Source organism: Maribrevibacterium harenarium, from assembly GCF_006385675.1.
Taxonomy (GTDB): domain Bacteria; phylum Pseudomonadota; class Gammaproteobacteria; order Pseudomonadales; family Marinomonadaceae; genus Marinomonas; species Marinomonas harenarium.
This window is the reverse complement of the sequence record NZ_VFRR01000010.1, coordinates 1-55,650: the sequence shown is the minus strand read 5'-3', so window position 1 is coordinate 55,650 and position 55,650 is coordinate 1. Positions and strand designations below refer to the sequence as shown.

Below are 55,650 nucleotides of genomic sequence, written 5' to 3'. Positions count from 1 at the left end.
AACCAGAGCTGGCAATGGCGATCGCGATCAGTACCGCAGCCATCACACTGTTGACAGCTAGTAGTTTACCGGCGTCGATTTTTTGCATCAAAATGGCACCGGCGAAACGCCCTACCATAGCACCACCCCAGTAATACGCGATGTAATGGGCGGCACTGGATTCCGGCAGACCGGCAATGTCCTCTAAACCGAAGAAATTCACTAAGAAACTGCCGATAGAGACCTCTGCCCCCACATACATAAAGATAGCTACCACCCCTAAAATCAAATGACGGTAGTCCGTAAGCGGTTTCTCTGAAGAGACTATGTGGCCATCCTGCTCCTCTTCTAATTCCGGTGTTGGCAAAGAAATACGGGTAAAAATCAGCGCCAAAACAATCAGAGTTATCGCCAAACCAAAGTAAGGCACAATGACGCTTTCCGCTTCTGCGGTCTCGGTAGCAAACTCAGTAACAGCCGAGAAGATCAACACACTACCGATAATAGGTGCTACCGTAGTTCCCAACGAATTAAAGGCCTGTGTCATAGTAAGACGGCTCGATGCGGTCTCACTTGGCCCCATTATGGTCACTAACGGGTTAGCGGCGACCTGCAAAATCGTGATGCCGGAGGCCAACACAAACAAGGCTGTGAGGAACACCCAATAAGTCTGTACTTTCGCCGCGGCGATAAACAGCAAACAACCCGCAGCAGCGATCATCAAGCCGATGCCCAAACCTTTCTGAAACCCGACTTTTTTCACCAAATTACCCGCTGGAATCGACACCAAAAAGTAAGCGCCAAAAAAGCAGAATTGGGTCAACATAGCTTGGGTGTAATTCAGAGAGAACACCGCTTTCAAGTGAGGAATCAAAATATCGTTGAGGGACGTTATAAAGCCCCACATAAAGAAAAGAGACGTCAGTGCCACGAGAGCAAAACGCTGACCAGAACCTACATTGCCCGCAACCGGAGCCGTATTTTGTACATGCATAACGCCGACCTGTTATTCATAGTGTTGGGATGAAAAAGCGGTCGGGGATGATAATGCAGAAAACAAAAAACTTAGCAAAATCAGTGACTTTTAGAGTTTAATATCCCTTAAAGCTGCATAATTTTAGCTTGAATGTAACCCTACCTTGCATAGGGTTACTTAGCCTGTTACCGATGTAATATTTGCAACAATGAAATCGGTGGACGAATTGAGCAAGAAACGTGACACTATACCTATCATCAAAGTCAGAAAAGGGCATCTTTATGCTTCGCAAATTACTTGTTTCCTCCGCTGTAGCGGCTAGCCTCGCTCTTTCTTCTACCGCTTTTGCCGAGGACGTATTTGAACCACCCATGCCATCGGAAGATTTCCAGCCAGAAAATACCTTCTTCTTTGCCAGCGCCTTCAATGAAACCTCTGACGATGTGGATCTTTGGGGCTTGGAATCAGGTCTTCGCGTTTTATTCGATGACAACTGGTCGGGCCGTGGGGCAGTAACTATGTTTCACACCGGCGGCGACTTTTTTGAGGGTTTAAACTTCGGTGCCACGGGCTCATTGTTGTATGCCATCGGTAACTTTAACCCTGATTTCTCCGCACGCCCTATGGTCGGCTTTGGTGCCTACATCGCTAGCAACGAATGTGATGATGAAGGCGAGCAAGATGCGTTCTGTAAGTCGGATATGTTCGCTGCCGTCTACCCAGAACTTGGCTTTTCCATCGAGTCTCAAGGGGTCGAGCTATACCTGTTTAGCCGTTACACCATTCACCCAAGCGTGGAAAATGGCGTGATGCTAGGCGCGTCGGTGGGTTACAAGCTTTAATCTTGGTTCCTTTAGCACTTTGCAAATTGCGTTAAATCAATAAACTCCACCTAGAAGCCACTACATCCCTAGGTTGCGTAGTAGATATGGCATACTGTTCTCTCTTTAGGATTATCGAGGACAGTATGTTCACCCGTTACCTTGCCCCACTCATTTTGCTGTTAACTGGCTGTGTCAGTACCAACACGTCACAAGAAAGCGTCGATTACTCCTTGCCCATCGCAGCCATTGGTTTTTGGTCTGGCTCGGCGACCGAGAAAGAAGTCATTAACGTAGAAATTCAAACGACGACAAAATCCTGGTCTGGCTTTGTCAGCGAATCCGGGATGGTCATTTTGACTAAAAACGATGGGGAGATAATCTACGGTGACTTGGATTGGAATGCTGACGGGGAAGCTGCTGGCACCCTTTACTATCACGCCAACGGTACGCGTCACTCCCTTGATAGCAAACTGACCATCTCCGAATCTCAATTTCGCGGCACGATTAAATCCAACCTCGATACCAGCAATATCTACGTCGATGTCAGTTTCACTATGAGTCTAGATAACACTAAAAACAGCAGTTTTAGGCAAGATGTGGATTACTACGACTTGGATGGGCGCTGGTATGAGTACGTCGGTTCGTCATCCAATGCGGTGAATTTGAGTGATGGCGACAGCACCATTCGAGCAATCGAATCGAACTGTACTATCAAATTAGAAACTCAAACGAATCTATACCGTTACGCGGAGTTCTATCTGAACGCCGACCTATCTAACTGTGTGGACAGTTCACACAACGGTAGTTACACCGGCTACATGCAACAGACTCAGGATGAGACTTACACCTACTTGGATGCCTATCTATTCAACGCTTCCGCCATTCATCATGTTCAACTCCGACAATAAGAAAAGAACATCAAGACGTGGAGATAAAAAAATGGCTCACGACATGAGCCATTTTTCTTAATAAAGATTTCACTGATTAAAAAGACACTTTTCTGGCGCTCATGCTAGAACCATCCCAAGTCCCTTTCACTTCGATATAACGTCCAACGGCTAGGTTACTGGCTGGGCCGTCGTCATACCAAGCACTGCTCACATTCACCGTGACGGTGTTTTGCGCCAACGTCATATGCTCATACTTGCGCACGGTCATCGTTAGGGTTGTGCCATTGATGGATTGAACTATACCTTCCACCTCCGCACGACTGTCGTTGTCATTGGACACGTCATTTAAGACGTATCGATCATGATCGCTTTCGGTGTCATAGTCGTCGCCGGAGCCATCGTCGTTTTCAGACTCATCATGCAATTGACTCACGCCATTTTGACCAAGACAAGCGGCTTTAATTTCTAAGCGATTAACTTGCAAACCAGTGTCCGTCGCGGCGCCTTTTGCCTCCACATAGGCCCCATCAGTTAGACAAGTTTTATCTGCATTTTCAAACCAAGCTTGAGACAAATCGAGCGACACCGTCTGCCCTATTGTGTAGGTTTGAGAATGCTCCACATCGGCGATGGTCAAGGTGGCTTGGTCTGTTCCTAGATCAGAGATCACCCCCTTTAACTCCACATAACTATCTTGATATTGGTGTTCACGGTCGGAATCGGAGGCGCCCTCGATTTCGATTAACGAGGCAGAAAAGCCGGTCGTGGTCCACATACCACGCACTTCAATCGATTGGTTTGCCGCTAACGCTGACGATGAACCCGTTTTATAGTTGGCATTCAACACATTGCTAATGGTGATGCTGTTTTGGGTCGGCAATCGGTCAGACTGTTTAAGGTCTAGTGTCAGCGTCTCGCCATCGACGGATTGGATGATCCCTTCGACTTTACCTCGTTCAGTGTCACTTGAGACTTCACCGGTTAGTACATAGCGGGTATCGGTTTCAATTTTATAGGCAAGTATCGTGTTCTGGTCGGCATTGTATTGGCCATAAAATTCGACCTGATCACCAACAACAAGCTGATCTAAGGAAGAAAGGGCATGACCGTTGTAAATACGCGTTGCCGTATCGGTATTTACCGTCAGAGGAACCGCATTATTAAATGGCGTAATCGTCAACTGAGAACCGTTCACCGCCGATAGCGTACCCGTCATATGAGCATACGGTGCACGATATTCGCTGTCCGCTAGCTGCGAAATCACCCCCGTCACCAACTTAGTGTTCGCGTCATAACTAAACTGAGCAAGATTGAAGTCCAAACTCAGTTGACTGACCGCACCACTAGCAACGGCCAGAGTCCCATTTACGGGCCATTCTACGTCGGTCTGACTATTGCTTAACTTTGCATTGGTAACAACGCCATTGCCATCCACCAACACCACATCAGTGCCTAAGGTCACGGAAAAATCCGTATAGGTTCCCACCGGCAAGGATGACTGACTTAGCACTTGGCTGACATCCGTTAGCTCACTCAGATTGACTGCTAGCCCCGTTGAATTTTTGTACAAAGTCTGTGAATCCCCCCCAGTTTTCACATCAATTTCTTTAACCGACACCCACACTTCCGCGTAATCGGTACTCAGATTATCCGTGATAGCGAGGCTAACGATGCCTTCCTTACTGTCGTCAGCATCACTGTCTTGCTCCGCTACCTCAGCGCTATCCTCTTGGTAAGCAGACGGGGATGTGGTGCTATCACTGGTGCTGTTAGGGTTACAGGCTACTAAGGTGTAGGTAAGTGGCAACAGCGCCCAATGGGCTTTCAGCCATTTTGCTCGAAGAAGATATTTTGACATGTTCAGCTCACTACTTTTGTTATTAGGTTTTATACAAAGTAGAAAAGCTCTCTTAACTGAACATTAAATGATCAGCCCTTTGCCGGACTTCCTAACCATCACTCAAAGATATCAGTCGTATCGACGCTATCACGTCTTTGAGCTGCTGTTGTATTTTAGGCAGTTTCGTCCCATCCAGTTGGTATTGATGGTGCTTCGCTGCTTCGGAATCGAGGTAAGTCGCTTGAGACAATTCTAGCTGGATAGCATGAATATGATCAGCAGGTTGGCCGAAGTGGCGGGTGATGTAGCCGCCTTTAAAGCGACCATTGGTAACTTGGCTGTAATCGGTGTCGATCACGGAGGAAACCGCTGCGCTAAGGCGTTCATCACAGGCCTTACCTTCATTGGTTCCCCAGTTAAAGTCCGGCAGGGTGCCATCAAATAGCATAGGGACTTCGGCAGCAATGGAGTGGGCATCAAACAAAATGGCGTAGCCAAATTTGGCTTTTAAGCGCGCAAGCTCATTCGCGATGGTTTGATGATAAGGACGCCAAATGTGTTCCTTGCACCATGCCCGATGTTCTGGCGAAGGTGTTTTTCCCGCAAAAAAGAGGGGCTCGTCAGCGAATAGAATGTCGGGGAACAAGCCGGTGGTTTTGGTTTGATACAAGGGCTTGTCATCATAGGGGCGGTTTAAATCGATCACATAGCGAGAGTAGTTAGCCGAAATGCGAGAGACGTTTAGCTCAGCTAAAAAGCCATATAATTCAGGTATATACCAATCAGTATCGGGTAAAGCCTGTGCCGGTTCTGTGAGTCCAGCCTTTACCTCATCGGTGAGATGAAGCCCTGAATGGGGCATACTCACCAATAACGGTGAATCGCCCTGTTCAAATTCGAATGCCGCTTCACTCATTTTCGTCATTCAGATACCTCCCCTAAATACACTCGTCTTTGTAGCAGTTGACCGCCAAGCCAGTAGCTTAGTTCGCCGGGGGCACTCACATTCCAGTGGATAAAGTTAGCCTTTTTCCCCACTTCTAGGGAGCCAACTTGATGATCTACCCCGAGTGCTTTTGCCCCGTAAAGCGTTGCCCCAGCAAGAGCTTCCTCCGGCGTCATGCCAAATAGGGTACACGCCATGTTCATCATTAAGCGTAGTGACAACACCGGCGCGGTGCCAGGGTTGGCATCGGTAGCGATGGCCATAGGCACCTTGTGTTTGCGAAAGAGTTCAATGGGAGGCTTTTGGGTTTCCCGCAACATGTAAAATGCACCGGGCAAAATCACCGCCACGGTTCCCGCCGCGGCCATGGCCTGCACATCCTCTTCGGTCACGTATTCCAAATGATCCACCGACAAGGCACGAAAGCCTGCCGCCATGGTTGAACCGCCCAGCGATGATAACTGCTCGGCATGCAGTTTCACCGGCAAATCCAATTGGGTCGCCGCGTTGAAATAGCGCTCGGTTTGAGCCACGGAAAATCCAATGCCTTCACAGAACGCATCCACCGCATCGGCTAAACCAAGCTGCGCTACTTTGGGCAAGACCTCATCGCACAGATAGTTGATGTAGTCATCGGCACGACCCGCATACTCCGGCGGTAAGGCATGAGCGGCCAAACAGGTGGTTTTCACATCGACCGGATTGGCGTCTAGCAAAGCTTTGGCAGCGCGAAGCATATCTATCTCGCTTTGCAAGTTGAGACCATAGCCGGATTTGATTTCAACCGTAGTGACGCCATCGGCCATGAGGCTTGCTAAGCGAGGCTGTGCCGTTGCAACCAGTTCAGCCACGCTGGCAGCGCGAGTGGCTTTGACCGAGGAAATAATGCCACCACCGGCATTGGCAATGTCCTGGTAACTAGCGCCATTGAGCCGCATTTCAAACTCATTGGCGCGATTACCACCAAAGATCAGGTGCGTATGACAGTCCACGAGACCGGGCGTGATCAAGCCACCTTCCAAGTGATAGGTTTGCTTGGCTTCATAGCCTTCCGGCAGGTCGCCTTGTACGCCAATCCACGCAATATGGCCATTGCGCACACCAATTGCACCCTGCTCGATCAGGTTATATTGCCCGCCTTTCATGGTGGCAATATTGGCACCCAGCCAAAGGCTATCCCACTGGAATGTTGTGTCGTGGTCTGTCATACCATGCTCCTGTTAATCGCCCGACTAGTTCAAGCTTGGCAACAAGCCAGTTGGCATCAGACCATTGTGGGCGGCACTTTTGATCAGATCCGTGGCTTTTTCGATATCCGCCGCGAAGTAGCGATCTTTATCGTAGAAGGGTACATGGGAACGCAGCTCAGCTTTGGCTTGCTCCAATACCGGCGTGGTTTTCAGTGGTGCACGGAAATCCAAACCTTGAACCGATGCCAATAGTTCCACAGCTAAAATCCCACGGGTGTTTTCCGACATATCACGCAAACGGCGCGCTGCGAAAGTTGCCATAGAGACGTGGTCTTCTTGGTTGGCCGAGGTTGGCAAGCTGTCAACAGACGCCGGGTGGGCGAAGGTTTTGTTTTCACTTGCCAACGCCGCCGCGGTTACTTGGGCAATCATAAAGCCCGAGTTGACGCCGCCATTATCCACCAAAAATGGCGGCAGTTTGCTCAAACCGCTGTCGATCAACAACGCCATACGGCGCTCGGACAAGCTGCCGATTTCGGCAATGGCGAGAGCGAGATTATCCGCCGCCATAGCGACGGGCTCCGCATGGAAATTTCCGCCGGAGATAATGTCCCCGTCTTCGGCGAATACCAACGGGTTGTCGGATACGGAGTTAGCTTCCACCACCAACGTATTGGCCGCATTGCGAATTTGCTCCAAGCACGCCCCCATAACCTGTGGCTGGCAGCGCAGCGAATAAGGGTCTTGTACCTTTTCGCAGCCTTGGTGGGAGCTGCCGATGTCACTGGTTTCGCCTAATAAATGACGATAAGCCGCCGCTACATCGATTTGCGTTTGGTGGCCACGCACTTGGTGGATGCGATCATCGAATGGGCGACGACTACCAAGTGCCGCTTCCACCGAAAAAGAACCACAGGTAATGGCCGTCGCAAACAAATCTTCCGCTTCAAATAGCCCTTCCAACGCAAAAGCGGTGGACGCTTGGGTGCCGTTTAACAATGCCAAGCCTTCTTTCGGCGCGAGGGTAATCGGCTCTAGACCGGCAACAGCAAGCGCTGCCTGTCCAGATAGAATTTCCCCTTTGTAGCGGGCTTTGCCTTCACCTAATAAAACGGCACTCATGTGTGCCAAAGGTGCCAAATCCCCAGACGCGCCAACGGAGCCTTTTTTCGGAATACACGGGTACACTTCTTTGTTGATCAAGGTAATGAGGGCTTCGATCACCGCTAAACGAATCCCCGAAAAACCACGAGCCAAGCTGTTTACTTTCAGGGTCATGACCATCTTCACGGTGGTATCGTCCATCAATTCCCCCGTACCGGCGGCATGGGAAAGCACGATACTGCGCTGCAACTCTTCTAAATCTTCCGGTGCAATACGCGTGTTCGCCAACAGCCCAAAGCCGGTGTTAATGCCATAAACAGTGCGATCTTCCCGAATCACATCGTCCACCACTTGGGTGCTGGCATGAATCGCCGGAATCGCTTCCGGCGCAAGGGATAGCTTCACATGACGGCGGCTAATTTGGCGCAAATCCGCGAGGGTCAATTGGCCTGGTTTTAAAATCAGTTCAAACATGTTCTTCTCGTCCGTCATTATTTGTTTGGAGTAGTGATCATCGGCAGGTGCAAACCCTGCTCTTTCGCGCAATCAATGGCAATATCGTAACCCGCATCCGCGTGACGCATGACGCCGGTGGCCGGGTCATTATGCAGCACGCGGGCAATACGCTCGGCTGCTGCGTCGGTGCCATCACAGACGATGACCACACCAGAATGTTGCGAGAAGCCCATTCCGACACCACCGCCGTGGTGTAACGATACCCAAGTCGCGCCGGATGCCGTATTCAACAAGGCGTTCAGCAACGGCCAGTCAGAGACCGCATCGGAACCGTCTTGCATACCTTCGGTTTCTCGGTTTGGACTCGCCACCGAGCCCGAATCGAGGTGATCTCGACCGATGACTACCGGCGCAGACAGCTCGCCGGAACGTACCATTTCATTGAACGCTAGGCCAAGTTTCGCCCGTTGACCAAGTCCCACCCAACAAATTCGCGCCGGTAAGCCTTGGAACTGAATACGTTCTCGCGCCATATCAAGCCAGTGATGCAGGTGCTCATCGTCAGGAATCAGCTCTTTGACCTTGGCATCGGTTTTGTAAATGTCTTCTGGGTCGCCGGACAACGCCGCCCAACGGAACGGGCCGATACCACGGCAAAACAGTGGGCGAATGTAGGCAGGTACAAACCCTGGGAAGTCAAAGGCGTTTTCCACGCCTTCTTCCAACGCCATTTGGCGGATGTTGTTACCGTAGTCAAACGTCGGTACGCCCATTTTTTGGAACTCAAGCATGGCTGCCACATGCACCGCCATAGTTTGCTTCGCGGCTTTCGTGGTGCCCGCAGGGTCTTTCTGTGCAGCGTCTTTGTATTCTTCCCAGCTCATACCTTGCGGTAGGTAACCATTTAGGGGGTCATGGGCAGAAGTTTGGTCTGTCACCATATCTGGGCGTACGCCACGTTTCACCAGTTCCGGCAAAATGTCAGCGGCATTGCCGCAAAGAGCGATGGAGATGGCTTTGCCTTCGGCGGTGTAACGCTTGATACGCGCCAAGGCATCGTCCAGATCCGTTGCTTGCTCATCCACATACCGGGTACGCAAACGGAAATCGATGCGGCTTTGCTGACATTCAATATTCAAAGAACAAGCACCGGCGAGGGTTGCCGCAAGCGGTTGCGCGCCGCCCATGCCGCCAAGCCCTGCGGTCAGAATCCAACGCCCCGTCAAATCACCACCATAATGCTGACGCCCGGCTTCGACGAAGGTTTCGTAGGTGCCTTGAACGATGCCTTGGCTACCGATGTAAATCCAAGAGCCTGCGGTCATCTGACCATACATAGCCAAACCCTTGGCATCCAACTCATTGAAATGTTCCCAGTTCGCCCAGTGTGGCACGAGATTGGAATTGGCGATCAAGACACGAGGCGCGTTTGAATGGGTTTTGAACACACCCACCGGCTTACCGGATTGCACCAACAAGGTTTCATCGTCTTCGAGGTTCTTCAATGTCGCCACAATCTGGTCGTAACACTCCCAGTTGCGTGCTGCACGCCCGATTCCACCGTATACCACCAGCGCTTCAGGGTTTTCCGCCACATCTGGGTCGAGGTTATTCATCAGCATGCGCAGTGGCGCTTCGGTTAACCAGCTTTTCGTATTGAGTTGAGTGCCGCGAGGGGCGCGAATTTCGCCTTGGCGATAGCGTGGGTCCGTCATATGGATACCTTCTGATGTTCTTGTTATCGGTTCAATTGCTTGTTTTTATAAACATGTATATACAAGCTGTTTTTAGAAAATAGAAGGGATCGCCTGCTGATGCAAGTATTTTTTGCTTGAGCTAGTCAAATGACGAGGAGACTTGGGTTAGCGACTAAAGTGTCCGAACAGCTGGAAACGGCTACCAGGGTGCAGTAAACGGGCTGCCGTTACTATTTGATCCCCAGACCAAGTGCGGCGTTTGATTTGCAAACAAGGCTCAGATTCACTGATTTGAAGAAGATCGCATTCACGTTCATTGGGCAGGACGGCTTCCACCAAATGCTCTCCTTCGGTCATGGGGGCAGCCTGCATCAAGTAGACATAAGGCGTCTGACGGGTGAAGTCTTGAGCGCCATAGTCAGGAGCTAACACGGCGTTCACGGTACGTTCTTCTAGCTGGATCGGTAGGTCATTTTCGAAGTGCAAAATGACCGAGCGGAAAATTTCCTGATTGGTACGTATACCAAGGTTTACCGCCTCTTCCACCGTCGCTTTACCTCGTAGAAGTTGCAGTTGCTCTGCACGATAAACACCGCCGCGGGACGCCACTTCTTCGGCAATATTGTGCACTTCAAACAAAGCCGAATGGGCCTTCTTCTGTGCAACAAAGGTCCCCAAACCTTGCTGTCTGGTCAGCACACCTTCTGCGGTCAATTCACGCAAGGCGCGATTAACGGTCATGCGGCTGACATTCAGTGCCTTCACCCATTCCGCTTCCGAAGGCACCCGTTGGTTTGGTTGCCATTGTCCAGATGCCACTTTGTGAGCGATCGCTTGCTTTAAGCGCGCATAGATGGGAGCAGGGGTATCCGGCAAATCGGAAAAGAAGTTATCCAGCAAAGAGGGTGTCGAATCAGCCACGGTGGTTCCCAGTTGAGCTTAAAGCAGAAAGTAAAAGTATACCCTTGTTGCTTGTATTTAAAAACATTAGCTTGTATATACATTTATAAAGTTTGAACCAAGGTAATTACACTATGACTCGCTACTTTGCTCCATTGGCTTACCTCGAACAGGGCTGGGCCCATAATGTTATGCTGACTGTCGATCAAGGTACTTTCATCGAAATCACACCTAACGCCGATGTGACAACAGCAGATACCGTCCTTGATGGCCCCGTGTTGCCTACGGTTGCGAATCTACACTCCCACGCATTTCAACGCCTGATGGCAGGCATGGCGGAAATCGCCACCAACCCGGAGGACAGTTTTTGGAGTTGGCGGGATGTAATGTATCAAACCGCGACAGAGCTCTCGCCAGACGAGTTAGAAATCATCGCCAGCAAGCTCTACATCGAGCTACTAAAGGGCGGGTTCAGCCATGTGGCGGAGTTCCATTACCTTCATAATCAACCGGATGGCACCCCCTACACAAATGTCACAGAGCTTGGTGAAGCCATTTTCCGCGCCGGGCAAAAAATCGGTATGGGGGTGACATTATTGCCCGCTTTATACCAGTATTCGGGGTTCGGACAGCAAACACCTAACTCCGGGCAAGGGCGTTTTATTCAGTCCACCCAAAACTACATTGAGCAATTTCGTGCTTATGAGCGAAAGGTTCAAGGCTACCCGCTACATCAAATGGGGCTGTGCTTTCATTCCTTACGCGCCACCGATTTCGATGCTATTCATACTGTGATTGGCGAACTACACCAAAATCAACCTATTCACATCCATATCGCCGAGCAAACCAAAGAAGTGGATGACTGCCTCACTTTTAGCCAAAAACGCCCGGTGCAATGGCTACTGGATGAATGCAAGATAAACAAACACTGGGCACTGATCCACGCTACCCACCTTTCCCCAGAGGAAGTGCAAGGGATAGCAAACGCAGGCGCTACGGTGGGGATTTGCACCACCACTGAGGCCAATCTCGGGGATGGACTGTTCCCTGCGGTTGCATTTGAACAGGCTGGTGGCATCTGGGGCGTTGGCAGCGACAGTCATGTGAGCACCTCGCTGCAAGAGGAACTGCGCTGGTTTGAATACGGCCAACGACTCAAAGAACGTAAGCGTAATTGCCTCTATAACCATGATCCCAACAGCCCCAGCCAACAACGCATCGGCGACCACCTGTTTAACCAAGCTCTAAAAGGCGGCAGCCAAGCCTGTGGTGTAAAACTGGGGCTCGCTGTCGGTTGTCGCGCCGACTTTATGGTATGGGATGAAGCAGAACCCTTTATCCATGGGAGTAAACCGCAAGATTTACTTAACCGTTGGCTGTTTGGACTAAACAACAACCCGATAAAAGACGTCTTCGTAGCTGGAGAATGCGTTATCAACACTGGTGCTCACACCAACGAGCACGAAGTGGATCTGGCCTTTGCCGAGGTGGTGAAGAAGTACTTCAACCCATAGATCGTATTAGCAACACCTGATCTTATTCTGACCAGTTGATAAAAGTTGCAATCGCTTGGCGCTTGTAAGACCCTTGACGAATACTTGACGTTAGTTACAAAAGATTACCATTAGACCAAGCAACGTCGAGTTATTAGCACAGGGGCTATCCATGTATCGAGCGGTTGCTATTGGCGTTGCCATTTTGTTTGCGTTGTTTACTCTGCTTATCTACAGCGCTGTTGCCTTGCCTAAGCTGGACGGACAAGTAACACTCATTGATGGACAACTTCATCTCCAACATGGCAGTGACAACTCTTCCTACCCAATTCGCTATTTCCTAGCGGGAGATCTGCAAGTTCCCGCGACGGGCAGTCTCGTCATGGAAGAGCCTGACGTGTTACCCAGTTATAGGGCAATGGATGAGCTGTTCGACCAACATCGCCAGCTATATCAAGCAGGAATCAGTGATCAACTGGAAGCTGTCGATTTCTCAGAGAACACGATAGCCATCCAATTTAAGCAACGTCACTTGGCTGACCTGCCGTGGCTATTTTGGCTGCAATCCCTATGTGCGTTGAGCGCTGCCATTATATGTTTATTAGTATGGCTGCCGAGTCACAAAACACTTGCGATCATTACCTTTTGTGGCACAGGTGTGGGATACGCCCTATCCGCTGCCAGTGCCGCCATTTATAGCACGCGAGATACCTTTATCGACGGCAGTTGGTTCGCTTGGCTATCGAGAATCAATGGTTTGGGAACGGTATTGTTTGTGACGTCGTTAGCCCTATTTTTGTGGCACTTCCCCAATCAAAAACCACGGAAATGGGCGATTGTCACCATTGCCGTGCTTTATCTGGCACATCTCATTACTCACCTTGGCAAATTTGCCCCGTCACCGGCAGAGGGTATGTACGCTTGGGTGATGGTGCTATTTGTGTTTGGGCTAGTAGGCTCCGCTTTTCAGTGGTATGGAACCCGCGCCCAGCCCGGCGAGCGAGTTGTGCTCACCTGGGTGTTACTGTCTATTTTATCGGGGACAATATTTTTTACCGCAGGGATGATTATCCCGGTGTTGTTGGGTACTGCCGAAGCGTCAGATCAGGCACTACTCCTAGCGACTTTTTTGTTTATGTATGTGGGCATCATGTTTGCCGTGATCCGGTTTCGCCTATTCGACATCCAACGCTGGTCGATGGCGATCTGGTCCTGGTTACTCGGCGGTGTCGCTGTTCTGGCCTGTGATTTTCTGCTTATTTCTATGTTATCCATCAACGCAGCCAACAGTTTAGCAATTTCCTTAGCGATGGTAGGTTGGTTCTATTTCCCAATGCGGCAATGGCTGTGGAATCGACTGTTTAGCCGCCCACAGCAAGGGCTAGATCATTGGCTCAGAGAAACCCTGCCACAGCTCTTAAAACGGGATGAGAAAATCAGTAATAAACAGCTCATTGATGCCATGGTGGCGGTGTTTAAACCACTTAACCAGCGTCTTGAACACTCAATTTCGGACACACGACTATCGTCAAATGGTGAAGCTCTCTGGGTTGCGCTTCCAGAAGGACAAACTTTGCAGTTACAACATCCAGATCAAGGTAGACGCATTTTTAATCGACAAGATATCGAGACAGTGAACCTCGTCCTAGCTCTGCATTCTTTGATCGCAGATATTGAAACAGCGAAGCAAGAGGGGGTCATGGCGGAGCGTCATCGTATTCGACGGGACTTACATGATGACTTAGGCGCCAAATTATTACGCCTGCTCCACCAAAGCTCAGGGGAATCTCGCACGCTGGTACGGGAGGCCATTCAAGACTTGCGCAATCTTCTCAATGGCAGGCACTTACTGACGGTCAATATCATGACTGCCGTGGCAGATTGGCAGCAAAAGGCACAAAGCCGCTGCAATGAATGTGGCATCACACTTCATTGGCACCATGATGTCAGCCCTGCGTATCTTGGCAGCCTACAGCATGAACATCTGGAGCAAATCCTACAGGAGAGTCTTAGTAACGCATTGCGCCACCCGGCAACACAATGGATTAACGTGACGATCAACAGCCAATCCAATGCGTTTAGTCTAGTGATCGAAAATAACTGTGCGAGTGAGCATACAACTGACGTTGCGACAGGACTTGGGATCAAACATATTCGCGAACGTACCGCCATTCTACAAGGACACGTTCAGATATCGAATTGCAATCACGTTTGGTGTGTTCAGGTCGACATCCCGTTAGCACCTTCCCCCTAAGTTGGGGGGCAAACAATCAATATATTTCGCTATGATTATGAACGATAAAAGCGAGGAAAAAGATGTGATAGCGATTTCACACGTATTGATTGTTGAAGACATTCCGGAGATTCGTGATTGGCTTTACGGGCGCATCATGGACGCCTTTACTACCCCCACTATTATGTCAGTCGCTTCGTTAGCTGCCGCCAAGGAAGCCATAAAACAACGCACTTGGGACCTCGTCCTACTCGATTTAGGCCTACCAGATGGCAATGGCACTGAATTAATTCGCCCTCTCAAGACCTATTCTCCCAACTGTCATTGCATCATTACGACAATCTTTGATGACAGTGAGCATATTTTTCCAGCACTTTCAGCGGGAGCCGATGGCTACTTGCTCAAGGACGAAGAAGAAGGGGAGTTTTGCAACAACCTACGGGGTATACTCGCTGGTCGCCCGCCCCTATCTAGCTCCATTGCTCAGCAAGTACTCATGTCACTACGTCGTCCGACACCGCCGCCAGCATCTTCCTTGACCCCCAGAGAAGAGGAAATTTTGGTATTGATCGCTAGGGGGTATCGCTGCAAAGATGCGGCGAATGCTTTAGGCGTGTCATACAACACGGCGTGTGGCTATCTCAAAAGCGTCTATCAGAAATTACAAATCAATAGTCGTGCCGAGGCCACCCTCAAAGCCATCGAACTAGGCATTATTTCCACAACCGATACCCCCTGAATGGGGGTGCGATAATCTTCGTGCTTCTCCTATTGTTTAAAATAACTTTAGCAAGGAGAGACACATGAAATCTAAACTCATTATCGCCGCCAGCATCGCTACCTTACTTACTGGTTGTGCTTCTACTGGAACAGGTGGCGGAAGTAGCGACCAGCTTAATAGCAAAAACGCAGCCACACTCGAAACCCAAAAAGATGTTTACATCGCCCAATTCGCAGTCACCTTCGTGACCAAAGATTCCGCGTCGTCCAAATCGACTAGCCCGATGATCCGCAATCGCAGTGCATCGGAATACGCGAAAAGCATCCTTAGCGCTCGCTTAACAGGGGTTCCTGAAAGCACCTTCCAGAAAATTGCCGATGAAGCCTATAAAGACTTCGTCGCAGACCTAACGGCAAAAGGGTTCAACGTTAAGCCCGTTAGCGACCTGCAAAAGCTAAAACCTTGGCAAGATTTAGAGGCATTACCGCTACCTTATACACCGTCTGGATTGTCCGGATTCCTAAGCAAACCATCACTTGAAGAAATCACTTACTCAGCGAAACCGTTAAGCGTATTTATGGTGCCAGACCAAGTAAACCAGGTAAAACCCATGCCGTATGCCTTTGCTGAATTAGCGGAAGCGGCTGGCGCACCCGTCTTTGCCGTTAACTACAACGTGCATTTTGCTTACTTCGATACCGACACTGACTACGAAGTGAACTATTTCAAAGATGTTCCCGCCAGCGGCGGTCCTAGTACGACACTTAGCGCATCCGTCACCCTCGGCCAAGGAATCCAGGTAACGCCGGGCTCTGCGGCACAGTTCTTAGTTGACCTAGGTGGCACCTTCTCTGATAACGGCTTTGTCAGCCTGAAAGAACCTATCGTGGTCGGCGGCGCTTACGGACGCAACGAAGATACCACTTCCGATGGTCAAAAAGCGGCCAATGCCCTGAGCTCTGCAGTCGGCTTCTTCACCGGAGGCTCTACCAAAACGACGGAAATATCCGTGGTCGCCACACCTGAATACTATGAATACGGCGCTCTCAAAGCTATTGATGCAGCCAATAACCGCATTGTAGACGGCTTATCCACAAACTAGTCGCACCTTACTTCGCCCTCTTGTCTTGCTCTCCCCACAAGACAAGAGGGCGTATTTCTAAACCTAAAATAGGACAGTGGAAACAGCGGGTATCTAGACCTGCTGTATCCACGAAGCTAATTAGCTACGATCATGGTCAACTAAGAAGTCTTTAAACTGATCAACTGAACCGGTGAAGATGTGGAAAAACTCTGTCACTTTCGCCTCGGTTAGCCCGCCATTGGATAGCAAATCTGCTTCCAGTGTCGGATCGCGGTCATCATCAAGATAAGCCCGAGATAGACGACGGGTTTTATTCCATTCATTGATATCAGCGTAGGAAATACCCACACCGCTCACTACGTAGTAGGCTTGCAGGTCCCCATCCTCTAAGTTCAAAAGGTACATGGTATCCCCATCTACTCGGACACGGATATAACCATCATCAGCCATAGACACACTGGTGTAGCCGTCTTCCTCTAATAATTGGACCAATTGATGATCAGCAAAACGATCTCTAACTTGCTCGTCCGCTGATGCCATGGTCGAAACGAGACTAACAAAGCCAGCGACTAGGATAAAAAGTAAGCGCATAGGGGTACCTTCTAGTAAATGAGTGCAGATTGACTCAGTTTGGACGATTTTATATAAGATTGGACTGATATATATCATTTAGTGTCGGATAAATACACCAATGGGTCGAAGGAAGATTGCTTCATGCAACAATAAAAATTATTTGCTAAGTTATGCGGTCTGAATCTAAATGAAGCGAACACCTTGCAACTACCACTGGTATTCCACTCCCACTATAGTATCCCGTTCCCAGAGCGCCATCGCTTTCCCATGGCAAAATTTCGGCTATTGGCGGAGCATTTGCGAACGACTGGGATTTTGACCGACGAGAATGTCTATGAACCGGGGCCACTGTCTTTAAGCGTTTTAATGAATGCCCATGATCCGGCCTATGTGCAGCGTTTTATTCGCGGGCAACTCACCCAGCAAGAAGAGAAAGACATTGGTCTGCCCTGGAGCGAGTGGCTAGTGGAGCGTACCTTGCGAGCGGTATCGGGGACGCTGTTGACCGCCCAATTAGCATTGGAGCATGGTTTGGCATGCCATTTGGCTGGCGGCACTCATCATGCTTTCCCTGATCGTGGCGCAGGCTTCTGCATCTTTAACGATCTCGCTGTAACGGCGGTGGAATTGGTTCGTTCCGACAAGGCTAGCAAGGTCATGATTGTGGACTGCGATGTACACCAAGGGGATGGTACGGTGGCCTTTTTCGAGCATAACCCTGCAATCATTCCCGTCTCTTTCCATTGCGAAGACAATTATCCAATGGAGAAACAGTCAGGTGGTATCAATATCCCTATTCCCAAAGGCTGTGACGACGACGCTTATCTAGAGATCGTTAAGCAAAATCTACCTACCTTACTCGAAACCCACCGACCAGACTTCGTGTTATACGATGCCGGAGCCGATGTACATCAAGATGACCGCTTAGGACATGTGATGTTAACCGATGCCGGTATTCTCGCCCGCGATCACTACATACTGACGAGCTTGATGCAAGCCAACATCTCTACCGCCTGTGTGATTGGTGGCGGTTACGATCATGATCACGCTAAGGTCGCAAGGCGTCATGGATTGTTGCACCAAGCGGCAAACCAAGTATGGCAACAGTTTAAGCATGATAATAAAAAAACGCCTGAGAAGGTGTTAACCCACTCAGGCGAACCAAAGGGACTGTAACAGTCCTTCTTCCTATTTAAGCTCCAGCTAATTAGGATCGAATAAAGTCGTTACTCCGGTTGCACCAAGATGCCATCAAAGAAAGCAGCGAGTTCGTCCGTAGCCTTCAGTGGCAGTACCTGTGCGATATACTGATCTGGGCGAACCACGATCATACAGCCCTGTTCACGGTTAATACCGCGCATGGTGAAGATATCCCCCAGCCCCTTGTGATCCACACAGAAGACTTTTTCATGGTCTTGTAGACCCAGTTTGCCTTTTGTTGGGCGCAACAAAGATGGCATCTTGTCGTATTCCAATTCATCAAAAGTTTGTTGGAAGACCCCTCGGAAATCGATCACGGAATCAATGTCATCCCCTTCACGGGTGTATTTCACCACAGGCGAGTTGGCGTCTTGCTCTAGCCAATCCGCTAATCGATGAATGGCGGAATCGGTGCTGCCATCGTTTTCACCGGCAAAGGCATAGATGCGCCAACGACCATCCGCTTCGGCCACGTGACCGAGTTGCAGTTGCTTTGCATCCGACAGACGCACGACAGGGGCCGAGTGGAAGCGACGGCCAACTTCTTCCCCAGTCGCCAAGGCTTGATATTGGTTTGAGCCAGTTAAGCGGGACTGGTCGTACTTCACCGCCAAGCCACCGGTAAACTCTAGGTTCAATTTGAACTGACGCACAAAGCGCGGCTCGTCACCGCCATCTAACTCAGACTCCCCTGGAGGTGCCGACATAATCCGAGCCCACTCGTGGTCTGTTTCCACGAGTCGCTTGGCTTCCAACCAACGCTCTTGGGAGTAGGTATGCAGTAGCGATGCGTCCGCTTGACCACGTAATACATGTGCCAACTTCCAACCTAAGTTAAACGTATCCTGCATGGACACGTTCATACCTTGGCCTGCTTTCGGACTGTGGGTATGACAGGCGTCGCCAGCAGTGAATACGCGAGGGTTACGATTTGCTCGCTCACTGTCTGGTACATCGTCAAAGCGATCAGTCATACGATGACCAATTTCATAGACTGACCACCACACCACTTCTTTTACGTCGATAGAATAGGGCGCCATAATTCGGTTCGCCGCAGCGATGGTGTCTTGAGCCGTGAAATTACGATTTGCCACCCGCTCATCGTCTTTTAGCTTGTCCAGTTCCACATACATGCGGAATAAGTAACCACCTTCACGGGGAATAATCAGCACGTTCCCTTCTGTTGCCGACGTAATCAGACATTTTTGGCGAATATCAGGAAAATCTGTATTCGCGAGGATATCCATTACTCCCCAGGCTTGGTGAGCGGCATCCCCATGTAGTTCACCACCGATAGCCTTGCGCACATTGGAGCGGGCACCATCACAACCGACCACATAGTTGGCGCGTACGGTTTTGGTTTGGCCGGCATTCACACCGGTATTGACTAGAACCACCGTCACGGGATGATCTTCGGTGCTGTTATCAACCGTTAGGCTTTGTACTGACCAGTTGTAATCTGGCTGCATACGGGTTGGAGCGTTGCGCATGACTTCAAGGAAAAATTCGTGGATGCGCGCTTGGTTAATAATGGCGTGGGGCATTTCAGAAGAATCGTCAGCCACGTCTTGCACACGGCCAAGGCGTTTAATACGCGTACGATCTTGTGGGTCTGGCATCCAGAAATTCGTTTGGTTCACCCAGTAGCCTTCCCGCTTTACCTTGTCGGCAAAGCCAAAGGCTTCGAACATTTCCATGGTGCGGGTGTTGATGCCGTCAGCTTTGCCACGCTCAATATTCTCTGGGCTGGCTTCCACAATCATGGTGCTAATTTCCGGGAATTTCGCCAATTGCGCAGCTAAACATAGACCCGCTGGACCGGTGCCAGCGATTAGCACATCAACTTTTTCAGGTAATGGGGCGTTGGTGGAGTATTCACGACGATTGGTTGGCGCAGCGTTTTTGATATCAGGGTTACCACCACGGAAACCATCAACATAGAATTGCATAGGTCATGCTCCTTCGATCTTCTGATCAGTCAGTTATTCTTATTAATAGTATGTATGCTTACTATATTTCAAATCTTAGACCATGAATTGAGCCTTTGTCAAACTAGTAAGCACACAAACTATAAATTCTTGCTGTATAATCCCGTTTATCCGGCAACTCACTAATGGACTTCACATGACACTCTTTGCCATGCCAGGGCACTTGATTCGACGCTTGCAGCAGCGCTCTAACCAAGTGTTTCAGGAAAAAATGAAACAGCTAGAACTCGATATCACTTCGGTACAGTTTGCGGCGATGCACGCCCTGTATGATGAAAAGCAGATGGAACAAGCCCAAATCGCTGCTCACATTGCCTACGACAAGGCCACGATTGGGGGGGTTATCGACCGGTTAGAAAAGAAAGGTTGGATCTCCCGCACACCTAGCCTCAAAGACAAACGGGCCAAGATCGTCACTCTGACAAAAAGTGGAGAAGCGATTTTTTTGCAATTGCTACCTGAAGTACAAAATTTACAAAGCGATATTCTCAACGGTTTAGATCAGCAACAGACAACGCTATTTATCGAGCTTGCCAGCATTGCTGTTTCTCAGAAAAAGTAAAATTTTAGTCCCTTCCACCTAAAAGATAGCTTTACTGTTATAATGATTTTTCCTCGTTTCGTCATTTATCCTCGATAGCTGGCCTAGCGCCATGTAGTTATCGAGAGTTTTTATGCCACCTTTGCGCCTTAGCTACCAAACCGTTGAGTTTGGTACAATCGACATTCATCTTTGCACATTACGTAATATTCAAGAATTTCATGATCCAGATGGGATTGCCGAGAAATTGGGAATATCATCAGAGACATGGCCAATCTTCGGTGTACTTTGGCCATCGAGCTTAGTGCTGGCGCATCATATCTGCGACTACGAAGTAGAAGGAAAACGAATTCTAGAAATTGGTTGCGGCATGGCGTTAAGCAGCTTACTACTCAACAAAAAGTGCGCCAACATCACCGCAACAGATTACCACCCAGAAACACAACTCTTCCTAAATCGAAATTCACAGTTAAATGGAGATCGAGTCATTCCTTATGAGCGTACCGATTGGGCGAGCCATGACGATTCTTTAGGAAAATTCGATATAATTATCGGTAGTGATCTTCTATACGAAGACGTCCATATTGCTCTACTAGCCGACTTTATTGAGTCCCACTCCCAACCAGACTGTAAAGTAATTATCGTTGACCCTGGTAGGGGGCGTAAAAATAAGCTGACTAAACGTATGTTGGAATTTGGATTTTCCTCACAACATTACAAGCCAGAACACACCAACTATCTAGAATATCCTTTTAAAGGCCATATACTCGAATATAGCCGAACTGCTGCGCAACCCCCCTCTGTAGACGACTAGATGAACTCCCGAAGCTGGATGGGATTATTCTCAGGGTCGAGGATATTTGCCACTTTAAAGATAGGGTTTGACCATTCTCCTTCGAGGGCAGTACCACCAAGCTGTTCAGCTCGACTCTTGGAATCACGAATACTGGCAACTGTGATAAACGCTTTTACTGGGCCGGGTGACGTAAACTCAATCCCCTGTGGCGGTGAGTGCAAAACAATATTGAGACCTTCTTTACCAAGACTCACCAACTCTGGCGTACTTTTCAGCTCCACCATGTCGAACAACTCTAGGTAGAAATGGGCTAAACCCGCCGGGTTTGCAGTGTAAACAATCACACCAAATTGAGCCGGACCGGACATAGAGGTTCCTATGTTGATTTAGTCTAGTATGGTTGCTATTCGCCGCTTACTTAATGGCAATATAAACGTGTACTTTGCCATAAGTTTCATACCACTCGTAGTCGGTAGTGTAAGCTCGTTCTTCAGCGCCTTCGCTGGCAAAGTACTGCCAAACTTGCCCCCACAAATCGATCACTACCTGCGGCATCTCCCCTTCCCCAGAGAAAACCTTGTATTTTCCCTCTGCCAGCTTCACCGTTTCCAAACCATCTTCGTTGGAAAGCTTGTCGGCTGCGGCGTAGACATCAAACTCACCGTTCACATCGGATTCGTAGTGGGTGTAAACACCGTAAACGTTCGCGCCTTCTTGCAATCGGGGTTGCACAACTTCGCCAAACTGAGCCCATAAACCACCGATTTTTCCGGTTTCTGGTGACATTTCTAGGCTATTCGCTGTTCTCACTTTGATACCAGACACAAGCATGGCGGGAAGATTGGTTTTAATCATTTTATCGTCCTTTTCTCAGATTTGGGTGGGGCAACAAAAACACTTTGTAACATGGATGGATGACGGATACATTATCGGTTATTCATATCTCCCCAAGTTTAAGGACATACCATGAGCGAGAACCGCATCAATATTAACGTGAATATTCAGGGAAAGAGCCTGATCATCGCTTATTTACTGTGGTGGTTCTTGGGGTTTCTAGGCATTCACCGCTTTTACTTGGGCAAGACTGGCACAGGTATGGCAATGTTGCTGCTGTTTGTAATTGGCTCAGTGACGGCGTTTATTGGCGTTGGATTTATTCTGCTCTATGCTCTAGGGATTTGGTGGCTAGTGGACGCCATTCTTACCTATATCAATACCGATGCCGCAAATCAGGCCAGCGCAACTTATAGCACAATCAATATTGAACGTAGCGTGACCGACAAGCTGGACGAACTAGACAAGCTGCACGCCTTGTATGAAAAAGGCGCGCTAACTAAAGAAGAGTATGAGCGAAAGAAAGCTCAGTTGATGGGGTAAATTAGTTCAGCGCCTGAACACTTAAATTCGCCTGGGACCAAAACTTCCACTCACCTTTGTGCTGGCGAAATACCTGCAAGGCCTCTAGATCGTTGTCCATAAACTCGGGGCCATTTACTTTTTCGGTGCGCTGCTTAACTCGGGCATAAGCATAGCCTCCTTCTTCTCCGACGAAATGGTACTCCAACAAGGTGTACTGCAAATCATATAGGGGAAAGAGCTGGTTGAGTGCCTGGCGTGTCGGTAAATAAGCAATAGAGTCGGGATGCATGGTCGCCATCACTGCCGAGACATACTCATCTTCGGTATGTTGTAAATTCTGTTCTACTAGTTCCCGCAGATCGGTCGCGGTATCGGCGAATGCAGTAGAAGAAATGAACATAAGGGGGAGGAGAATTTTGCGCATAAGTAGTTCCTATTTTGTTTAGAGCAAACGAATTGCTGCTCATTCCTTGTGATGTTACCTATCCTAAAACAGTCGCCACTAAAATCCCATAAAGTACCGTTATGATTTTCGACAAAAGCGCAATTTTGTCCAATACTCACTCCTCTGCTCAAGCTAAGATGCCATGAGATGAATCGGTAAGTTAAGGGGAATTTATGCCAGACAGCCATCAATTTCAGTACGTGCGCAGCCATGAAGATATGAGCTTAGTACTGCTGAACGCTTCGATGACATCCTTTTCCTATGGCACTCACTCCCATGAAGAGTACTCGCTTGGGGTTACTCTCTGTGGTCAGCAGAACTTCTATGCCCAAGGCCAGTTTCAAAAAAGTCATCCAGGTAACGTCATGATGTTTTCCCCTGATGATGCCCATGACGGATCACCTGGGGATCAGCAAACCTTGACCTACAAAATGCTCTATGTGCACCCAAATGATCTAGCACCTGCATTTGCCGCTCTGGGAATTCAGAATATAGATAGTTTACGGTCTAAAACAAATGTGTTTGACCAACCGAGACTACGTCAGCAAATTTTACGACTAGCGACCTTAATTGAAGATGGCTCTACCCGCAGTGATGAGTATACCAGTGGCTTATTTAATCTCGCCGAGGAATTGGTCGTCAGCTTTGGCGAACAGAATACGGCAAACATACTGCAATCCCACACAGGATTGGAGCGGGCGAAATCCTATCTTCAAGATCACTATGCTGACGAAGTGAATTTAGATACGTTGGCTTCTATCGCCTGCTTATCCAAATTCCATTTTCTACGACAATTTAAACAGTACACAGGGATGACACCCCATCAGTACTGGCTTAATGGTCGGATTGCTCGAGCTCGACAGGCACTAGCACGGGGAATTCGAGCCACCGATGTAGCGCACCAGCTTGGGTTTAATGACATCAGCCATTTCAATCGACGCTTTAAACCCATTTTTGGCATAACGCCGCACCAGTACCAACGGCTCATACAGCCACAATAACTTGCTTACCTTTCCATTTTTTAATCGAATTAACCGTTTCGAGGACTTTGCTCGTGCTGGATATCTTTCTGTTTGCGTTCATTATGATGTATACCCCCGGTCCAGTGACCACACTCGCGCTACTGGCAGGCATTAACAATCAAGGCTGGCGGCTTATCCCATTTTGTTTAGGCGTCGGTGTCGCTATGGTGATTATGTTTACCGGACTTGGCTTCTTAGGCGCTACATTGCTCCCTCCAATCGCCCAGATAGTTATCGGCTTACTAGGTGGCGGTTATATTGGTTACCTTGGGTTAAAAGTACTCAAAGCCAGCCTCAACGCAAAATTGAAGAATACACCGCCGCCTCCGCTATCGTTTCGACATGGGCTACTAATGCAACTTAGCAACCCTAAAGCACCGGTGACTATTCTGCCTATCGTGAGCGTACAGTTCCCGGCAGTAGGAGTTGCTGGACTAGATATCGCTTGGATGTCATTGGTGTTGGGAGCTCTAGCTGCCGGCTCACCTGCATCCTATCTTGTGCTTGGCTCATTACTCAAACAGATCGCCCTCAAGCCAACAGTAAATATGTGGCTGAATTGGGTGATGGGATCACTGCTATTGTATATCAGTGGTCAGTATCTCTGGGCTAGTATGCTGCAACTGACCACCTAGTTTAGAAACCTGCTACCAAGTTCCTCGGGGCCCCTTCAGCAAAGGCGATCACGTTGTCAAACGCCGCGTTGAAATAAAGTTCGTAGCTGTTTTGCTCCACGTAACCAATATGGGGAGTGGCTACCACATTAGCTAGCGTCAGTAACGGGGTGTTATCTTGGGTGGCAGGTTCTTGTTCGAATACGTCGATAGCGGCACGTTTCGTGGGGTGCCGTGTTAGGGTTTGATAGAGTGCATCGGGCTCGATTAATTCGGCGCGGCTGGTATTTACCAAGAGTGAATCAGGCTTCATAAGTTCTAGGTCTGTTAGGGTCACGCAGGCTCGGGTGACTTCATTTAAACGTAGGTGCAGGGAGACAATATCGGCCATCTGGAAGAAGTCCGTTTTGCTAGTGGCAGCCTGAAAGCCATGGCTCTGAGCCAAGGTGCGCGATGACTCACTACCCCACACCAGCACCTTCATACCGAAGACATCAGCGTATTTCGCCATGCGCTGGCCAATCTTGCCATATCCCCAAATCCCAAAGGTGCGACCATGCAAGCTACGACCTAAACCCATACCGGACTGCTGCCATTGACCTTGCTGAAAATGGTTCACATAAGCGGGGATATGGCGCATCGCCGCCATCATTAGTGCCCAAGTGAGTTCCGCAGGCGCCACCGGTGAACCCACGCCCTCGGCGACTTGTACACCGTATCGTTGGCACAGTGCCACATCTAAATGATTGCTGATTTTTCCAGTTTGACTAATCAGTTTAAGGTCAGGTAGTTGTTGCAGTAGGGATTCGCTGATGACCGTGCGTTCGCGGATGAGCACCAATGCCTCTACGCCAACAAGCCGAGAGGCTAATTCGGCGGCATCACTGTAGGTGTGATGCAAAATGGTAACATCGTGGCCAGCGAGTTTGCTAAAGCAGTCGAGATAACGGACGACGTCTTGGTAATCATCAAGGATGGCGATCTTCATAAGGGGCTCCACTACAACCAAAAGTTCGACTACTGATAGTAGCCGAACTTTTGGTTTGCGCCCATGCCATTGGGAGGCTAAACCGCCTCTACAAATGGCTCGCTTGGCTGGCGCTCAGTCCAATGGATGTAAACCGCAAGTAATGTCAGGATAACGCTGGCAAAACCAATCAAACCGTAGAGATCACCAAGGCTACCAGTCGCTTCTTGGATGGCGCCAGCAATCATGTTGCCTAACGCACCGCCCAAGCCAAAGGTCACCATACCGATACCATTGATTTGCATAGTGGCTTTCGAGCCGTAATGCTTGCTCACCCAGCCAGCCAGAATCCCCCAGATCGGGAAATACATAAGACCGTAGCCAAAACCGGCAACCAGTACAAACTTCGCTGGGTCGTAGATGAAAGCCACAATACCTAAAGCAAAGCCACCAAAGATAAACAACAAAGCGATGCTAGAACCTTTGCGATCCGCCAACTTACCAGCAAGAAAACCCGCCGCCATACCCGATAAACCAATGATCGACCAAGTGTAACCACCTAATGCTGCGGGCAGATTCAGTTCCGCTAGGTAGGTGTTTAACCAAGTAGAAAATGGCATGGTTGCAAAACCAACGAGGAATAGGATCAAGCTCGACAAAAAGGCAGTACGCTCTTTGAAAATCGTACGCAGCAGCTGTTTGGCTCCCATCGCTGGTACGATCTCTTGAGCAGCCTGGGCCTGCGGCTTACGTAGGCGTTTGAGTATCAGCACTGTGGCGACCACAGTTAAGGCCCCCATTACCGCCGCCGCAATCCACCCACCACGCCAGCCCATCATGGGCACCACTAATAAAATGATCAACCCGTTAAGACCATAACCCCAAGCCGTACCACTAGCAGCGGTGGAGAGGCTGGTAGCACGTTGACTTGGGTGGCCATAACGGGTGATCAATTCGACGATGCCGCCCCAGCAGATCGCAGCACTGGCTGCCATCAAGACCAGTACGACCAAAATCGCGAGGGGTGATTGCAAAAACGCCATGGATAGTAAGAGCACACTGGTAATGGTGCCACTTAGCAGCAACAAACGCGCCGAATCCAAACGATGTCCAAGTAGACCAAGTACCATGGCACCGGCCAAATAAGCCAACTGCGTCGCCGCACCGATGGTCGCCAAATACCAATGGCTGATATCAATATCCGCCTGCATTAACGGCACTAACGCCGCAAACAAAAACAAGCCAAAACCGTGGCTGATAATCTGATTGAATCCAAAGGTAATCGCCATGCCCATCGCCTGACTCCCACTTGTACTGAGTTATTTTTGAAACAGGATTGCTGAATGACTCGGCAATGGGTGAAATGTAATCCCTTGCATTTGTTCGGTAAATCGATAAATATTCAATTCTACGTTCGTATTTATTGAAATCTGAAGGCGAGACTGGCTATGCGAGATTTACCGATCAACTTACTTCGCACTTTTTTGGTGGTGGCAGATACCCTCAACCTCACCGAGGCCGCCCGCCTACTGCATAAAGCACCATCCACCGTGAGTATGCAGCTCAACCGTTTGGAGGAATTGGTTTCCAACCCACTGATGGAGCGGGGGCAACATGGTGTGCGTCTGACTCCGGCGGGCATCCAACTCACCACCCATGCGCGACAACTCTTGAATCTCCATGACCAAATCGTCGGCTCCTTTCAGAATATGGATATCGATGGCACGGTACGTCTAGGTAGCCATGACCAATACGCCAGCCGCACCCTATCACCACTGCTACAGGAATTTATCCTCAGCTACCCTGAGGCTCAGCTGGAGGTATTTTGTGACCACAGCCCAGATACCCTGCTGAACCGCTTGGAAAAAGGTCAATTAGATATCGCGTTGGTGGAAATGATGGCTGGCACCGAGGGAGGTATTCGTCTGCGTCGGGACGCCCTAGTTTGGGTGGGCTCTAGGGATCATCACTTACAAAGTTTGCCGGTGCTGCCACTCGCGGTATTCGACGAAGGCTGCTATCACCGACGTCATGCCATGCGCTTACTTGAAGAGGCCGATATTCCCTACCGTATTGCCTTTACTAGCCAAAGCCGTGCCGGCGTGCTGGCCGCAGTGCGAGCGGGTATCGGCATTGGCATCATCCCCCTACACACATTAGAAGATGATTTGGTGGTATTGAACGAGGAACTACCCACCCTACCGGAAACGGAAGTGGCGTTGTTCATGGGCAAAAAAGTCAACGAAGCCACCAAACGCCTAGAGCAAATCGTCCACGATAGCCCCCTATTTAACCCCTTGGGCGTGGCTGCCGCTTAAAGCAAAACACCCCACCTACCGGAGAGTAGGTGGGGTGTTGTTATGGTCTTAGACTATCTTATTTTGACGGCATTTTGGTGGTGCGTAGGTAAGGTAGTTTGATATCTACTTCACCGAATTTCTCTTTCGCTTGCTCATCATTTAGCGACAGAGCCACGATCACATCTTCGCCAACCTGCCAGTTAGCTGGCATGGCAATTGGTACGCCATAGCTTGCTTGTAGCGCATCTAGGGCACGCAGTACTTCAGCAAAGTTACGACCGACTGACATTGGGTAAGTCATTGATAGTTGAAGTTTTTTATCTGGGCTAATGATGAATACAACACGTACACTTGCCGAGTCAGCAGCGGTACGACCATCTGGTAGGTATGCATCAGCAGGTAGCATATCTAGCGCTTTAGACACTTCCAGTGACTCGTCGGCAATGATCGGGAACGACGCAGTCGCACCAGCAAATTTCTCGATATCGCATTTCCACTCTTTGTGTTCTTCAACACCATCAACGGATAGACCGATAACTTTCGTGCCGCGTTTTTCCCATTCAGCAGCAAGTTGCGCAACCGCACCAAATTCTGTTGTACAAACTGGAGTGAAGTCTTTTGGGTGACTGAATAGAATTGCCCAGCTATCACCAATCCAGTCATGCAGGTTAAACGTTCCCTGATCAGTGACTAGCTCTAAGTTTGGAACGATATCATTAATACGTAGTGCCATGGTCATTTCCTCTTTGGTTTGTTAGGTCAGGCCCGTTGCCTGATGTAGTTATCATGCCTCGCCAACCAAAACATTAGAAATTTATAAATTAAATAGATCTAATGTATTTTTTATATTAGCAAAGCAAAATATCTATCAGTGTGACACACTCGCGACCAAAACATTCCCCAACATCGTAAAAAGTTTGCGCCAAGGCAAATTTCCATTTAACAACGCAGGCTTTCACCACAATCAATCTGGTAAGGCAAGGCGATCGGTGTGGTATGGGTGGCTTCCCCATTGAGTGCCAACAGTAGCTGCTCGGCAGCGATACGCCCCATGTCTTCCCTTGGGGTGATCACCGTCGCCAGTCGCGGCACCATCGCCCGGGCCACATCATGACCGTGGAAACCGGCAATGCCCATTTGCTCGGGGATGAGGATGCCACGCTTTTGGCATGCGTACAGGGCACCGATGGCAAGGTCATCATTGGTACAAAAGATGCCATCAGCTTGAGGAAATTCTTCCAGTAATTGCTCCAAAAACTGTGCCCCTAAGGTAAAGGAGGAAGCTTGGTCGCTCTTTTTGATATAGGGGCTGAGCCCTGCCTCTGCCATGGCGGCTTCATAGCCTTGGATACGCTGCAATGTCCGCTCGTCCATCCGTGCAGCGAAGTAGGCAATTTTCTGGTGACCTCTGGCGATCATGGCCTGAGTCATTTCAAAGGCCGCCGCCCGATTATCAAAGCCGACGGCAGGTAGACGGCTATGGGCCACACTATCCATGATTTCGACGACAGGGATGCCGGCATTTTCGAGCATTTTCTGGGCCCGTTCCGTGTGTTGGCTTTCGGAGATAATCAGCGCATCCACATTGTAGGAAAGCAGGGTCGCGATGCGCTGCTCTTCCGAGGTTTTGCTGTAACCATAGTGCGCCAACATGGTTTGGTACCCCGCCGGTTCTAATACGGATTCAATGCCACGAATGACTTCGGCAAACACTTGGTTAGTAAGGGAAGGCAAAAGCACGCCGATGGCATGACTTTTCGCTTTAGAAAGAATATCGGGAGCCCGATTGGGGATATAGCCCAGCTCGTCCAATGCCGCTTGAATTTGATGGCGCAAAGTATCGGATACCTGCTCGGGGTTGCGCATAAAACGGCTGACGGTCATTTTAGTGACGCCAACACGGTCGGCAATATCCTGGAGGGTGGTGCGCTTTTTCTTCATCTTCGGTGCCAGCATTGTGATTATTGTTACAGGTAACATACCACAATCATAGCCCGTGGCCCAAGCTATTCCGTTAAAGAAAATGCATTATAAAATAATAAGTTAGTGGTTTTCCCGCAAATCCTTTTGCGGGTTTAATGTGGTTAAGCAAGCTCGGTGAGTTGCGCCACACACTGGCTAAACACCGCGTCCATAGACTGGCGAATATCCACCGTAATCACGTCTTCATCGACCGGCTCTACTAAGGTCGCAAACTGGCTTTCCAGCATGCTGCGGCCATTGAAGTAGTGACCGTTGCGTTTTTGATGGCGCTGCCAAATGGTATCAATATCTCCTTTTAGATACACAATTTCGAGATCCTCTACCCCAGTACGCAGCAACTCACGATACTCTGGCTTCAGAGCCGAGCACGCTACCACCGCACAGGTTTCACGACGTAAAATCCCATTCAAGGTTTGCAGCCAACCGTAGCGGTCGGCGTCCGTCAAAGGAATACTACGGGCCATTTTCTCCACATTCTCGGGGCTGTGGTAGTCATCCCCATCAAAGAAGGGAAAGCCAAAGTGCTGGGCCAAACGCTGCCCCATAGACGATTTTCCGCAGCCAGAAACCCCCATGACAATAATTTTCTTAACCATGAGTTACTTCCACCATAGGGCTAATTCAGGGAACACAATGACCAGCGCCAACACCAGAATTTGCAGACCGATAAAGGGCAGTAGTGAACGGAAAATTTCCCCCAAACTGATGTCTTTAGGCGCCACGGATTTGAGGTAAAACGCCGCGGGGCCAAAGGGTGGCGATAGGAAAGACACCTGCATATTCAAACAGAACACCACACCAAACCACACTGGATCTAACCCAAGGTTGGTGATGATCGGCACAAAGATCGGCATAGTAAGCAAGGCCACCCCTACCCAATCCAAGAACATGCCCAACACCAATAGGATCAGCATCATAATTAGGATTGTGCCCATCACGCTGCCGCCGGAAAGCGCCAAGATGGTCTCTTCGACGAAATCGATACCCCCCATTAGGTTGTATACCCCAACCAAAGCAGTCGCACCGATACCGATCCAGATGATCATGCCGCAGGTGCTCATAGTGGCTTTGGCGCTTTCTTTGAGCATGGTGAAATTCAGCTCACCGCGAATCCAAGCACTGATGATGATGCCCACTACCCCTAGGGCAGAGGCTTCGGTAACCGATGCTACACCGGTGTAGATACTGCCGAGCACAATTGCTACGGACAAAATGGGGAAAAACAAGGCTTTGAAATAATTGGTTTCCCGGTCTTGGGCGAGCTCTTCTTCCGTTGGAAGCGGTGCGTATTCAGGGTGCAAATAGCTCACGATCAACACATAGGCCATATAGGCCAATGCCAAAATCAGTGCTGGCAAAAAAGCGGACTTGAACAGATCACCGATGGAAACACTGGCAGTCAAACCATAAATGATCAGCACGATACTTGGTGGCAACATGGTGCCCAGCGCACCGCCAGCACAGGTGGTACCAATCGCTAGGCGACGGTTGTACCCCAAGCGCAGCATTTGCGGTAACGCCAAAATACCCAGAAGTACGGTTTCCCCGCCGATCACGCCGGACATGGACGCCAAAATCACCGCCACTACTAGGGTTTGTACTGCCACTCCGCCGCGGACTTTGCGCCCCACTACTTTCATGGCATCGAATAAATCCCGCGCAATACCGGAGCGATCCAACAAGGCTGCCATCAAAACAAACATGGGCACGGCCAAAAACACATAGCTACCCACGAAGCTATACAAGCGGCTAGTGACCAAGGGCAGCGCATCGATACCGAACCAGCCAATGGCAAATATCAGCGCCACTAATCCGGTGACGATGGCTAACTGCATCCCCGTCAACAGCAACAGAATCATAGAAACCAGCATCAGCAAACTGCCGTAGCCGATCCCTAGAGAAGACAAATCAAACATGGCGCGCCTTCCTTAAAACACGAAATTCTTGTACGAGGTGCAAGACAAACTGCACAAACATAAGCCCCATGGTGAACAAAATCATGATCTTCACCAAAGCCGGGAAAGGCGGATTCCATGCGGAACCGGAGGTTTCCAGATGCAACTCACCGTAAGGGTTAAAAATCGCACTGTCGGTCATTTGCCAAGCGGCGTAAGCCAATAAGCCCGAGAACAGTAACCCCATGATGTGATGGAAAATATTGAGATAAGACCGTGTGCGAGCCGAAACAAAGTCGTAGATCAGTACGACTCGTACGTGTTTATTGGTCGCTAACGCATAGCTGCCACCAAATACAAACAGCACCGCCCCTAAGAAGGACGCGGTTTCATGCACCCAAATGGTCGGAGCATTAAACACATAGCGCATCACCACTTCAAAAAAAGAAATGGCAACGGTAAAAATAAACATCAGGCTGGCCGCATTGCCAACATGGACGACCGTGCGGTCGAGCCAATTCCGTGGCTGTTCTGATAAGTCTTCATGAGGGAGTTGAGAATCAGGTTGCATCACAATTTTCCAGAAAAGTCCGAAACAGGCTCAGGGGAAAACAGGCGCCGCAGCGCCTGTTTATCAACACCGATGATCTTGCTGTTACAGCAGACCATTGTCCTCCAGGTAAGAGGTCACAGTGTCATACACTTTTTGGGCATTAGGTGATTGCTTCGCAAACTCTTCCCACTGAGTACGGGCAATAGCACGGAATTTCTTGCGCTCTTCGTCAGACCAGTTATGGATGGTAATGTTTGGGTTTGCTGCCGCTTCTTTCACCGCTTTTTGGTCGGCAATACGTAGCTGAGTGGTGATATCGTTCGCAAAATCACGTACCGATACGGTCATAATCGCCTGTAAGTCCGCTGGTAACTTGTTCCACTTTTTCATGCTCATGGAGACATCGATCAAAGGCAAAGAGTGGAAGCCCGGTTGTACTGGGTGTGCAGCAATGTCGTTCATACCGGCTTTTTGGTTGGTAGAAAATACCGTGTAATCCGCTGCATCGATAACGCCTTTACTTAAGGCAGTGAACACTTCCGAACCCGGGAGATTTACCGGTGCCGCGCCCGCTGCGGCAAACACTTTTTGCACTAAGCCTTCTGGCGCACGTAGTTTCAGACCTTTTAGATCATCCACACCATTTAGCGGTACACGGGAAACAAAGGACTCAACCCCAGTCGTCGAACCACCGATAAACTTCACCCCGTACGGTGCGTAAAGCTCATTCATCAGCTCGTAACCACCACCGTAGTTAACGAATTGCAGTAGCTGAGAAGTGTCTGACCAAGCACCCACGGTGTTACCGATCAAGCCAAAGGCGGGATCCTTGCCAGAGAAAAACTCGGTCGCGGTGATTTGACCGTCCAAAATCCCCATCTTGATACCATCTAGGGTTTCCGTGTGCTTAAACACACTGCCTACTGGCAATAGATTGATCTTGATCCGGCCGCCGGACATTTGCTCGACACGCTCTGTCCACTCTTTTTGAACTTGGAAGTTCTTATCGCCAGAAGGATCAGAAGACTGAAACTTGAAGGTGTACTCTGCCGCAAAAGCAGTCGTTGAAAGGGCACCAACTAGGGTGGCTGTAACTAAAGACTGGGTAAACTTGCTCATCTTATCTTCCCGCTACTTATTGTTGTTTAGGGTTTAACTATACATCACCAGATATGTTACCGGTAACTAAAGCAGATGTTACCGGTAACTTTTTAAGTTAGTCAAGATGTAGCGAAGATTTTTTATCGTTTTAATAAGGGGGCAATGTTTCGCGAAGGGCCTTTACCTAGACATAAAAGCAGCTATGATGCGCTCAATTCACCGCGAGTATCACGCCATGCCTGCCATTCCTATCAGTATCGGACTATTAGTTTGTAGCAACGTATTTATGACGTTTGCTTGGTATGCTCACTTAAAAGAGCTAAATAACAAACCTTGGATCATCGCCGCTCTCGTCAGTTGGGGAATTGCCTTGTTCGAATACCTATTGCAGGTGCCCGCTAATCGCATTGGTTATACCGTGCTAAATGTTGGCCAACTGAAAATCATGCAGGAAGTTATCACCCTGTTGGTGTTCGTTCCCTTCTCGGTATTTTATCTAAAAGAGTCCCTCAAACTTGACTACCTCTGGGCAGGGTTGTGTCTAGTTGGTGCGGTATACTTTGTGTTTCGCTCTAAGTTGTAAGACTCCCAACAAGAGTCGTTTACACAAATTCACCGGGGGCGGTTGAATTTCAAAAACTTGAGCGATTTCAGGGGCCACTAGCTATATTTGTATACCTCAGCGCGATGAGCCACTTTCACGACATTAACCAGTAATACCTCATCGCGAATGTCATAAATAATGCGGTAAATACCTTGGCGAACGCGGTAGCTTTCCCGGCCCATTAGCTTGATACATCCCTCTGCGCGGGGGGGGGCAGCGAGTTGATCAATACAACTAAGGATTCTGGCTACATCCTGATTGGGAATAGCCCGCAAATCTTTGGCAACCGATTTTTTGAAAGTGATTTTATATTTTGCCACGGGTCTTTAGGTCATTCAGCAATGCTTCGTAACTTATTTCTTCCTCTGCAACTCGTTCGGAAATCGCTTGCAGATCTTCCTGATCTTCTCGCATTAGCAGACGCACAGCCTCATCCACCAATTCAGAAACCGAAACTTGGGTAGATGCCGCTCGCATTTTTAATGCTTGATGGATGGTAGGTTCGAAGTAGATGGTCGACCTTTTTGATAGATTACTCATGACAACCTCCTAACTAGCAATGGAAGACTAGCAATGGAAGACTAGCAATGGATGACAAGCATTATAGCGTCATACAATCTGTTAATGTCTATGTGGAGGCTATCATCTGCCAATAAGTTTGCGTGATGATATTTTATGAGTTCTGCAAAATCCTCTGTTTCAATAGGGTCGTCGAGATACCCTCTGTTTTCGGGGCGTAGATCACTTCGATTTCAAACGGAGCCAAGGCCGCTTCAAGCTTTTGCCAGCGTTCGGAACCTTGCCACTCTTCACCACAGACGACTTTGTGGATAGCCAGCGAGCGTATCCAAGCTACCGCGTCGTCGGTTTGCGCCATCGGCGCAGCCACAAGATGGGTTTCGTCCACCATGCCAAGCGCGTTGATTAGTGTGCAACGTTGATTTTCATTCAGTATCGGCGAGTACCCTTTACTCTGCTGACAAAATCGGTCAGGGGCGATACCAACCACCAACGTACCCCCTAGCTGACGCGCAAACTGCAGATAGTTTAGATGCCCTTCATGCAATAGATCGAAATAACCCAAAGCCAAAACTCGCTCTTGGCGCTCGACCAACAAGGACGTTTCCAGTTGCTGTTGAATCTGACTCAGAACGCTATCTTGCGGGCGTTGTTGGCGCAACACTTGGAGGATGCGCATGGCCTTGGCAGTATTACCACGTAACCATTGCCCGTATAAACGGGAATAGGCGTAACAGTAGGACAACCAAGAGAATTGCCGCAAATTATGGGCGCACACAATGGTGTCGAAGTCCCCATCGGGGATACGCCAGTTATCGCCATATAAGGCCGCTAACATGGACTCCGGTTGCGTCAGGTGCCACACCTCTCCGGCGGGTGTCCCACGGGCAGACAGGGCAATGTTGGGAAAGTAGGTGATGCGATTCCAATGAAATGGCACGCCGTCCATCCACAGGCCACAGATCGCTTCACCACTGACGCTATCGGTACCAAAACCGCACACATCCAAGGTAATACCGGTCACATCATGTTTAAAGCACCGAGGATTGATCAAATCATAAGAGCGGGACGCTTCGCGCCAACCATTTGCGCTCAGAACCTGAGTGGCTTGCTCCATTTGCAGCCAATCGACACCAATGTCCAAGTCTTTATCATTGGCCAGCAAGCGACCTTCCCGCTCCAGCCCCAACAAAGTACCCGAGCAAGCGAACCCATAAACGCCCTGGGATTTTAACAAGGCTAAGGTTTGCCAAAGTAACGCCTCCCCCTGCTCCTGGCTGAAAGGGGCTACTGGTTCCTCTTGTTTTGGAGAAGGCTGCCACCCCTGCTCGACCTGAATGGCAACTAGAGCCAATGCGGTGTGAAACGCCGTTGCCGCTTGCGGTAACTGTTTCGCCTGCTGTAAACACTGCCCCAGAACATGATAAACCTCGTGGGAATGGGGCAACTGCATAGCGAGCTCCTGTAGCGGTGCAACCCAGCGCTCGCCTTCACCTGCTAGGATCCCAATCTGGGCCAAATACACCTGCGCCATGACTAACTCAGGGGCATCGCTTCTGACTTGTTCCAACAAGACTTTCGCTTCACCATATTGCCCTGAATGGAAATATTTGATCGCTCTGGAAAGTTGATCTACCGGACTCAAAGCTGTTTCTCCATGGAATAATTCACCAGCTCGACTCCCTGCCTCTGTAGTGTATTTTGTTTGACCTCAGTGAAGCCTAGCTTGCTAAAAAACGGCTTGGCAACGATGGAAGCCTCCACATACAAGCGCCCGATCCCTTTGCGAATCGCTTCTGTTTCCAAATAAGCATACAACATCGAAGCCACGCCTCTCCCCTGAAATTCTGGATGGGTATAAGTGCAATCAATATGACCGTCGGCCTCCAGCTCCATAAACCCTACCACCGCACCAGCGCAAATGGCTAAAAAAGGCTGCGTCTGCGCCAGCCGCGCCGCCCAAGCGGCATAATTCACCGGCTCAGGCGCCCAAACCGCTTTTTGCTGGGGCGAATAAACATCGTCCGCAATCCCGTTCACTGCCGCATAGAACAGATTCGTCACCTCGCGGGCTTTGTCTGGGGAATAGGGTTGGATTTCTATCAATCTGCTTTCCTCACCGTTTTCTCGCCAACACTATAAAAATGCCGCCTAAAATCAGCCCAGAGGCCAGTAGCAACCGCAGGCTGATTGGCTCAGTGACAAACAACACACCACCAAAGGCGGCAATGGCTGGCACTAAGAGTTGCAGCACCCCAGCTTGCAACGAGCTGATGTGGCGCAATACGCTGTACCAAATGGCGTAGCCGGCTCCAGAGGCTACCGCACCAGACAATATTGCTAAGAGAGTACCGGTAAATGTTGCCGCGGTTGTAGTCAGCGTGACCATAAACAGCACCAGCACCATAGGCGTGGTTCGCAGAAAGTTAAACGCTGTATCCGCCAGAGGTTTATTCGACCCTCGTCCAAGCAAGGTGTACCCAGCCCAAGCCATACCCGCAACCACCATTAATACCACACCAAGCCATGATGGCTGCGACACCTCCGGCCAGACCAAATAAGCCAAACCGAGCAACGCTAGTAAGATGCCCGCTACCTGTGGCAAACGAAGGTGCTCTCCCCGTAGCAGAGACACCGACACCATGGTTAATTGCACCATGCCAAATAAAATCAATGCCCCAGTTCCCGTCGCCAGCATCAAATAGGCGTAAGAAAAAACTACCGCATAGATAAACAACATGCTACTGGCCAGCCAACTTCCAGCGGGGCGAATCGCTTTAACCCCATTCTGCAAGGATAAAATCAGCAACAAGGCAATACTGCCGGATAGCAAGCGAATCATCGTAAAACTCGCCGCATCCATTAAACCATCTGCCAGCGCCAGACGCGTGAGTACCGAGTTAGCCGCAAACGCTACCAAGGAGACAATGACCAACATAACCAATCTGACTAGCGCCATAAGTACAGAGCCCCCCCTATTCAAACAAACATTTGTAGCAAAGCGCCTTGCCAATAAGACGACTCAACCTCGCCAAGTTTACCTTTTCGCCGCTTTTTATCGATGGTGCGGATTTGATCAAACAGAATACGGACACAGTAGCTATTGCACAACGCGCGCAGCTTGACCTTGGAGTTATCTCCAAGGTTTATACTCATCGTATTCCTTTGTTATCAGGGTAACACTATGTTGCGCATCGGTGAGTTAGCCAAACAATTTCAGATCAATACCGATACTTTACGTTTTTACGACAAGCAAGGGCTGCTATCCCCCTCGGGGCAGTCAGATAGCGGCTACCGTTTGTATTCCGATCGGGATATTAAAACCTTGGGCTTCATCTTAAGGGCGAAAGGGGTAGGATTTTCGCTCACCGATATTAAAACCCTGTTGTCGATTGAGGTGGATAAAGCCAATAACGAGTGTTCGGATGTCAAAGAGCTAGTCGATGATAAATTGCAGCAAGTGACGGAAAAAATCGCCGAGCTACAGGCCTTTCAACGGTCACTGGCAAGATTGTCCAGTGCCTGCTGTGGCGGTCATGAAAGCGCGGAGGACTGCACTATTTTACAAGCTCTAGAGTCGGAGGACTTCGCCATCATCCCGGAATGTCATCATGAAGGAGAATGTCTATGAGCTGGCTACTTGCTTTTGTTGACCTGTTTTTAGAGTCAGCGCCATGGTTGTTGCTCGGTTTATTGGTGGCTGGCGTATTAAAAGAGTTTGTCCCCATGGACTGGATGGAACGACAACTTGGGCAGCAATCCCGTTTTGCTGTGGTTAAAGCCGCCATCATTGGCGCACCCTTGCCCTTATGCTCTTGCGGCGTCATTCCCGCTGCTGCTGGGCTGCGTCGTGCGGGTGCTTCGAAAGGGGCTACCACCTCTTTTTTGATATCAACACCGGAAACGGGTGTCGACTCTATTGCCCTATCCTGGGTGTTGCTGGGGCCATTCATGGCGATCGTGCGGCCTATTGCAGCGATTGTTAGTGCCATTACCGCAGGTTACTTAGTCGGGCGAGAAAGCCCTGAGCCGATAGCGCCAGAACTAGCACCTTCATCATCTTGTTGTAGCAGCGGTTGCTGTGGCTCTGACAAGAAGGCGGCGGATGCTCATCCCCCTCTATTAGGTCGTATAAAAAGTAGTTTGCAATACGCCACCACCGAGATGGTGGATGATATTGCCCTGTGGTTACTGGTCGGTTTAGCTTTTGCCGCACTGGTGCAAGCCTATGTACCGCAGAGCTTTCTCGCCCAATGGGGTGATGGCCTAATCGCCATGTTGGTGATGGTCATTATTTCCATCCCAATGTATATCTGTGCCACGGCATCGACTCCGATTGCTGCTGGGCTTCTCGCTGCCGGAGTGTCCCCCGGTGCGGTATTGGTCTTTATGCTGGCCGGTCCTGCAACCAATATCGCGACGCTCGGCATGGTTAACAAGCTACTGGGGCGGCGTGCCCTGTGGGCTTATTTAACTGGTGTATTGGCTTGTGCCCTTGGGTTTGGTTATTTAGTGGATTGGTTGTTCAGCACTTTTGATGGGGCTATCGTACTCGCAAATCTCCAATCGGATGACCACCCTCAGTCACTGGTGGCGATATTAAGCTCAGTGGTATTAATCCTGCTGATGGGGCTAAGTATCGGTAAAAGCTTACAGGGTAAGCATCATCACGGAGCCCACTAACAGCTACGTCAGCAAGATTATGCTAGGCTGACACAATGTGAATTTCCAAGTTGAAACAGGTAAAACCATGCCACTACCTTTTCAGGAGGGATTACGAATGACACCTCCACCCCCTAGTAGCTCTATAAATTCCTTGTTTTTGAGGCAATTATGACTCCCCCAGAGCAAACCAGTCTTGATCAGCAATTTGCTTTTTTAAAAGAAATAGATCAATTGAAGTCGGTGGTACGTAAGTCCCCGCTGCTGAATCAATCCCGTCGGGAGAATTCTGCAGAGCATTCCTGGCATTTAGCGATGTATGCGCTGGTGTTGCAGGACTCAGCACCAGCTGGGGTGGATATCAATCGGGTAATAAAGATGCTGTTGCTGCACGATATTGTGGAGATTGACGCTGGGGATCACCCGATTCATGCACATGTTGATATGGCAGCGATTGCCGCCGCAGAGCAAGCTGCGGCGGAGCGCATTTTTGCCCTGTTGCCAACGCCGCAAGGAGAAAGCTTAAAAGCCCTGTGGCAGGAGTTTGAGGCCGCCCAAAGTGCCGATGCGCGGTTTGCGAAAGCCTTGGATCGGTTGCAACCGATGGTGCACAACCTAGAAACCAACGGTGGGACTTGGAATGAGTTTAACGTGGGTTTTGAGCGCATTAACGAGCGCTATCTGCCGATTATTCAGTCCGGTGCAGAGGGGCTTGGGCAGTATTTGTTGGCGCGGCTGAAGCGTTTTTTCAACAAGTCCGATGCTTAGTCTGCTACAACTTTTGTAGGATTAGGCAAGCATAGCGGAGTATTCCCATATTCTTAAACTCAGGAAGTTGATTTAATCAACTTTTACATTGCCTTTCATTCTATTGCAGTCACTGAGGAGGGATATATGGCAACGGTCGTCAATCTAGATAACTCGGTAGAAGCCACAAACCAACAACAAGCGGTTTACGATAAGGAAAAGATGCCATCTTTTGTGGGCCCAGAGGAAATGTTCTCTGGCCAGGTGGATGTGAAGTTAACTTTCCCCAACCAAGATGCGGTGCCATTCTCCGGTGCATTTGTCACTTTTCAACCCAAAGCCCGTACTGCGTGGCATGATCACCCCGGTGGTCAGCACATTGTGGTAACCAAAGGTGTAGCGATCACCGCGACTCGCGATGGCCAAGTGGTGGCTTGCCAAGAAGGGGATGCCGTGTGGTGTCCGGCGGATGTTGACCACTGGCATGGGGCCATGCCTGAGGCGGAGATGACACATTTTGTGATCACCGGCGTGAAAGACGGCGACGCAGTGAACTGGAAAGACAAAGTGACCGACGAACAATACGATGCTGCGGTGGCGGCGATCAAAGCCGCGCAATAAGCGTGAGCCGTTAACGAAGTAAGCCTGCCTATCTTTCGATAGGCAGGCTTTTTTGTATCTAGCGTTTTAGCACTACTTATCAGACAGTTGGATCTGATAAACAGAGGTCGTGCCGCTCACTTCGTTACCGACGATTAGTAGTCGCTTGCCATTTGGGCTGTCGTATTCAGGGACAAATTTAAAGCCTTCTGGCCCCAAGTCACCAGCTGCTGCTTTATCCACGAGTGGGTCTTTGCTAAGGTCACGATCGTTCACGTAGCTGATAAATTCGGGGGCGCTCGGGTTGGTGATGTCATACACCATCACTCCGCCCATACGTTCAAGGCCGATGAAAGCATAATGTTTGCCATCGATCTCCCCGACGGTGATCGCTTCTGGCTCTGGGCCTTTGGCATCACTGCGACCATCTGGGTCACTTTCACCGTTGTCGTTATTAAACTGGTCACCATAAAGAGCCAAGGTTTTTTGCTCGAACTGGTCGCCAGAGTCAAACACCAATGTGCCATCAGTGGCATCCCAAATGGAAAACGAACGGGCGCCATAAACGTACAATTGGTCGAAGTCGCCGTCCTGGTCCGTATCCCCAAGTTTAGAGGTGACTTTTAGGCGACCTAATGCGGCTTTATCCTGTAGCTGGTCAGCATTTGGGAACGCGGTTGGATCTAGTTTCAGATCTTTTACGCGAAACTCTTCCATATTCAGGTTGAGCGGATCACCCGCCATGTCCAACGTACCGTCAGTTTGCGCGGTGCCCCAATCCGCTCGGGAATCCCCCTCGTTGGCGGTCACAATGTAGTCCTTACCATTGACTCGGTAGGTGGCGATTGAGTCAGGCTGGTACATGCCATAGACCGGCCAAGTCGCAATATTGGCTTTCTTATCTTTGTCGCTGGCATCAATGCCATTACCAACCAAGCTGTGATCTTTGTAGCCGAGGGCAAAGATTTTCGACACGCTAGCGGTATCAATGTCCACCACGGCAATGGCGTTGGCTTCCTGCAAGCTCACATAAGCTGTTTTCGAATCCGCCGATACCGCAACGTATTCTGGCTCTAAATCTTCGGCAACAGTGCTCGGGCGAATGGCCTTGCCGTTGGCATCGACAATGGTGCCAAATACGCGTACGTCTTCCGGTAGTTCGCTGTGACGAAGGCCGCCGACATTGAAGTCGGTAAAGGTTGCAGAACGCAGGGTGAAGGTTTGCGTGTCAATAATATCAATGCGACCTTCTGGGTCGGTTTGGTAGTCGGTTGGCTCCCCTTCGATGGCCACAATCGCTTTGCTACCGTCTGGGGTGAAGGTCACCATATCTGGCAAGGAACCGGAATCCACCACGCTGGCTACCGACAGATCCGTTAAGTTAATAAACACTACCCAACCAGCATCGGTTTTGGTTCCGGCTTCGACGGCAACCGCAGCCAAATCCCCATGCACCGCCACGCTGTTAGCAGCACCCACTTGGCTAACGCTTGTCACTGTAACTTTGGCTTGCATTACCATGGCAGCGACATCAAGCGTTTGTAGTAATTTCAGGTCGCTTACGTTTGACCCATCAAATACATCGACTTTGCCGCTGTTGGCATTCACCGTGAAAATACGTTGACGTGTTTTATCAAATGCAACGATCTCCGCCGCGCTTTGATCAAAGCCTTGGCTGGCAGAGCGACCTACTCGCTCTAAACCGGTGACAACTCGATCTGAGTTCATCGCTGTTAGCGAACTCAAGGTTTCACAACCAGCTAAGGTCGTAACGGCAATAGCTAAGGCGATAGGTTTCACAGCCCAAGTGAGTTTTTTAAGCGAGTACATAGTCTTTCCCGATCATTAGTTGAACTTATAAGATCAGGAAAGACTAGTGGGCGATTATGACCAGCCAATGACGGTTTATTGAACATCGGGTGACAGGGGCTCGCAGTCTTTTCGCACCAAACTCAAGCGCCACCAGGACGACCAAACTGGGCGAGGGTTGAGGATAAAGTGGTCGTCTAGACTCAATCCACTCGCAATGACCATATCAGCTTCCCCGTCGTCCAAGCCTATGTGGGCGTCTTGGCTGGTAACTTCTTTGCCAAAACGTAGTTGCTCATCAATCGCCGTGTTGTAGACACTGAGAAGGATAGGCCCGCGCTGTAGCAGGGATACATCTCGACCATTGAAGCCACCGGCTAAAAACGGCACCGGGGCTATTTCACATAGCTCCCCTGCTTGGTTACGAGTTATATAACGCCCCTCGCCTTTCATGCCTTTTAGGTAGACCAGGTTGCCTTCCTGCACCTGATTGATTTCAACTACGCCAACCGCACCGACGGGAATAGCCGGTCGCCCGGCAGCACTGTTTGCACTAATTGGGAGAGATAAGACTACAAGTAATAGACCAGCCACAAACGAGGTTTTCATAATGATGCCCCCTTAGCAAAGGACAAACGTGTCGGCTGAGCTAGGAAGATCAACAATACCAAAACACCAGCACCGGGTATCAGTACCAGTAACAGCCACCAAGGTGAAAATCCTGCATCCCGCAGACGGCGCACGACCAAGGCGAGGAATGGTAGCAAGGTGAAGAGGCTATAAATCAGATCTAGCCAACCGGGGTTATCGGTGGCAATTTCGACCCCAATAATGATGGCCGTCAGCAGTAGATGGACAAGCATAAACGACCAAAAGGCGGTACGATGGCTACGTCCGATGAAATTATTAAATTGTTTAAACGCTTCGATATACCAGTTCATAAGAAACTCCAAATGAGTGATTGGGAACTCGTTCAGAATCGCTCAATGCCAGCTGTGGCGCGTCCTTGATCAGGATTTAGGACGTTTCCAAAAGCGTTTTAGGACATCATATTGTTGTTAGCAGTCGTACAAGGAACTCAACATGCTTTCCATCCCTTTGCCATTTGTGGTTTCACTGATGTTATTGGTGCTCGCTGCCAGCTTGGTGGCAAGACGTAGCGAAGGCACCAGACTGGCGGCACTATTTTTATTGATGTGTGCGCTAACTACTACTGTAGTAGGGCTGCGCTGGCTACTAGACTGGGCGTGGCTACGTGCCCTGCAACCCATTTTGGCAGGATTGATTCCGGTACTGGCGTGGTGGGTATTTGCCCGGGCAAGACAAGCGATAAGTCTGCCTTGGTGGCATTGGCTTGCGCCCGTTGTGATTGGGTTCAGCTCGGTCACTTACCCTTGGTGGCAGCCGCCACTGGATATCATGCTCACGGCCTTATATGTGGTCTATGGGGTTGCCCTATGGGTCAGCGCTCGAGATCCACAAGAGTTAGAAAATATCCCCTTCTCGGAATTGCCCTACGCACGTTATGCCACGCAAGTCGGGGCAGGCATGCTGCTCTTTTCAGCTTTGATTGATGGAGTCCTGTCCCTCGACTTTATCTTCTGGCAAGGACAGCACGCCACCCTAATCATCACCATCGGCCACGCTATTTTGCTGCCGCTATTAGCACTGGCTGTGGTGTGGACAAGTCTTCACACACAAACGACACCGCAGTCTGTATCTACCGCTGAAACAAAAATAGAAACAGAGCCGGCAGGTGCTGAAGATGACAACGAGAGTCGTCAAGATCGTGAAGACGCCGAAGGTATTATTCAGCGGCTTACCACATTACTTGAGACACAAAAGCTGTACTTAGAGCCGGATCTCACCCTGGCGCGGCTGGCCCGGAAACTTGGCCTCCCCAGCCGCCAAATTTCCGCGGCGGTGAACCTTTGTCTAGAGCAGAACATTTCCCAATGGATCAATGGCTATCGGATAGCACATGCCCAGCACCTACTAAAAAATACCGACTTAGCTATTACTGAGATTTATCTTGAGGCTGGTTTCCAAACCAAATCTAACTTCCATCGGGAGTTTTCACGGCTGGTTGGCGTCACGCCGTCGGCGTATCGCAAGGACTCAAGTATCGATCTGAAAAGCCCGATATCACAATCTCACGTTCGTTGACTACAGCCGCTCCATGTACCAATATTTAGCCATTACGGCAGATGATGGTTACCCTTATGAATTTCCAAATGATTGAAACGGAAGCCTTACACCTTCCTAGAGAGGATCGAGTCCGTTTAGTCGAAAAGCTATTAAATAGCCTAGGCAAAACGTCAACTAGCCTCGATTCAGAATGGCTAAACGAAGCCAAACACCGTGCAGAGGATATCGATGCTGGACGTGTCTCCCTTATCGAAGGTAACAAGGTACTAGAGAAAGCTCGCAAGAAATTGAAATAAACTACTATTTTCACCCGACAGCGGAAGCCGAGCTATTCGACTACATCGACTATTACGAGCAGCAAGCACAGGGACTTGGAAGCAAGGTGATCGTAGAACTGGAGCTTACCCTCCGTCAGATCGAAACTTTTCCCTTTTCTTATCAACAAAACCACGCGTTAGGTGTTCACTTGGCACCGTTACACCACTTTCCCCTATCCGTCATTTACCGGATTAAAAACAATAGCGTTCAAATATTGGCTATCGCCCATCAGCAGCGCCAACCAAATTACTGGGGCAATAGAACACTGTAAAATAAAAACCCGCTTCCAAGGGTATGAAAGCGGGTCGGGAGAGTGGTGCTCGTTAGCGGGGCAATCGCTTAACGGGCTACCATAACGAGATAGTCAGGGGCGACATCTCGAAAGTCGACAGACATGGTCACACTCAATGCGGTGACGGTGATGATGGAGAAGAAGAACACTTGTCGTGCCCAACGGTTCACATCAATCTCTTGGCGGTAGCCACGCAGGGCCATCGCCAACCACCACAGACTGGTTGCCGTTGCGACTAGCATAAAGCCAATACCAACGTAGCCAGTGAGCGGCAGCAATGCCGTCACCAAGGCAAACATCGCAATGTATAGAACAATGTGGTGTTTGGCTTTGTGAATGCCTTCTGCCACCGGCAATACTGGAATGCCAGCGGCTTCATAGTCTTTAAAGCGGAAGATAGCGATCGCGTAAGAATGGGGCATTTGCCACAAACTAAACATCACCAACAGTATTGCTGCACCAGCATCAAATTGGCCTGTTACCGCACAGTAACCCACTACTGGTGGCACGGCACCAGACAAACTACCAACCAAAGTGCCGTAGACCGAGTTACGTTTAAAGTAGAGGCTGTATAACCCCACATAAACAAAGTAACCAAAGCCAGCAAAGAATACCGCCACCGGATTGGTATACACCGCCAGCAACGCAAATCCTACTACCCCTAACACAATGCCATGGGCAAAGGCCGCCGTGCCGGAGATTTCCCCGGTCACGGTCACACGGTTGCGGGTACGGGCCATTTTGGCGTCGATATCCCGGTCAATGAAGTTGTTGATCGCACATCCAGAAGCGACCACAAGTGATAAACCTACCACTGTTGCCAGCATCAATAGCCAGTCAATGTCGCCGCGAGCCGCTAAAAAGAAGCCCCCAGCTACAGAGATCAGGTTGCCCATAATGATGCCGGGCTTAGTTACTTTAAGATAACGATCAAACATGACGCTAACTCCCGTAACGGGCACCGAAGTGCCCGTGAATTCAAAGGTTTCGTACTTTATCAGTACATCATCATCGCGTTGGAAGCGTAGATAATCCAAATGGATAGACCCACCACCATAACGATGACCAACGCGGTAAACAGAAACGAGAAGGTATCCAGCTTGCCTTCTTTAGAGAAGTTCAAGTGCAGGAAGTACTTCAAGTGCACAACGATCTGTACAATCGCTGTCACTACCAAAATCGCTACTGTCGTTGCTCGGTCAAAGCTGCCGGTCATCACTGCCCAGAATGGGATCACTGTCAGAATCACCGACAGAATGAACCCCACCACATAAGAACCGACGGTGCCGTGAGCATGAGAATCGTGATCGTGCTGACTCATTACATAGCCCCCATTAGGTAAACGACGGTGAAGACACAGATCCAGACAATGTCCAAGAAGTGCCAGAACAAGCTTAGGCAGCTCAAACGGGTTAGCTGTTGATTACCCAAACCAGATTTGCTCACCTCGATGAACAGAATGATCAACCAAATCAAGCCAGCGGTAACGTGTAAACCGTGCAGACCTACCAACGAGAAGAACGCGGTTAGGAAGGCACTTTCACTTGGGCCATGGCCAGCGTGGATCAAGTGATTGAACTCATAGATCTCAAGACCGATGAACACGGCGCCGAACAAGAAAGTCACAGCCAACCAGAACAAAGTTCCTGACTTATTCTGCTTGTATGCACTGATCATGGCGAAGCCAAAGGTAATCGAGCTCAGCAATAGAGCTGCAGTTCCGCCAGCGACTAACTTAAGATCAAAGATTTCACTACCTGAAGCGCCCCCAGCGGTGTTCATAAAGAGCACCGCGTAGGTTGCAAAGAAGGACGCAAACAGGATGCAGTCCGTCATCAGGTAGATCCAGAAACCGAACACCGTATTACGACCAGTATCGTGGTGTTCGTCATGGTGCGCATCGTGATGCGCTGCTGCATGAGTACTCATGAATTACCCCTTAGCCACGTTATCTAGGTGTTCATTTTCGATGCGTGCTACTTCATCTGGCTGGACATAGTAGTCTTTACCACTAGCGTAAGAGCGAGCGATGAAAGCAACGATCAAGCCGACGAAGCTAGCCGCAACCAACCACCAGATATGCCATACGAATGCAAAGCCGAAGGCCGTTGCCAAAGCACCCATGATTGGGCCGGCGTTGGTATTGCTTGGCATATGAATCGGTTCATACTTAGCGTGACGTTGGTAAGCAGTGCCCTTCTCTTTCATATCTGTGAAGGCATCGATGTCTTCCACATGAGGCAACTTCGCAAAGTTGTAGAACTGTGGAGGCGACGCCAACGACCACTCAAGGGTATGACCATTCCAAGGGTCACCGGTGGTGTCTTTGTTCTTGTTACGGTCACGGAAGGCAACGAACAACTGAATGAACTGCGCCGCAATACCGATCGCAATAACAAACGCACCCGCTGCTGCGATGTACAACCAAATATTCCAGTCTGGATTATCCGTGTGGTTTAGACGACGGGTCATACCCAAGAAGCCCAGTACGTACAACGGCATAAAGGCCATTAGGAAACCGATGGTCCAACACCAGAAGGACACGCGACCCCATTTTGGATCTAAATGGAAGCCCATGGCTTTGGAGAACCAGAAAGTAAAGCCCGCAAAGTAACCGAACACCGCACCACCAATGATGGTGTTATGGAAGTGAGCGATTAAGAATAGGGAGTTGTGCAGCACGTAGTCCGCACCTGGCACCGCCAGTAGCACACCGGTCATACCACCGATAGAGAAGATGATGATGAAACCAATGGTCCACAACATTGGCACTTCCATACGGATACGGCCTTTGTACATGGTGAACAACCAGTTAAACAACTTCACGCCGGTTGGAATCGCGATAATCATGGTCATGATGCCGAAGAAGGCATTCACGCTCGCACTCGAACCCATGGTGAAGAAGTGGTGCAGCCATACGATGAAGCCCAAGATGGAAATCGCACCAGAGGCATAAACCATCGACTTATAACCGAACAAACGCTTACCGGTGAAGGTGGAAACCACTTCCGAGAAGATACCAAACGCTGGCAATACCAGAATGTATACTTCAGGGTGGCCCCATGCCCAGAACAAGTTGATGTACATCATCGCGTTACCACCGGCATCATTCGTGAAGAAATGGAAGTCGAGGTAACGGTCAAGAGTTAGCATGGCTAACGCTGCAGTTAGGATTGGGAACGACGCCACGATCAAGACGTTGGCCCAAGTACAAGTCCAAGTAAAGATCGGCATTTGCATTAACTTCATGCCAGGTGTGCGCATTTTTAGCACCGTCACCAAGAAGTTAACACCGGTCAACGTGGTACCCAAGCCGGATATCTGCAACGCCCAGATGTAGTAGTCCACACCCACTCCCGGGCTAAACTCCAGCCCTGAAAGTGGCGGATAGGCCACCCAACCGGTTTTCGCAAATTCACCCAAACCGAGGGAAATATTGACCAGCAAAGCGCCCGATACAGCCAACCAGAAAGACAGGTTGTTCAAGAATGGGAACGCCACATCGCGGGCACCGATCTGTAACGGCACGATGAGGTTCATCAAGCCAGTCATAAACGGCATCGCCACGAAGATGATCATAATCACACCGTGAGCGGTAAAGATCTGATCATAGTGGTCCGGCGGCAAGTAGCCTTCAGAGCCATTGGTTGCTAGCGCTAATTGGGTACGCATCATGATGGCATCCGCAAAACCACGGATTAGCATCACAAACGCCAAAATGATGTACATGATACCCAAGCGTTTATGATCCACCGAGGTCAACCATTCACGCCATAACCAGCCCCATTTCTTCATCTTAGTGATGAGTGCAAACAGGAAGGCACCACCAATCGCCACAACCGTCAAAGTACCAATTACGATTGGGTCGTAGGGTAATGCGTCCCAGGATAATTTACCGAGAAAACTCATTATTGAGATGCCTCCTCTGATTCACGGGCTTTACGTTCGAGCAACTCAAAACCAGCAGGCGGCTGCGCTGCATAGTCAGGCTTATCGAAGTAATCGATACGGCCATGGTCACCCATGTATTCCCAGATAATGTCGAAGAACAGGCCTTCTTTCACCGTAGCGAAGTACTCAACTGGGTGGTATTCAGTCGGCTCCACTAAGGCTTCATAACGTTCGGTAGTCAGTGCTTCGCCAGAGGCTTTTACTTTGTCTACCCAAGCTTGGAAGTCTTCCTTAGTCTCTGTCGCGATAGCCTTAAACTTCATGCCAGAGAAGCCGCCACCTGAATAGTTGGCCGAGAAGCCGTCGTAAACGCCTGGCTCGTTAGCGATCAAGTGCAGCTTGGTTTCCATGCCCGCCATGGAGTAGATCATGCTACCTAGCTGCGGAATGAAGAAGGCATTCATCGTACCAGCCGACGTGATCTTGTACTCCACTGGAACATTCGTTGGGAATGCCAACTCGTTCACAGTAGCGATACCCAAGTCCGGGTAAATGAACAACCACTTCCAATTCAAAGACACTACCTCAACAGTAATGTGCTCCTCATCGGATGCAATGGGCTTGTAAGGATCAAGCTCATGAGTGGTCTTGTAGGTGATCCACCCTAAGACGATGATAATCAGAATGGGGATAGCCCATACGATGGTTTCGATTTTGGTGGAGTGAGACCATTTTGGTTCGTAAGCTTCACCACGCCCTTCACGATATTTCCACGCGAAGTACAGCGTCATCAAGATAACGGGAACCACGACCAACAGCATCAAGATAGTCGCTGTAATAATCAGCTCCTTTTCTTGAATGCCAATTTGGCCTTTCGGGTCAAGCACACCACCTTGACAGCCAGCGAGCAAAGCCACTAACGCCATCAACGCGATTTTACTTAAGTTACGAGTTAACAAGAGACAGATCCTCTAACCCTGAAGTTGTACAAGGCCTACTGCCAAACGACAGCAGAATGGTATGCCGGCAGAGCCGGAAATTTTCCCAACTAAGCGAATTCGAATGCGCCCAAAAGGCACAAACAATGCGGTCCACTCCCTTGTGAGGAGCAAATTGCATTACTCGAACCGATTAGGCGGAAACCGGGGGAGCGCGAGAGGCGTGAAGTGAGCGGATAACCGTCTTGGGAGCCGCAACCCGATAGGGTGGGAATGAGACGGTGCGAGCCTGCCGCGTGACAGCAAGATGTTCGTAAGTGTTGACCAACCAACATACGAATACGAAAAGGCTGATTGCCCCAAAGAAGGCATACCAAGAGATCAGCGGGATATTTTTCAGAACAGTATGGAAAAAGTCGCTCGGGTCGTAAGCACCACCCAAGGGGTAAATAACCAGATTGATCATCACTACCGTCAACACAAACGTGTACAAACGTGCCCCCCACTTCACCATAAGCAGAGGCAGACGTAACTCATCGATACATTTGTTTACGGCTGACATCACGTTTAAATAACCCATAGCAATGACCTATATTTGATTTAGGGCAATCTAATTTAGTTTGAATTTCAACCAACATTGACCCAGATCATATTTTAGCGTCTGAAGTCTACACGCTAAAGTCAAGGTTCTCCAGTTCGCTTCCCCCTTACGAGTCGCATTTTGAACCACAAGTCACAAATAATTCATATTTATAGGTCGTTTTGGGCAATCGCGAATCTTCAAGGTGAAAAAGTTTCAAGAGCTATGCAACAAGGCCTTTTCAAACAGATATGTTATGACATAACATTTCTAGAAAATTTAGTCTCTAGGAAATGATAACCATGCTCAAAAAAATCGCCCTGCTGGGATTAGCCTCCAGCCTAACTTTGCCAGCCCTTGCTGAACCAACTACTCAAAACACGGTTGCTGTCCGTGCCGCATTTGAGTTTTCCAGTATTGATCCGTCTCGGGCTGGGTTTGTTTTTACCCGTATGCAAATCTTGGAAACCTTGGTGGATGTGGATGAAAAGGGTAATTTAACCCCTGCCTTGGCGACTTCTTGGCAGATCAGCAATGCTGGCACCCAGTGGGATTTCACTTTGCGCGAGGGCGTAAAATTCCATGATGGTACCGAGCTAGATGCCGATGTTGTTGCCGCCAATTTGAATCTGGCTCTATCTAAGCCAGGCGCTTTGCAAGGAGTGCCCGTCACAGCTATCGAAGCAATTGGTAAGCAGCAAGTTCGTATCACCCTAAGCCAACCTTTCCAGCCATTGGGCGCAGTGCTAGCCCATTACTCCGCTAGCATCATGGCTCCGGCGGCATTTGACGAGCAAAATAATGTCCAAGCGCTAATAGGTACCGGCCCGTTTTCGGTTTATGAAATCGCCGCGCCACACCGTTTAGTCGTCGAGAAATTTGATGGCTATTGGGGTAAAAAAGCGCAGGTAGAATACGCCAACTACCTAACTGGTCACCGGGCTGAAGCCCGCGTATTACAGGCCCGCAGTGGTCAAGGAGATATCGTATTTGGCTTAGATCCAGCAGCGGTTCCCATGCTAAAACGTCTACCTAACTTGAACGTGATTCACAGTGATCTACCTCGCACTCTGGCACTCAAACTTAACCTAGCGCACCCCAATTTAGACACCATCGAAGAGCGCCAAGCTCTAAGCCTAGCCATGAACCGTCAAGGTATCGCTACGGCGGTTTTACGTAGCGCCGATGCCGCGACCGATCAGCTGTTGCCCGAATACATGGGCGATTGGCACGTGGCCGATGGCACACCACAGTTAACACCTGATCTAGCCAAAGCCGCTGCCCTGATGCAACAGGCCGGTTGGCAGAAAAATGCGGACGGTTGGTTAGAACAGAACGGCGAGATCTTTGAACTGGATCTGATCACCTACGCCGACCGCCCTGAATTGACCACTGTAGCGACCGCTATTCAGGATCAATGGAAACAGCTGGGGGTGAAACTGAACGTGAATGTGACCAACTCCAGCGCCATTCCTGCAGGACACCAAGATGGTTCCCTGGAAGTTGCCTTGATTGCCCGCAACTACGGCAGTATTGCTGACCCACTTGGAGTGCTGGTTAAAGACTTTGGCAGTGAAAAAGGCGGCGACTGGGGAAGCATGAATTGGAACAACCCGAGCATTCAGACCACGCTAAACAACCTAGTCGCGGAAACCGACCAAGAACGTTACCACCAACAAGCGCAACAGGTGGCTAAGGCCATTTACACGGAAATGCCCATGATTGCGGTGGCTTCCTACGTACAACAAACCGCTGTTAATAAGCGTGTCGACGGTTTCCGTTTCGATCCATACGAGCGCAGCTACTTCCTTAATGAGTTGGTGTGGACTAAGTAATGAAACAGCTGTTGGCAAAACGTTTTTTACAGCTTATTGCCGTATCTTGGGGGGTGGGGACACTAACCTTCCTGTTGATGCGGGCGTTGCCCGGCGATATGGCCTACCGTATCGCCGCAAGTCGCTACGGCATGGATGCGGTGGATTCCCGTGCCGCTGAACTGGTGCGCGCCGAACTTGGTCTAGATGGTAGCGCGTGGAGCGCCTACTGGCAGTGGTTTGTGGATTTGCTGAGCTGGAACTTGGGCAACTCCCTTGTCAGTGGTCAGCCGGTAGCCCAAGAACTGTTCCATATGCTGGGGCACTCTCTGTTGTTAGCCGTGGTTGGTATCCTATTGGCGGCGCTGATTGCTATCCCCCTGGGGCTGGCCAGTGCTTACTACGGTGGCTGGCTAGATCGCACTTTACTGGCCTTGTCTACCGCCTTGCGGGCGGTGCCAGTCTTTGTGATTGGTTTATTGGCGATTATCTTGTTTGCCTTGGAGCTCAGTCTATTGCCGGTGGCAGGCTTTGGCACGCTGGCCCACTTAGTGCTTCCCGCCCTCACCCTTGCCCTAAGCTTGGCTGCGGTTTCTAACCGTGTGGTGCATACGGAAGCTCGGCGAGTATTTAACGCCCCCTTCTTTGAATTTGCCCGGACCAAGGGGTTGAGACCTTGGTTCGCTTTTCGTCACCACGGCATGCGCAACATTGCGGTGCCGGTGGTGGCCTTTTTCGGCATCCAGCTGATTACTGTAGTCGAAGGTGTGGTGATGATTGAGTCGTTATTTTCTTGGCCGGGGATAGGTCATGGACTCGCCCATGCGATTTTTGCTAGGGACATTCCGGTGATTCAGGGAGCCGCCTTAATGATGGGAATGTTATTCGTCGTGCTCAATACCTTGGTGGATGTGGTCTGCCATTACCTCGACCCACGGGGAGGGAAACTGGCATGAGTCTGCAACTCAATACAACGCAAAAAATTGGGGCGGCTCTGCTGCTAGCGCTAGTGGCCTATGCCCTTGGTGCGCCATTATTCAAAGATGGGGACAGCATCAGCCAAAATCTAAGCGCCATTATGAGCGCCCCCGGTGGGCAATTCTGGTTTGGCACCGACCACTTTGGTCGTGATATGTGGCTACGATTGGCAGATGCGTTGCGTTTATCCCTGATGATGGCGGCCCTGTGCGTTTTGACCGCTGCCACCATCGGAGTGACCGCTGGCGTACTCGCTGCCACCCAAGGGGGCTGGGTAGATCGCCTCTTAGACGGTGTCGTCACCATTCTCTTGGCGTTGCCCGGTTTGGTGCTGGTACTGATTTTTGCTGCCATTGTCCCTGGTTCATTCTGGATGTTGTACGTGGCTATTTCCTTGATCCAATGGATTGAGTACTTCCGCGTCAGCCGTGCCATCACCCAGCGGATGATTACTTCCCCGGCTGTGCAATCTTCCCGCTTGATGGGCTTTGGTGGCTGGTATCTGTTTAAGCGCCATTACTGGCCGGCAATCGCCCCACAATTACTCACCTTGGCAGCCTTTGGCGCAGCCAATGCCATTTTGATGATGGCATCGTTGGGCTTTGTTTATGTGGGCATTCAACCACCTCTGGCAGAGTTGGGCTTGATGATCGTGGAGCATTTCCCATACTACAGCGATGCCCCTTGGCTACTGGTACTCCCCCTTAGTGTGCTCGCCCTGATGGTGTTGTCCTGCCATTTACTGGGTCGACGCACCCAAGACCAAGGAGAAGCAGCATGAGCCTGATGTCGATTCGTGAACTGAGTGTGTATGTGGACAACACGCAACTGCTGGCCCCCATTAGTTTTGAGCTAAACCAAGGGGAACGCCTCACTATCCTTGGACAGACGGGCTCGGGCAAAAGCCTGCTGGCGCAAGCCATTATGGGCAATTTACCGGCAAGCCTGCACACCCGAGGGGAGCTGCAGCTATTTGGCAAACCTGTAACAGAAAGTGAGCGCCAACAACTTTGGGGGCGACGTCTAAGTATGTTGCCTCAAGAGCCTTGGAATGCCCTCGACCCATTGATGCCAGTGGCTAAACAGCTTAGGGAAACCTATCAATTGGTCGCCGGTGATGCCCCACACCAAGCCCAAGAACGGGCCAGCTACACCCTGTCGTTACAAGGCTTAGCACAAAGCGGCCACAAACGGGTGGATCAACTGTCCGGTGGTATGGCACAGCGTGTCGCCATAGCTTGTGCTATGGCGGGTGGTGCCCCGGTACTGCTCGCTGACGAGCCTACCAAGGGGTTAGACGTGTCCCGCCGAGATCAAGTGGTCGCCCAGCTATTAAGCCAATCCGAGCAAGGTGGCCTCATCACCATCACCCACGATGTGTCCGTCGCTCGACAAATTGGCGGCCGTATGATGGTCATTAAAGCCGGGGAACTGGTAGAAGCCGGTGACGCGGAGCAGATTTTGTCGGCGCCACAGCACCCCTTCACCCAAGCCCTGATTGCGGCAGACCCGGTAAACTGGCCATCTCCTATCCCACGGGAGCTGCAAAGTGAGCCGTTACTCACCACCTCCGGGCTAGTGATTGGCCGCGACAACCATGCGCTCACCAAGCCATTAAACTTATCCTTCGCTAGAGGGGAAGTAGTCGGTGTTGTCGGGGATAGCGGCTGTGGCAAAAGTACCCTAGGGGACACATTACTGGGTTTGACACCAGCGCTTTCTGGCAAGATCGAACGTCATCACCGTCCCGCGCAGGGGTTTGCAACTGTTGCTGATTTTATGTTACTGTATGTATATACATAGTAATATATTGGTGTAAATGAAGCTTTCAGATTGGGCAAGAAAACAAGGAATAAGCTATCGTACCGCATGGAACCAGTTTCGTAGCGGCAAGCTTCCTGTGCCTGCAAGGCAGCTGCCTACTGGCACGATCATTGTTGATGAGGTTGTTAGAGAGTCTAAAGCTGTTATTTATAGTCGCGTCTCCAGCTCCGATCAGAAAAAGGATTTAGATGGTCAAATCGCCCGCTGCCTGAGCTTCGCAAATGCTCAAGGAATTGCTGTATCCGCTACTGTCTCT

General features: G+C 49.8%; 61 protein-coding genes (1 of these 61 only partly in view). 26 read left to right on the top strand and 35 right to left on the bottom strand.

The features are described 5' to 3' along the window. A protein-coding gene (locus tag FJM67_RS06855; RefSeq protein ID WP_140588043.1) for a sugar MFS transporter crosses the window boundary here: on the bottom strand, window positions 1-973 show its 5' portion. Its footprint begins 269 nt before the window's first position; 973 of the gene's 1,242 nt are visible here — the first part of the coding sequence; its start codon is at window positions 971-973; its stop codon lies beyond the left edge, outside the window. 263 nt (window positions 974-1,236) lie between these two features. Here FJM67_RS06855 and FJM67_RS06850 point away from each other — a divergent pair, with 263 nt between their 5' ends. Further along, window positions 1,237-1,797 (top strand): hypothetical protein, encoded by a 561-nt coding sequence (locus FJM67_RS06850; protein ID WP_140588042.1) that lies wholly within the window; start codon window positions 1,237-1,239, stop codon window positions 1,795-1,797. Between the two features lie 125 nt (window positions 1,798-1,922). Continuing rightward, window positions 1,923-2,687, top strand: a complete 765-nt coding sequence (locus FJM67_RS06845) for a hypothetical protein (protein ID WP_140588041.1) — start codon at window positions 1,923-1,925, stop codon at window positions 2,685-2,687. A gap of 76 nt (window positions 2,688-2,763) precedes the next feature. Here the strand turns inward: FJM67_RS06845 and FJM67_RS06840 are convergent, their stop codons facing one another. From FJM67_RS06840 to hutC, 6 genes are all read right to left on the bottom strand, one after another. Next, window positions 2,764-4,527 carry a DUF5666 domain-containing protein gene (locus tag FJM67_RS06840; RefSeq protein WP_140588040.1) on the bottom strand — a complete coding sequence of 588 codons (1,764 nt, stop codon included), beginning with the start codon at window positions 4,525-4,527 and terminating at the stop codon, window positions 2,764-2,766. Window positions 4,528-4,618: 91 nt separating this feature from the next. Beyond that, a complete protein-coding gene (hutG, locus tag FJM67_RS06835; protein WP_140588039.1) occupies window positions 4,619-5,434 on the bottom strand; it encodes an N-formylglutamate deformylase in 816 nt (271 codons plus the stop codon). After that, a complete protein-coding gene (gene hutI, locus FJM67_RS06830; protein ID WP_140588038.1) occupies window positions 5,431-6,663 on the bottom strand; it encodes an imidazolonepropionase in 1,233 nt (410 codons plus the stop codon). The genes hutG and hutI overlap by 4 nt, the downstream gene beginning before the upstream one ends. A 24-nt stretch (window positions 6,664-6,687) precedes the next feature. Then, a complete protein-coding gene (gene hutH, locus FJM67_RS06825; RefSeq protein WP_140588037.1) occupies window positions 6,688-8,223 on the bottom strand; it encodes a histidine ammonia-lyase in 1,536 nt (511 codons plus the stop codon). A 17-nt stretch (window positions 8,224-8,240) separates the two neighbouring features. Further along, window positions 8,241-9,920, bottom strand: a complete 1,680-nt coding sequence (gene hutU / locus FJM67_RS06820; protein ID WP_140588036.1) for a urocanate hydratase — start codon at window positions 9,918-9,920, stop codon at window positions 8,241-8,243. A gap of 147 nt (window positions 9,921-10,067) precedes the next feature. Continuing rightward, window positions 10,068-10,823, bottom strand: coding sequence for a histidine utilization repressor (gene hutC / locus FJM67_RS06815; protein WP_140588035.1), 756 nt, complete (start codon window positions 10,821-10,823; stop codon window positions 10,068-10,070). A gap of 113 nt (window positions 10,824-10,936) precedes the next feature. On the opposite strand from hutC, the gene FJM67_RS06810 reads away from it, so the two are divergent. The 4 genes from FJM67_RS06810 (at window position 10,937) to FJM67_RS06795 (ending at window position 16,351) form a co-directional block, all read left to right on the top strand. Further along, complete coding sequence (locus FJM67_RS06810; RefSeq protein WP_140588034.1) at window positions 10,937-12,316, top strand: formimidoylglutamate deiminase; 1,380 nt, start codon at window positions 10,937-10,939, stop codon at window positions 12,314-12,316. 151 nt (window positions 12,317-12,467) lie between these two features. Further along, on the top strand, window positions 12,468-14,549 hold the full coding sequence (locus tag FJM67_RS06805) for a sensor histidine kinase (protein WP_140588033.1): 2,082 nt from the start codon (window positions 12,468-12,470) through the stop codon (window positions 14,547-14,549). A gap of 37 nt (window positions 14,550-14,586) precedes the next feature. Then, window positions 14,587-15,267 (top strand): response regulator, encoded by a 681-nt coding sequence (locus FJM67_RS06800; RefSeq protein ID WP_235890004.1) that lies wholly within the window; start codon window positions 14,587-14,589, stop codon window positions 15,265-15,267. 64 nt (window positions 15,268-15,331) lie between these two features. Beyond that, window positions 15,332-16,351, top strand: a complete 1,020-nt coding sequence (locus tag FJM67_RS06795; protein WP_140588032.1) for a hypothetical protein — start codon at window positions 15,332-15,334, stop codon at window positions 16,349-16,351. 120 nt (window positions 16,352-16,471) lie between these two features. Here the strand turns inward: FJM67_RS06795 and FJM67_RS06790 are convergent, their stop codons facing one another. After that, complete coding sequence (locus FJM67_RS06790) at window positions 16,472-16,924, bottom strand: YbjN domain-containing protein (protein ID WP_181161443.1); 453 nt, start codon at window positions 16,922-16,924, stop codon at window positions 16,472-16,474. A 183-nt stretch (window positions 16,925-17,107) separates the two neighbouring features. Here FJM67_RS06790 and FJM67_RS06785 point away from each other — a divergent pair, with 183 nt between their 5' ends. Next, window positions 17,108-18,082, top strand: a complete 975-nt coding sequence (locus tag FJM67_RS06785; RefSeq protein WP_235890003.1) for a histone deacetylase family protein — start codon at window positions 17,108-17,110, stop codon at window positions 18,080-18,082. A 50-nt stretch (window positions 18,083-18,132) separates the two neighbouring features. Here the strand turns inward: FJM67_RS06785 and FJM67_RS06780 are convergent, their stop codons facing one another. Continuing rightward, window positions 18,133-20,055: an FAD-dependent monooxygenase gene (locus FJM67_RS06780; protein ID WP_140588030.1), complete on the bottom strand. Its 1,923-nt coding sequence runs from the start codon at window positions 20,053-20,055 to the stop codon at window positions 18,133-18,135. Window positions 20,056-20,230: 175 nt separating this feature from the next. On the opposite strand from FJM67_RS06780, the gene FJM67_RS06775 reads away from it, so the two are divergent. Then, the gene (locus FJM67_RS06775) at window positions 20,231-20,656 is read left to right on the top strand and encodes a MarR family winged helix-turn-helix transcriptional regulator (RefSeq protein ID WP_140588029.1); all 426 of its coding nucleotides are present in this window, start codon (window positions 20,231-20,233) and stop codon (window positions 20,654-20,656) included. 112 nt (window positions 20,657-20,768) lie between these two features. Beyond that, window positions 20,769-21,449, top strand: coding sequence for a class I SAM-dependent methyltransferase (locus tag FJM67_RS06770; RefSeq protein ID WP_140588028.1), 681 nt, complete (start codon window positions 20,769-20,771; stop codon window positions 21,447-21,449). Here the strand turns inward: FJM67_RS06770 and FJM67_RS06765 are convergent. Continuing rightward, window positions 21,446-21,799 (bottom strand): VOC family protein, encoded by a 354-nt coding sequence (locus FJM67_RS06765; protein ID WP_140588027.1) that lies wholly within the window; start codon window positions 21,797-21,799, stop codon window positions 21,446-21,448. The genes FJM67_RS06770 and FJM67_RS06765 overlap by 4 nt on opposite strands. 46 nt (window positions 21,800-21,845) lie before the next feature. After that, window positions 21,846-22,286, bottom strand: coding sequence for a GyrI-like domain-containing protein (locus FJM67_RS06760; RefSeq protein WP_140588026.1), 441 nt, complete (start codon window positions 22,284-22,286; stop codon window positions 21,846-21,848). 111 nt (window positions 22,287-22,397) lie between these two features. Here FJM67_RS06760 and FJM67_RS06755 point away from each other — a divergent pair, with 111 nt between their 5' ends. Continuing rightward, a complete protein-coding gene (locus FJM67_RS06755; RefSeq protein WP_140588094.1) occupies window positions 22,398-22,808 on the top strand; it encodes an NINE protein in 411 nt (136 codons plus the stop codon). A gap of 1 nt (window position 22,809) precedes the next feature. Here FJM67_RS06755 and FJM67_RS06750 read toward each other — a convergent pair whose 3' ends face one another. Then, a complete protein-coding gene (locus FJM67_RS06750) occupies window positions 22,810-23,214 on the bottom strand; it encodes a hypothetical protein (protein ID WP_140588025.1) in 405 nt (134 codons plus the stop codon). Between the two features lie 194 nt (window positions 23,215-23,408). Between FJM67_RS06750 and FJM67_RS06745 the strand changes: the two genes are divergently transcribed. Both FJM67_RS06745 and FJM67_RS06740 read left to right on the top strand, forming a co-directional pair. Continuing rightward, entirely contained in the window at window positions 23,409-24,236 is an 828-nt protein-coding gene (locus FJM67_RS06745) for an AraC family transcriptional regulator (RefSeq protein WP_140588024.1), read from the top strand. A gap of 53 nt (window positions 24,237-24,289) precedes the next feature. Continuing rightward, window positions 24,290-24,892 (top strand): LysE family translocator, encoded by a 603-nt coding sequence (locus FJM67_RS06740; RefSeq protein ID WP_140588023.1) that lies wholly within the window; start codon window positions 24,290-24,292, stop codon window positions 24,890-24,892. A gap of 1 nt (window position 24,893) precedes the next feature. Here FJM67_RS06740 and FJM67_RS06735 read toward each other — a convergent pair whose 3' ends face one another. Together FJM67_RS06735 and FJM67_RS06730 are read right to left on the bottom strand one after the other, a co-directional pair. Then, window positions 24,894-25,859 (bottom strand): D-2-hydroxyacid dehydrogenase family protein, encoded by a 966-nt coding sequence (locus FJM67_RS06735; protein ID WP_140588022.1) that lies wholly within the window; start codon window positions 25,857-25,859, stop codon window positions 24,894-24,896. A 77-nt stretch (window positions 25,860-25,936) separates the two neighbouring features. Further along, on the bottom strand, window positions 25,937-27,127 hold the full coding sequence (locus FJM67_RS06730) for an MFS transporter (RefSeq protein ID WP_235890002.1): 1,191 nt from the start codon (window positions 27,125-27,127) through the stop codon (window positions 25,937-25,939). A gap of 159 nt (window positions 27,128-27,286) precedes the next feature. Between FJM67_RS06730 and FJM67_RS06725 the strand changes: the two genes are divergently transcribed. Continuing rightward, window positions 27,287-28,156 (top strand): LysR substrate-binding domain-containing protein, encoded by an 870-nt coding sequence (locus FJM67_RS06725; protein WP_140588020.1) that lies wholly within the window; start codon window positions 27,287-27,289, stop codon window positions 28,154-28,156. A gap of 58 nt (window positions 28,157-28,214) precedes the next feature. Here the strand turns inward: FJM67_RS06725 and FJM67_RS06720 are convergent, their stop codons facing one another. From FJM67_RS06720 to FJM67_RS06695, 6 genes are all read right to left on the bottom strand, one after another. Beyond that, window positions 28,215-28,871, bottom strand: coding sequence for a peroxiredoxin (locus FJM67_RS06720; protein ID WP_140588019.1), 657 nt, complete (start codon window positions 28,869-28,871; stop codon window positions 28,215-28,217). Window positions 28,872-29,077: 206 nt separating this feature from the next. Then, complete coding sequence (gene gntR / locus FJM67_RS06715) at window positions 29,078-30,079, bottom strand: gluconate operon transcriptional repressor GntR (RefSeq protein ID WP_140588018.1); 1,002 nt, start codon at window positions 30,077-30,079, stop codon at window positions 29,078-29,080. A gap of 143 nt (window positions 30,080-30,222) precedes the next feature. Then, entirely contained in the window at window positions 30,223-30,717 is a 495-nt protein-coding gene (locus tag FJM67_RS06710) for a gluconokinase (protein WP_140588017.1), read from the bottom strand. Between the two features lie 3 nt (window positions 30,718-30,720). Beyond that, entirely contained in the window at window positions 30,721-32,037 is a 1,317-nt protein-coding gene (locus FJM67_RS06705; RefSeq protein ID WP_140588016.1) for a TRAP transporter large permease, read from the bottom strand. Continuing rightward, window positions 32,030-32,587 (bottom strand): TRAP transporter small permease subunit, encoded by a 558-nt coding sequence (locus FJM67_RS06700; RefSeq protein WP_140588015.1) that lies wholly within the window; start codon window positions 32,585-32,587, stop codon window positions 32,030-32,032. Before FJM67_RS06700 ends, FJM67_RS06705 begins: the two co-directional genes overlap by 8 nt. 84 nt (window positions 32,588-32,671) lie before the next feature. Then, complete coding sequence (locus FJM67_RS06695) at window positions 32,672-33,688, bottom strand: TRAP transporter substrate-binding protein (protein WP_140588014.1); 1,017 nt, start codon at window positions 33,686-33,688, stop codon at window positions 32,672-32,674. A 184-nt stretch (window positions 33,689-33,872) separates the two neighbouring features. On the opposite strand from FJM67_RS06695, the gene FJM67_RS06690 reads away from it, so the two are divergent. Beyond that, window positions 33,873-34,253, top strand: coding sequence for a DMT family protein (locus tag FJM67_RS06690; protein ID WP_407943577.1), 381 nt, complete (start codon window positions 33,873-33,875; stop codon window positions 34,251-34,253). A gap of 77 nt (window positions 34,254-34,330) precedes the next feature. On the opposite strand, the gene FJM67_RS06685 is transcribed toward FJM67_RS06690, so the two are convergent. The 6 genes from FJM67_RS06685 to FJM67_RS06660 all read right to left on the bottom strand — a co-directional run bounded on the left by FJM67_RS06685 (window position 34,331) and on the right by FJM67_RS06660 (window position 37,949). Beyond that, complete coding sequence (locus FJM67_RS06685; RefSeq protein ID WP_140588013.1) at window positions 34,331-34,594, bottom strand: type II toxin-antitoxin system RelE family toxin; 264 nt, start codon at window positions 34,592-34,594, stop codon at window positions 34,331-34,333. After that, window positions 34,581-34,814 (bottom strand): ribbon-helix-helix domain-containing protein, encoded by a 234-nt coding sequence (locus FJM67_RS06680; protein ID WP_140588012.1) that lies wholly within the window; start codon window positions 34,812-34,814, stop codon window positions 34,581-34,583. The genes FJM67_RS06685 and FJM67_RS06680 overlap by 14 nt, the downstream gene beginning before the upstream one ends. Window positions 34,815-34,947: 133 nt before the next feature. Further along, a complete protein-coding gene (locus FJM67_RS06675) occupies window positions 34,948-36,438 on the bottom strand; it encodes an adenylyltransferase/cytidyltransferase family protein (RefSeq protein ID WP_140588011.1) in 1,491 nt (496 codons plus the stop codon). Further along, the gene (locus tag FJM67_RS06670) at window positions 36,435-36,899 is read right to left on the bottom strand and encodes a GNAT family N-acetyltransferase (protein WP_235890001.1); all 465 of its coding nucleotides are present in this window, start codon (window positions 36,897-36,899) and stop codon (window positions 36,435-36,437) included. The genes FJM67_RS06675 and FJM67_RS06670 overlap by 4 nt, the downstream gene beginning before the upstream one ends. 10 nt (window positions 36,900-36,909) lie before the next feature. Beyond that, window positions 36,910-37,752, bottom strand: coding sequence for a DMT family transporter (locus tag FJM67_RS06665; RefSeq protein ID WP_140588010.1), 843 nt, complete (start codon window positions 37,750-37,752; stop codon window positions 36,910-36,912). Between the two features lie 20 nt (window positions 37,753-37,772). Then, a complete protein-coding gene (locus tag FJM67_RS06660; RefSeq protein WP_140588009.1) occupies window positions 37,773-37,949 on the bottom strand; it encodes a type II toxin-antitoxin system PemK/MazF family toxin in 177 nt (58 codons plus the stop codon). Between the two features lie 28 nt (window positions 37,950-37,977). Here FJM67_RS06660 and zntR point away from each other — a divergent pair, with 28 nt between their 5' ends. From zntR to FJM67_RS06640, 4 genes are all read left to right on the top strand, one after another. Continuing rightward, window positions 37,978-38,424 carry a Zn(2+)-responsive transcriptional regulator gene (gene zntR, locus FJM67_RS06655; protein ID WP_140588008.1) on the top strand — a complete coding sequence of 149 codons (447 nt, stop codon included), beginning with the start codon at window positions 37,978-37,980 and terminating at the stop codon, window positions 38,422-38,424. Further along, window positions 38,421-39,476 (top strand): SO_0444 family Cu/Zn efflux transporter, encoded by a 1,056-nt coding sequence (locus FJM67_RS06650; protein WP_140588007.1) that lies wholly within the window; start codon window positions 38,421-38,423, stop codon window positions 39,474-39,476. Before zntR ends, FJM67_RS06650 begins: the two co-directional genes overlap by 4 nt. Before the next feature lie 150 nt (window positions 39,477-39,626). Continuing rightward, window positions 39,627-40,223, top strand: coding sequence for an HD domain-containing protein (locus tag FJM67_RS06645; RefSeq protein ID WP_140588006.1), 597 nt, complete (start codon window positions 39,627-39,629; stop codon window positions 40,221-40,223). Between the two features lie 126 nt (window positions 40,224-40,349). Further along, window positions 40,350-40,823 (top strand): (R)-mandelonitrile lyase, encoded by a 474-nt coding sequence (locus tag FJM67_RS06640; RefSeq protein WP_140588005.1) that lies wholly within the window; start codon window positions 40,350-40,352, stop codon window positions 40,821-40,823. A gap of 72 nt (window positions 40,824-40,895) precedes the next feature. On the opposite strand, the gene FJM67_RS06635 is transcribed toward FJM67_RS06640, so the two are convergent. The 3 genes from FJM67_RS06635 to FJM67_RS06625 form a co-directional block, all read right to left on the bottom strand. Beyond that, window positions 40,896-42,632 carry a choice-of-anchor I family protein gene (locus tag FJM67_RS06635; RefSeq protein ID WP_140588004.1) on the bottom strand — a complete coding sequence of 579 codons (1,737 nt, stop codon included), beginning with the start codon at window positions 42,630-42,632 and terminating at the stop codon, window positions 40,896-40,898. A 75-nt stretch (window positions 42,633-42,707) separates the two neighbouring features. Then, window positions 42,708-43,220, bottom strand: a complete 513-nt coding sequence (locus FJM67_RS06630) for a hypothetical protein (RefSeq protein ID WP_140588003.1) — start codon at window positions 43,218-43,220, stop codon at window positions 42,708-42,710. Further along, entirely contained in the window at window positions 43,217-43,552 is a 336-nt protein-coding gene (locus FJM67_RS06625) for a DUF805 domain-containing protein (RefSeq protein ID WP_140588002.1), read from the bottom strand. Before FJM67_RS06625 ends, FJM67_RS06630 begins: the two co-directional genes overlap by 4 nt. A gap of 142 nt (window positions 43,553-43,694) precedes the next feature. Here FJM67_RS06625 and FJM67_RS06620 point away from each other — a divergent pair, with 142 nt between their 5' ends. The 3 genes from FJM67_RS06620 to FJM67_RS17950 are packed head-to-tail and all read left to right on the top strand — an operon-like array spanning window position 43,695 to window position 45,348. Further along, window positions 43,695-44,777, top strand: a complete 1,083-nt coding sequence (locus FJM67_RS06620; protein WP_140588001.1) for a helix-turn-helix domain-containing protein — start codon at window positions 43,695-43,697, stop codon at window positions 44,775-44,777. 56 nt (window positions 44,778-44,833) lie between these two features. Further along, window positions 44,834-45,055: an addiction module protein gene (locus FJM67_RS06615; protein ID WP_181161442.1), complete on the top strand. Its 222-nt coding sequence runs from the start codon at window positions 44,834-44,836 to the stop codon at window positions 45,053-45,055. Beyond that, a complete protein-coding gene (locus tag FJM67_RS17950; protein ID WP_140588091.1) occupies window positions 45,046-45,348 on the top strand; it encodes a type II toxin-antitoxin system RelE/ParE family toxin in 303 nt (100 codons plus the stop codon). The genes FJM67_RS06615 and FJM67_RS17950 overlap by 10 nt, the downstream gene beginning before the upstream one ends. Before the next feature lie 68 nt (window positions 45,349-45,416). On the opposite strand, the gene cyoE is transcribed toward FJM67_RS17950, so the two are convergent. The 6 genes from cyoE to FJM67_RS06580 all read right to left on the bottom strand — a co-directional run bounded on the left by cyoE (window position 45,417) and on the right by FJM67_RS06580 (window position 50,778). Then, on the bottom strand, window positions 45,417-46,307 hold the full coding sequence (gene cyoE, locus FJM67_RS06605; protein WP_140587999.1) for a heme o synthase: 891 nt from the start codon (window positions 46,305-46,307) through the stop codon (window positions 45,417-45,419). 59 nt (window positions 46,308-46,366) lie between these two features. Further along, the gene (cyoD, locus tag FJM67_RS06600; RefSeq protein ID WP_140587998.1) at window positions 46,367-46,690 is read right to left on the bottom strand and encodes a cytochrome o ubiquinol oxidase subunit IV; all 324 of its coding nucleotides are present in this window, start codon (window positions 46,688-46,690) and stop codon (window positions 46,367-46,369) included. Then, a complete protein-coding gene (cyoC, locus tag FJM67_RS06595) occupies window positions 46,690-47,298 on the bottom strand; it encodes a cytochrome o ubiquinol oxidase subunit III (protein ID WP_140587997.1) in 609 nt (202 codons plus the stop codon). Before cyoC ends, cyoD begins: the two co-directional genes overlap by 1 nt. Window positions 47,299-47,301: 3 nt before the next feature. After that, the gene (cyoB, locus tag FJM67_RS06590) at window positions 47,302-49,278 is read right to left on the bottom strand and encodes a cytochrome o ubiquinol oxidase subunit I (protein WP_140587996.1); all 1,977 of its coding nucleotides are present in this window, start codon (window positions 49,276-49,278) and stop codon (window positions 47,302-47,304) included. Next, window positions 49,278-50,219: a ubiquinol oxidase subunit II gene (cyoA, locus tag FJM67_RS06585; RefSeq protein ID WP_235890000.1), complete on the bottom strand. Its 942-nt coding sequence runs from the start codon at window positions 50,217-50,219 to the stop codon at window positions 49,278-49,280. The genes cyoB and cyoA overlap by 1 nt, the downstream gene beginning before the upstream one ends. Window positions 50,220-50,391: 172 nt before the next feature. Then, window positions 50,392-50,778 (bottom strand): hypothetical protein, encoded by a 387-nt coding sequence (locus FJM67_RS06580; protein WP_140587995.1) that lies wholly within the window; start codon window positions 50,776-50,778, stop codon window positions 50,392-50,394. Between the two features lie 302 nt (window positions 50,779-51,080). On the opposite strand from FJM67_RS06580, the gene FJM67_RS06575 reads away from it, so the two are divergent. The 5 genes from FJM67_RS06575 to FJM67_RS06555 form a co-directional block, all read left to right on the top strand. Beyond that, window positions 51,081-52,613: an ABC transporter substrate-binding protein gene (locus FJM67_RS06575; RefSeq protein ID WP_140587994.1), complete on the top strand. Its 1,533-nt coding sequence runs from the start codon at window positions 51,081-51,083 to the stop codon at window positions 52,611-52,613. Next, window positions 52,613-53,548 (top strand): ABC transporter permease, encoded by a 936-nt coding sequence (locus FJM67_RS06570; RefSeq protein WP_140587993.1) that lies wholly within the window; start codon window positions 52,613-52,615, stop codon window positions 53,546-53,548. Before FJM67_RS06575 ends, FJM67_RS06570 begins: the two co-directional genes overlap by 1 nt. Then, complete coding sequence (locus FJM67_RS06565) at window positions 53,545-54,351, top strand: ABC transporter permease (RefSeq protein ID WP_140587992.1); 807 nt, start codon at window positions 53,545-53,547, stop codon at window positions 54,349-54,351. Before FJM67_RS06570 ends, FJM67_RS06565 begins: the two co-directional genes overlap by 4 nt. Then, complete coding sequence (locus tag FJM67_RS06560) at window positions 54,348-55,373, top strand: ATP-binding cassette domain-containing protein (protein WP_140587991.1); 1,026 nt, start codon at window positions 54,348-54,350, stop codon at window positions 55,371-55,373. The genes FJM67_RS06565 and FJM67_RS06560 overlap by 4 nt, the downstream gene beginning before the upstream one ends. 16 nt (window positions 55,374-55,389) lie before the next feature. After that, a partial coding sequence (locus FJM67_RS06555) for a recombinase family protein (protein ID WP_181161441.1) occupies window positions 55,390-55,650 on the top strand: 261 nt, incomplete at its 3' end.

What these genes read in the sequence shown, in the direction of transcription:
- FJM67_RS06645 (WP_140588006.1), top strand. Translation starts at nt 39,627, where the DNA reads ATGACTCCCCCAGAGCAAACCAGTCTTGATCAGCAATTTGCTTTTTTA.
- FJM67_RS06625 (WP_140588002.1), bottom strand. Translation starts at nt 43,552, where the DNA reads ATGAACTGGTATATCGAAGCGTTTAAACAATTTAATAATTTCATCGGA.
- FJM67_RS06805 (WP_140588033.1), top strand. Translation starts at nt 12,468, where the DNA reads ATGTATCGAGCGGTTGCTATTGGCGTTGCCATTTTGTTTGCGTTGTTT.
- FJM67_RS06640 (WP_140588005.1), top strand. Translation starts at nt 40,350, where the DNA reads ATGGCAACGGTCGTCAATCTAGATAACTCGGTAGAAGCCACAAACCAA.
- FJM67_RS06620 (WP_140588001.1), top strand. Translation starts at nt 43,695, where the DNA reads ATGCTTTCCATCCCTTTGCCATTTGTGGTTTCACTGATGTTATTGGTG.
- FJM67_RS06755 (WP_140588094.1), top strand. Translation starts at nt 22,398, where the DNA reads ATGAGCGAGAACCGCATCAATATTAACGTGAATATTCAGGGAAAGAGC.
- FJM67_RS06680 (WP_140588012.1), bottom strand. Translation starts at nt 34,814, where the DNA reads ATGAGTAATCTATCAAAAAGGTCGACCATCTACTTCGAACCTACCATC.
- FJM67_RS06650 (WP_140588007.1), top strand. Translation starts at nt 38,421, where the DNA reads ATGAGCTGGCTACTTGCTTTTGTTGACCTGTTTTTAGAGTCAGCGCCA.
- zntR (WP_140588008.1), top strand. Translation starts at nt 37,978, where the DNA reads ATGTTGCGCATCGGTGAGTTAGCCAAACAATTTCAGATCAATACCGAT.
- FJM67_RS06750 (WP_140588025.1), bottom strand. Translation starts at nt 23,214, where the DNA reads ATGCGCAAAATTCTCCTCCCCCTTATGTTCATTTCTTCTACTGCATTC.
- FJM67_RS06810 (WP_140588034.1), top strand. Translation starts at nt 10,937, where the DNA reads ATGACTCGCTACTTTGCTCCATTGGCTTACCTCGAACAGGGCTGGGCC.
- FJM67_RS06790 (WP_181161443.1), bottom strand. Translation starts at nt 16,924, where the DNA reads ATGCGCTTACTTTTTATCCTAGTCGCTGGCTTTGTTAGTCTCGTTTCG.
- FJM67_RS06660 (WP_140588009.1), bottom strand. Translation starts at nt 37,949, where the DNA reads ATGAGTATAAACCTTGGAGATAACTCCAAGGTCAAGCTGCGCGCGTTG.
- FJM67_RS06705 (WP_140588016.1), bottom strand. Translation starts at nt 32,037, where the DNA reads ATGTTTGATTTGTCTTCTCTAGGGATCGGCTACGGCAGTTTGCTGATG.
- cyoC (WP_140587997.1), bottom strand. Translation starts at nt 47,298, where the DNA reads ATGAGTACTCATGCAGCAGCGCATCACGATGCGCACCATGACGAACAC.
- FJM67_RS06765 (WP_140588027.1), bottom strand. Translation starts at nt 21,799, where the DNA reads ATGTCCGGTCCGGCTCAATTTGGTGTGATTGTTTACACTGCAAACCCG.
- FJM67_RS06730 (WP_235890002.1), bottom strand. Translation starts at nt 27,127, where the DNA reads ATGGCGATTACCTTTGGATTCAATCAGATTATCAGCCACGGTTTTGGC.
- FJM67_RS06690 (WP_407943577.1), top strand. Translation starts at nt 33,873, where the DNA reads ATGATGCGCTCAATTCACCGCGAGTATCACGCCATGCCTGCCATTCCT.
- cyoD (WP_140587998.1), bottom strand. Translation starts at nt 46,690, where the DNA reads ATGAGTCAGCACGATCACGATTCTCATGCTCACGGCACCGTCGGTTCT.
- FJM67_RS06735 (WP_140588022.1), bottom strand. Translation starts at nt 25,859, where the DNA reads ATGAAGATCGCCATCCTTGATGATTACCAAGACGTCGTCCGTTATCTC.
- gntR (WP_140588018.1), bottom strand. Translation starts at nt 30,079, where the DNA reads ATGAAGAAAAAGCGCACCACCCTCCAGGATATTGCCGACCGTGTTGGC.
- FJM67_RS06560 (WP_140587991.1), top strand. Translation starts at nt 54,348, where the DNA reads ATGAGCCTGATGTCGATTCGTGAACTGAGTGTGTATGTGGACAACACG.
- FJM67_RS06795 (WP_140588032.1), top strand. Translation starts at nt 15,332, where the DNA reads ATGAAATCTAAACTCATTATCGCCGCCAGCATCGCTACCTTACTTACT.
- FJM67_RS06720 (WP_140588019.1), bottom strand. Translation starts at nt 28,871, where the DNA reads ATGGCACTACGTATTAATGATATCGTTCCAAACTTAGAGCTAGTCACT.
- FJM67_RS06770 (WP_140588028.1), top strand. Translation starts at nt 20,769, where the DNA reads ATGCCACCTTTGCGCCTTAGCTACCAAACCGTTGAGTTTGGTACAATC.
- FJM67_RS06850 (WP_140588042.1), top strand. Translation starts at nt 1,237, where the DNA reads ATGCTTCGCAAATTACTTGTTTCCTCCGCTGTAGCGGCTAGCCTCGCT.
- FJM67_RS06725 (WP_140588020.1), top strand. Translation starts at nt 27,287, where the DNA reads ATGCGAGATTTACCGATCAACTTACTTCGCACTTTTTTGGTGGTGGCA.
- hutG (WP_140588039.1), bottom strand. Translation starts at nt 5,434, where the DNA reads ATGACGAAAATGAGTGAAGCGGCATTCGAATTTGAACAGGGCGATTCA.
- FJM67_RS06695 (WP_140588014.1), bottom strand. Translation starts at nt 33,688, where the DNA reads ATGAGCAAGTTTACCCAGTCTTTAGTTACAGCCACCCTAGTTGGTGCC.
- FJM67_RS06580 (WP_140587995.1), bottom strand. Translation starts at nt 50,778, where the DNA reads ATGGGTTATTTAAACGTGATGTCAGCCGTAAACAAATGTATCGATGAG.
- FJM67_RS06745 (WP_140588024.1), top strand. Translation starts at nt 23,409, where the DNA reads ATGCCAGACAGCCATCAATTTCAGTACGTGCGCAGCCATGAAGATATG.
- FJM67_RS06845 (WP_140588041.1), top strand. Translation starts at nt 1,923, where the DNA reads ATGTTCACCCGTTACCTTGCCCCACTCATTTTGCTGTTAACTGGCTGT.
- hutH (WP_140588037.1), bottom strand. Translation starts at nt 8,223, where the DNA reads ATGTTTGAACTGATTTTAAAACCAGGCCAATTGACCCTCGCGGATTTG.
- FJM67_RS06615 (WP_181161442.1), top strand. Translation starts at nt 44,834, where the DNA reads ATGAATTTCCAAATGATTGAAACGGAAGCCTTACACCTTCCTAGAGAG.
- FJM67_RS06665 (WP_140588010.1), bottom strand. Translation starts at nt 37,752, where the DNA reads ATGGCGCTAGTCAGATTGGTTATGTTGGTCATTGTCTCCTTGGTAGCG.
- FJM67_RS06630 (WP_140588003.1), bottom strand. Translation starts at nt 43,220, where the DNA reads ATGAAAACCTCGTTTGTGGCTGGTCTATTACTTGTAGTCTTATCTCTC.
- FJM67_RS06570 (WP_140587993.1), top strand. Translation starts at nt 52,613, where the DNA reads ATGAAACAGCTGTTGGCAAAACGTTTTTTACAGCTTATTGCCGTATCT.
- FJM67_RS06710 (WP_140588017.1), bottom strand. Translation starts at nt 30,717, where the DNA reads ATGGTTAAGAAAATTATTGTCATGGGGGTTTCTGGCTGCGGAAAATCG.
- hutU (WP_140588036.1), bottom strand. Translation starts at nt 9,920, where the DNA reads ATGACGGACCCACGCTATCGCCAAGGCGAAATTCGCGCCCCTCGCGGC.
- FJM67_RS06760 (WP_140588026.1), bottom strand. Translation starts at nt 22,286, where the DNA reads ATGATTAAAACCAATCTTCCCGCCATGCTTGTGTCTGGTATCAAAGTG.
- FJM67_RS06775 (WP_140588029.1), top strand. Translation starts at nt 20,231, where the DNA reads ATGACACTCTTTGCCATGCCAGGGCACTTGATTCGACGCTTGCAGCAG.
- FJM67_RS06780 (WP_140588030.1), bottom strand. Translation starts at nt 20,055, where the DNA reads ATGCAATTCTATGTTGATGGTTTCCGTGGTGGTAACCCTGATATCAAA.
- cyoB (WP_140587996.1), bottom strand. Translation starts at nt 49,278, where the DNA reads ATGAGTTTTCTCGGTAAATTATCCTGGGACGCATTACCCTACGACCCA.
- FJM67_RS06565 (WP_140587992.1), top strand. Translation starts at nt 53,545, where the DNA reads ATGAGTCTGCAACTCAATACAACGCAAAAAATTGGGGCGGCTCTGCTG.
- FJM67_RS06575 (WP_140587994.1), top strand. Translation starts at nt 51,081, where the DNA reads ATGCTCAAAAAAATCGCCCTGCTGGGATTAGCCTCCAGCCTAACTTTG.
- FJM67_RS06800 (WP_235890004.1), top strand. Translation starts at nt 14,587, where the DNA reads ATGAACGATAAAAGCGAGGAAAAAGATGTGATAGCGATTTCACACGTA.
- FJM67_RS06700 (WP_140588015.1), bottom strand. Translation starts at nt 32,587, where the DNA reads ATGCAACCTGATTCTCAACTCCCTCATGAAGACTTATCAGAACAGCCA.
- FJM67_RS06635 (WP_140588004.1), bottom strand. Translation starts at nt 42,632, where the DNA reads ATGTACTCGCTTAAAAAACTCACTTGGGCTGTGAAACCTATCGCCTTA.
- hutI (WP_140588038.1), bottom strand. Translation starts at nt 6,663, where the DNA reads ATGACAGACCACGACACAACATTCCAGTGGGATAGCCTTTGGCTGGGT.
- cyoE (WP_140587999.1), bottom strand. Translation starts at nt 46,307, where the DNA reads ATGTTTGATCGTTATCTTAAAGTAACTAAGCCCGGCATCATTATGGGC.
- FJM67_RS06840 (WP_140588040.1), bottom strand. Translation starts at nt 4,527, where the DNA reads ATGTCAAAATATCTTCTTCGAGCAAAATGGCTGAAAGCCCATTGGGCG.